The 56927-nt window shown below is 58.0% G+C and carries 51 protein-coding genes and 1 tRNA gene (1 of these 52 running past the window's edge); 30 read left to right on the top strand and 22 right to left on the bottom strand.

All coding sequences use genetic code 11. The features are described 5' to 3' along the window. Positions 1–59 precede the first annotated feature (59 nt). Complete coding sequence (dpiA, locus tag AC1RKC_RS10000) at positions 60–746, bottom strand: two-component response regulator DpiA (protein WP_493092306.1); 687 nt, start codon at positions 744–746, stop codon at positions 60–62. A gap of 331 nt (positions 747–1077) precedes the next feature. On the opposite strand from dpiA, the gene citC reads away from it, so the two are divergent. The 9 genes from citC to AC1RKC_RS09955 all read left to right on the top strand — a co-directional run bounded on the left by citC (position 1078) and on the right by AC1RKC_RS09955 (position 10005). Beyond that, entirely contained in the window at positions 1078–2151 is a 1074-nt protein-coding gene (gene citC / locus AC1RKC_RS09995; protein WP_493092307.1) for a [citrate (pro-3S)-lyase] ligase, read from the top strand. Continuing rightward, entirely contained in the window at positions 2148–2456 is a 309-nt protein-coding gene (gene citD, locus AC1RKC_RS09990; protein ID WP_046373129.1) for a citrate lyase acyl carrier protein, read from the top strand. Before citC ends, citD begins: the two co-directional genes overlap by 4 nt. Then, a complete protein-coding gene (gene citE, locus AC1RKC_RS09985; RefSeq protein WP_020827712.1) occupies positions 2440–3360 on the top strand; it encodes a citrate (pro-3S)-lyase subunit beta in 921 nt (306 codons plus the stop codon). The genes citD and citE overlap by 17 nt, the downstream gene beginning before the upstream one ends. Next, positions 3360–4865, top strand: coding sequence for a citrate lyase subunit alpha (gene citF, locus AC1RKC_RS09980; RefSeq protein ID WP_044552441.1), 1506 nt, complete (start codon positions 3360–3362; stop codon positions 4863–4865). The genes citE and citF overlap by 1 nt, the downstream gene beginning before the upstream one ends. Before the next feature lie 4 nt (positions 4866–4869). Beyond that, positions 4870–5418, top strand: a complete 549-nt coding sequence (citX, locus tag AC1RKC_RS09975; RefSeq protein ID WP_493092308.1) for a citrate lyase holo-[acyl-carrier protein] synthase — start codon at positions 4870–4872, stop codon at positions 5416–5418. After that, on the top strand, positions 5399–6322 hold the full coding sequence (gene citG, locus AC1RKC_RS09970; RefSeq protein ID WP_493092433.1) for a triphosphoribosyl-dephospho-CoA synthase CitG: 924 nt from the start codon (positions 5399–5401) through the stop codon (positions 6320–6322). The genes citX and citG overlap by 20 nt, the downstream gene beginning before the upstream one ends. A gap of 39 nt (positions 6323–6361) precedes the next feature. Continuing rightward, entirely contained in the window at positions 6362–7825 is a 1464-nt protein-coding gene (locus AC1RKC_RS09965) for an anion permease (RefSeq protein WP_493092309.1), read from the top strand. A 150-nt stretch (positions 7826–7975) separates the two neighbouring features. Beyond that, complete coding sequence (gene agp, locus AC1RKC_RS09960) at positions 7976–9205, top strand: bifunctional glucose-1-phosphatase/inositol phosphatase (protein ID WP_493092310.1); 1230 nt, start codon at positions 7976–7978, stop codon at positions 9203–9205. Between the two features lie 104 nt (positions 9206–9309). After that, the gene (locus tag AC1RKC_RS09955; protein WP_493092311.1) at positions 9310–10005 is read left to right on the top strand and encodes a 4'-phosphopantetheinyl transferase family protein; all 696 of its coding nucleotides are present in this window, start codon (positions 9310–9312) and stop codon (positions 10003–10005) included. 43 nt (positions 10006–10048) lie between these two features. On the opposite strand, the gene rarD is transcribed toward AC1RKC_RS09955, so the two are convergent. Further along, positions 10049–10936, bottom strand: coding sequence for an EamA family transporter RarD (gene rarD, locus AC1RKC_RS09950; RefSeq protein ID WP_308531085.1), 888 nt, complete (start codon positions 10934–10936; stop codon positions 10049–10051). 139 nt (positions 10937–11075) lie between these two features. On the opposite strand from rarD, the gene alkB reads away from it, so the two are divergent. Then, the gene (alkB, locus tag AC1RKC_RS09945; RefSeq protein ID WP_020827704.1) at positions 11076–11723 is read left to right on the top strand and encodes a DNA oxidative demethylase AlkB; all 648 of its coding nucleotides are present in this window, start codon (positions 11076–11078) and stop codon (positions 11721–11723) included. Here alkB and AC1RKC_RS09940 read toward each other — a convergent pair. Beyond that, positions 11706–12641, bottom strand: a complete 936-nt coding sequence (locus tag AC1RKC_RS09940; protein WP_020827703.1) for a LysR family transcriptional regulator — start codon at positions 12639–12641, stop codon at positions 11706–11708. The genes alkB and AC1RKC_RS09940 overlap by 18 nt on opposite strands. Before the next feature lie 84 nt (positions 12642–12725). Here AC1RKC_RS09940 and AC1RKC_RS09935 point away from each other — a divergent pair, with 84 nt between their 5' ends. Continuing rightward, positions 12726–13355: an alanyl-tRNA editing protein gene (locus tag AC1RKC_RS09935; protein ID WP_129940856.1), complete on the top strand. Its 630-nt coding sequence runs from the start codon at positions 12726–12728 to the stop codon at positions 13353–13355. Positions 13356–13371: 16 nt separating this feature from the next. On the opposite strand, the gene AC1RKC_RS09930 is transcribed toward AC1RKC_RS09935, so the two are convergent. Then, entirely contained in the window at positions 13372–13620 is a 249-nt protein-coding gene (locus AC1RKC_RS09930) for a hypothetical protein (protein WP_020827701.1), read from the bottom strand. A 175-nt stretch (positions 13621–13795) separates the two neighbouring features. Here AC1RKC_RS09930 and AC1RKC_RS09925 point away from each other — a divergent pair, with 175 nt between their 5' ends. The 8 genes from AC1RKC_RS09925 (at position 13796) to AC1RKC_RS09890 (ending at position 23407) form a co-directional block, all read left to right on the top strand. Then, positions 13796–15421 carry a TIGR04028 family ABC transporter substrate-binding protein gene (locus AC1RKC_RS09925; RefSeq protein ID WP_041414747.1) on the top strand — a complete coding sequence of 542 codons (1626 nt, stop codon included), beginning with the start codon at positions 13796–13798 and terminating at the stop codon, positions 15419–15421. A gap of 10 nt (positions 15422–15431) precedes the next feature. Then, positions 15432–16376 carry an ABC transporter permease gene (locus tag AC1RKC_RS09920; RefSeq protein ID WP_020827699.1) on the top strand — a complete coding sequence of 315 codons (945 nt, stop codon included), beginning with the start codon at positions 15432–15434 and terminating at the stop codon, positions 16374–16376. Beyond that, the gene (locus AC1RKC_RS09915) at positions 16373–17263 is read left to right on the top strand and encodes an ABC transporter permease (protein ID WP_020827698.1); all 891 of its coding nucleotides are present in this window, start codon (positions 16373–16375) and stop codon (positions 17261–17263) included. Before AC1RKC_RS09920 ends, AC1RKC_RS09915 begins: the two co-directional genes overlap by 4 nt. Beyond that, positions 17260–18936, top strand: coding sequence for a dipeptide ABC transporter ATP-binding protein (locus AC1RKC_RS09910; RefSeq protein ID WP_262033814.1), 1677 nt, complete (start codon positions 17260–17262; stop codon positions 18934–18936). Before AC1RKC_RS09915 ends, AC1RKC_RS09910 begins: the two co-directional genes overlap by 4 nt. Then, positions 18926–19972, top strand: coding sequence for a putative FMN-dependent luciferase-like monooxygenase (locus AC1RKC_RS09905; RefSeq protein ID WP_020827696.1), 1047 nt, complete (start codon positions 18926–18928; stop codon positions 19970–19972). Before AC1RKC_RS09910 ends, AC1RKC_RS09905 begins: the two co-directional genes overlap by 11 nt. After that, a complete protein-coding gene (locus AC1RKC_RS09900) occupies positions 19969–21087 on the top strand; it encodes an alkylhydroperoxidase domain protein (RefSeq protein WP_493092312.1) in 1119 nt (372 codons plus the stop codon). Before AC1RKC_RS09905 ends, AC1RKC_RS09900 begins: the two co-directional genes overlap by 4 nt. Positions 21088–21345: 258 nt before the next feature. After that, positions 21346–22254: a WaaZ-like lipopolysaccharide core biosynthesis protein gene (locus AC1RKC_RS09895; RefSeq protein ID WP_493092313.1), complete on the top strand. Its 909-nt coding sequence runs from the start codon at positions 21346–21348 to the stop codon at positions 22252–22254. Next, the gene (locus AC1RKC_RS09890) at positions 22232–23407 is read left to right on the top strand and encodes an O-antigen ligase family protein (protein WP_493092314.1); all 1176 of its coding nucleotides are present in this window, start codon (positions 22232–22234) and stop codon (positions 23405–23407) included. The genes AC1RKC_RS09895 and AC1RKC_RS09890 overlap by 23 nt, the downstream gene beginning before the upstream one ends. Here the strand turns inward: AC1RKC_RS09890 and AC1RKC_RS09885 are convergent. Then, positions 23388–24494 (bottom strand): glycosyltransferase family 9 protein, encoded by a 1107-nt coding sequence (locus tag AC1RKC_RS09885; protein WP_217331411.1) that lies wholly within the window; start codon positions 24492–24494, stop codon positions 23388–23390. The two genes, AC1RKC_RS09890 and AC1RKC_RS09885, sit on opposite strands and share 20 nt — an antisense overlap. A 308-nt stretch (positions 24495–24802) precedes the next feature. Beyond that, positions 24803–25438, bottom strand: a complete 636-nt coding sequence (locus AC1RKC_RS09880; protein WP_020827691.1) for a flavodoxin family protein — start codon at positions 25436–25438, stop codon at positions 24803–24805. A 121-nt stretch (positions 25439–25559) separates the two neighbouring features. Between AC1RKC_RS09880 and AC1RKC_RS09875 the strand changes: the two genes are divergently transcribed. The 3 genes from AC1RKC_RS09875 to AC1RKC_RS09865 all read left to right on the top strand — a co-directional run bounded on the left by AC1RKC_RS09875 (position 25560) and on the right by AC1RKC_RS09865 (position 27560). Next, on the top strand, positions 25560–26441 hold the full coding sequence (locus AC1RKC_RS09875) for a LysR substrate-binding domain-containing protein (protein ID WP_493092315.1): 882 nt from the start codon (positions 25560–25562) through the stop codon (positions 26439–26441). A gap of 87 nt (positions 26442–26528) precedes the next feature. Next, complete coding sequence (locus AC1RKC_RS09870) at positions 26529–27116, top strand: nitroreductase family protein (protein ID WP_020827689.1); 588 nt, start codon at positions 26529–26531, stop codon at positions 27114–27116. A 156-nt stretch (positions 27117–27272) separates the two neighbouring features. After that, a complete protein-coding gene (locus AC1RKC_RS09865) occupies positions 27273–27560 on the top strand; it encodes a DUF2623 family protein (protein WP_020827688.1) in 288 nt (95 codons plus the stop codon). Between the two features lie 33 nt (positions 27561–27593). Here AC1RKC_RS09865 and AC1RKC_RS09860 read toward each other — a convergent pair whose 3' ends face one another. After that, positions 27594–28163 carry a helix-turn-helix domain-containing protein gene (locus AC1RKC_RS09860; RefSeq protein ID WP_493092316.1) on the bottom strand — a complete coding sequence of 190 codons (570 nt, stop codon included), beginning with the start codon at positions 28161–28163 and terminating at the stop codon, positions 27594–27596. 39 nt (positions 28164–28202) lie between these two features. On the opposite strand from AC1RKC_RS09860, the gene AC1RKC_RS09855 reads away from it, so the two are divergent. After that, positions 28203–28721: a GNAT family N-acetyltransferase gene (locus tag AC1RKC_RS09855; RefSeq protein WP_048762556.1), complete on the top strand. Its 519-nt coding sequence runs from the start codon at positions 28203–28205 to the stop codon at positions 28719–28721. Positions 28722–28740: 19 nt separating this feature from the next. Continuing rightward, on the top strand, positions 28741–29190 hold the full coding sequence (locus AC1RKC_RS09850) for a DMT family transporter (protein ID WP_493092434.1): 450 nt from the start codon (positions 28741–28743) through the stop codon (positions 29188–29190). A gap of 52 nt (positions 29191–29242) precedes the next feature. Here the strand turns inward: AC1RKC_RS09850 and AC1RKC_RS09845 are convergent, their stop codons facing one another. Both AC1RKC_RS09845 and AC1RKC_RS09840 read right to left on the bottom strand, forming a co-directional pair. After that, positions 29243–31429 (bottom strand): TonB-dependent siderophore receptor, encoded by a 2187-nt coding sequence (locus AC1RKC_RS09845; protein ID WP_020827684.1) that lies wholly within the window; start codon positions 31427–31429, stop codon positions 29243–29245. A gap of 249 nt (positions 31430–31678) precedes the next feature. Then, positions 31679–32566, bottom strand: a complete 888-nt coding sequence (locus tag AC1RKC_RS09840) for an SDR family oxidoreductase (RefSeq protein ID WP_046373146.1) — start codon at positions 32564–32566, stop codon at positions 31679–31681. A 144-nt stretch (positions 32567–32710) separates the two neighbouring features. Between AC1RKC_RS09840 and AC1RKC_RS09835 the strand changes: the two genes are divergently transcribed. Then, positions 32711–33643 carry a LysR family transcriptional regulator gene (locus AC1RKC_RS09835; protein ID WP_128865675.1) on the top strand — a complete coding sequence of 311 codons (933 nt, stop codon included), beginning with the start codon at positions 32711–32713 and terminating at the stop codon, positions 33641–33643. 33 nt (positions 33644–33676) lie between these two features. Here AC1RKC_RS09835 and AC1RKC_RS09830 read toward each other — a convergent pair whose 3' ends face one another. From AC1RKC_RS09830 to AC1RKC_RS09815, 4 genes are all read right to left on the bottom strand, one after another. Further along, positions 33677–34276: a hypothetical protein gene (locus AC1RKC_RS09830; RefSeq protein ID WP_046373148.1), complete on the bottom strand. Its 600-nt coding sequence runs from the start codon at positions 34274–34276 to the stop codon at positions 33677–33679. Between the two features lie 593 nt (positions 34277–34869). Then, a complete protein-coding gene (locus AC1RKC_RS09825) occupies positions 34870–35901 on the bottom strand; it encodes a methionine synthase (protein ID WP_493092317.1) in 1032 nt (343 codons plus the stop codon). Positions 35902–35928: 27 nt separating this feature from the next. Continuing rightward, on the bottom strand, positions 35929–36906 hold the full coding sequence (locus tag AC1RKC_RS09820; protein ID WP_493092435.1) for a DUF1852 domain-containing protein: 978 nt from the start codon (positions 36904–36906) through the stop codon (positions 35929–35931). A gap of 697 nt (positions 36907–37603) precedes the next feature. Continuing rightward, positions 37604–37679 (bottom strand) — tRNA-Asn (locus AC1RKC_RS09815). 346 nt (positions 37680–38025) lie between these two features. Between AC1RKC_RS09815 and nac the strand changes: the two genes are divergently transcribed. Next, the gene (nac, locus tag AC1RKC_RS09810; protein WP_020827677.1) at positions 38026–38949 is read left to right on the top strand and encodes a nitrogen assimilation transcriptional regulator NAC; all 924 of its coding nucleotides are present in this window, start codon (positions 38026–38028) and stop codon (positions 38947–38949) included. A gap of 1 nt (position 38950) precedes the next feature. On the opposite strand, the gene AC1RKC_RS09805 is transcribed toward nac, so the two are convergent. Then, the gene (locus AC1RKC_RS09805) at positions 38951–40408 is read right to left on the bottom strand and encodes a heavy metal sensor histidine kinase (protein WP_493092436.1); all 1458 of its coding nucleotides are present in this window, start codon (positions 40406–40408) and stop codon (positions 38951–38953) included. Beyond that, positions 40405–41112 carry a heavy metal response regulator transcription factor gene (locus AC1RKC_RS09800; protein WP_020827675.1) on the bottom strand — a complete coding sequence of 236 codons (708 nt, stop codon included), beginning with the start codon at positions 41110–41112 and terminating at the stop codon, positions 40405–40407. Before AC1RKC_RS09800 ends, AC1RKC_RS09805 begins: the two co-directional genes overlap by 4 nt. A gap of 288 nt (positions 41113–41400) precedes the next feature. Between AC1RKC_RS09800 and AC1RKC_RS09795 the strand changes: the two genes are divergently transcribed. The 3 genes from AC1RKC_RS09795 to AC1RKC_RS09785 are packed head-to-tail and all read left to right on the top strand — an operon-like array spanning position 41401 to position 47169. Then, positions 41401–42603 carry an efflux RND transporter periplasmic adaptor subunit gene (locus tag AC1RKC_RS09795; RefSeq protein ID WP_493092318.1) on the top strand — a complete coding sequence of 401 codons (1203 nt, stop codon included), beginning with the start codon at positions 41401–41403 and terminating at the stop codon, positions 42601–42603. Further along, positions 42596–45769 carry an efflux RND transporter permease subunit gene (locus AC1RKC_RS09790; RefSeq protein ID WP_493092319.1) on the top strand — a complete coding sequence of 1058 codons (3174 nt, stop codon included), beginning with the start codon at positions 42596–42598 and terminating at the stop codon, positions 45767–45769. The genes AC1RKC_RS09795 and AC1RKC_RS09790 overlap by 8 nt, the downstream gene beginning before the upstream one ends. Next, entirely contained in the window at positions 45766–47169 is a 1404-nt protein-coding gene (locus AC1RKC_RS09785) for an efflux transporter outer membrane subunit (protein WP_493092320.1), read from the top strand. The genes AC1RKC_RS09790 and AC1RKC_RS09785 overlap by 4 nt, the downstream gene beginning before the upstream one ends. Positions 47170–47218: 49 nt before the next feature. Here AC1RKC_RS09785 and AC1RKC_RS09780 read toward each other — a convergent pair whose 3' ends face one another. The 3 genes from AC1RKC_RS09780 to opgB form a co-directional block, all read right to left on the bottom strand. Continuing rightward, entirely contained in the window at positions 47219–48136 is a 918-nt protein-coding gene (locus tag AC1RKC_RS09780) for a bestrophin family protein (protein ID WP_041415501.1), read from the bottom strand. An 835-nt stretch (positions 48137–48971) separates the two neighbouring features. Further along, positions 48972–50432 carry an AMP nucleosidase gene (locus AC1RKC_RS09775; protein ID WP_046373160.1) on the bottom strand — a complete coding sequence of 487 codons (1461 nt, stop codon included), beginning with the start codon at positions 50430–50432 and terminating at the stop codon, positions 48972–48974. A 164-nt stretch (positions 50433–50596) separates the two neighbouring features. Continuing rightward, positions 50597–52900, bottom strand: a complete 2304-nt coding sequence (opgB, locus tag AC1RKC_RS09770; protein ID WP_493092321.1) for a phosphatidylglycerol--membrane-oligosaccharide glycerophosphotransferase — start codon at positions 52898–52900, stop codon at positions 50597–50599. Between the two features lie 292 nt (positions 52901–53192). On the opposite strand from opgB, the gene AC1RKC_RS09765 reads away from it, so the two are divergent. Beyond that, positions 53193–53924: an ABC transporter substrate-binding protein gene (locus AC1RKC_RS09765; RefSeq protein ID WP_259217799.1), complete on the top strand. Its 732-nt coding sequence runs from the start codon at positions 53193–53195 to the stop codon at positions 53922–53924. Positions 53925–53976: 52 nt separating this feature from the next. Here the strand turns inward: AC1RKC_RS09765 and AC1RKC_RS09760 are convergent, their stop codons facing one another. The 4 genes in view from AC1RKC_RS09760 to AC1RKC_RS09745 are tightly spaced (at most 28 nt apart) and all read right to left on the bottom strand, a layout consistent with a single transcriptional unit that may run on beyond the window. After that, on the bottom strand, positions 53977–54912 hold the full coding sequence (locus AC1RKC_RS09760) for an ABC transporter substrate-binding protein (RefSeq protein ID WP_493092322.1): 936 nt from the start codon (positions 54910–54912) through the stop codon (positions 53977–53979). 28 nt (positions 54913–54940) lie between these two features. Beyond that, positions 54941–55708 (bottom strand): ABC transporter permease, encoded by a 768-nt coding sequence (locus tag AC1RKC_RS09755; protein WP_261158691.1) that lies wholly within the window; start codon positions 55706–55708, stop codon positions 54941–54943. Further along, positions 55705–56460: an ABC transporter ATP-binding protein gene (locus tag AC1RKC_RS09750; protein WP_493092323.1), complete on the bottom strand. Its 756-nt coding sequence runs from the start codon at positions 56458–56460 to the stop codon at positions 55705–55707. The genes AC1RKC_RS09755 and AC1RKC_RS09750 overlap by 4 nt, the downstream gene beginning before the upstream one ends. Further along, positions 56457–56927 carry the 3' portion of a TenA family protein gene (locus AC1RKC_RS09745; RefSeq protein WP_493092324.1) on the bottom strand. Its footprint extends 210 nt past the window's final position, so 471 of the gene's 681 nt are visible here — the last part of the coding sequence; its start codon lies off the right edge, out of view; its stop codon occupies positions 56457–56459. The genes AC1RKC_RS09750 and AC1RKC_RS09745 overlap by 4 nt, the downstream gene beginning before the upstream one ends.

The following is a 56927-nucleotide window of genomic DNA, read 5'->3' as shown; positions in this document are numbered from 1 at the left end:
GGAGAACCCAAAAAGTAAAGCGGTTACATTCAAGCTTGCAGGGGCGATCAAATAACCGCTTATTCTGGCTGAGCAGGCCGGTAAATCCGCTGCGGACGGCCTACCTTACCGTAAATGATTTCGGCGCGCAGCTGCTGGGCGGCGGTACAAAACTCCAGATAACGGCGTGCCGTGGTGCGGCTTAACCCCATCTGTTGCGCAACGCTTTCAGCGGTGTGGCTGGCCGAGGGCTGTTCGAACAGCCCGCGTATTTTAACCAGCGTCAGCTCATCGATGCCTGCCGGCAATGTCGCCATAGGCTCGCCGCGGGCGTAGGTATTGAACATCTGATCAATGCGGCGCTGGTTAAGGTGTGCCTTATCCTTCAGCGCCTGGTGCCGCTGGCTGAAGCGCAATAGTGTATGGGCCAGCCGATCATAGGCCAGCGGTTTGATCAGGTAATCGAACACCCCGTAGCGCAGGGCTTCGGCCACGGTGTCCATGTCGCTGGCGGCGGTGATAAAGACGATACCGCCGGCATAACCGCTCAGCGTCAGTTCGCGCAGCAGCTCAATACCCTGGCCGTCGGGCAGGAAGTTATCCAGCAGGATCAGATCCGGCTTGAAGCGCTCTGCCATGGTACGGGCCTGCGCCAGGGTACCCGCCAACCAGATTTGTCGGCAGCCGCCGTTTTGCCGGATAAATTCCGCGTGCATTTCTGCCAGCGGCGTTTCGTCTTCGACGATCAGTATATTCAGCCATTCCATAGTGAATCCCGTCTCCCCGTCGTCTTGCAGATTGCGATCAATATGCTACGAAAATGTAAGTTAATTGCCGCGTAAAATAAAGATTATCTCAATAATAAACACCATAAAAATAATTAAGTAAATAAAGAACATTAAATAACTTATTAACCGAAAGGGGTTTGTGAAACAGGTCAATAATTCGCTATTTTTTTCTGTTTACCATTGTTTCATTAAGTGTCCTTGGCGGATTTATCTCCATGGTTTTTAAGGTTTTAATTACTGTGATAAATGTTAATTGACACTCTTTTTTGTATTTGTTTTGTTATTTAATAGTTAACCCAGAGAGCGTGTTATGTTGGGCGACATCCTATTTAATCGAGTCAAAAGGTCCGATCATAAAAGTATCGCGCAGATTAATGCTTTCCTGCGTAGTAACGATCTGAATATTGACACCACGGTTGAAATATTTATTACCGTGACGCAAAACGATAAGTTGGTCGCCTGCGGCGGCATTGCCGACAATATTATCAAATGCGTCGCCATCAGCCCGCAAATGCGCGGCGAAGGTTTGGGGCTGACGTTGGCAACGGAGCTGGTGAATCTGGCTTATGAACGCCATCACACCCAGCTGTTTATCTACACCAAAATCCAAAATGAGCCGCTGTTCCAGCAATGCGGTTTCTACCCCATCGCCCGGGTGCCGGGCATCGTGGTGCTGATGGAAAACAGCCCGTGCCGGCTGAAACGCTATGCCGCTCAGTTAGCGGGCCAGCGCCGGCCGGGCACCACCATCGGCAGTATCGTGATGAACGCCAACCCCTTTACCCGCGGCCACCAATACCTGGTGCGCCAGGCCGCTGCGCAATGCGACTGGCTGCACCTGTTTTTGGTCAAGGAAAATACTTCGCGCTTCAGCTATGAAGATCGGCGGCGGCTGGTGCTGGCGGGCACCGCAGACATTCCTAACCTGACGGTGCACGAAGGGTCGCAATACGTCATTTCACGCGCCACCTTCCCCTGTTACTTCATTAAAGATCAAGGTATTGCCGACGACTGCTACACCGAAATCGATCTGAAGATCTTCCGTCAGTATCTGGCGCCCGCGTTGGGCATTACCCACCGCTTCGTCGGCAACGAGCCTTTCTGCGCGGTCACCGCCAAGTACAACCGCGATATGCGTTATTGGCTGGAAACCCCGGCGCTGCCCAGCCCGCCGATCGCGCTGGTGGAAATCGAGCGTTTGCAATATCAGGGCACGGCGATCTCCGCCTCCTGGGTGCGCAAGCTGCTGGCCGCCGGTGACTTTCACGCCGCCGCGCCGCTGGTGCCGCCAGACACCCTGTATTACCTGCAAGATTTGCAAACGCAGCGCCGGGCCAAGCCGGCGACACCCCCCTTTGAATCCGCACAATCAGGTGAAAGATGAAAATTATCCGAGAAGCAATGGCCGGCACGCTGGAATCCAGCGATGTCATGGTGCGCATCGCCCCCGCCGAGGGGCCGGAACACGATCTGCTGATCGCCAGCAGCGTAGAGAAACAGTTCGGCGAAGCCATCCGCCAAACGTTGCTGGAGGTGCTGCAACGTTATCAGGTGGAGCCGGTGCAGGTGATGGTGGACGACAAAGGCGCGCTCGACTGCGTGCTGCGGGCCCGGCTGGAAACCGCGCTGATGCGCGCCAGCGACAACGGTCTACTGCCATGGGGGGCGCGTCATGAAAACGCTGAATAAACACCGTCTGCGCCGCAGCATGCTGTTCGTGCCCGGTGCCAATGCGGCCATGGTGAGCAACGCCTTTATCTATCAGGCCGATGCGCTGATGTTCGATCTGGAAGACTCGGTGATCCTGCGCGAAAAAGACGCCGCGCGGCGGCTGGTGTATCACGCGTTGCAACACCCGCTGTATCAGGAAGTGGAAACCATTGTGCGCGTCAACGCGCTGGATTCCGCCTACGGGCTGGCGGATCTGCAGGCGGTAGTGCGCGGTGGGGCGGACATCGTGCGCCTGCCGAAAACCGACAGCGCGCAGGACGTGGTGGATATGGATCGCGAAATTGCCGCCATCGAAGCCGACTGCGGGCGCCCGGTGGGCAGTACCGGCCTGCTGGCGGCGATTGAGTCGGCGGCGGGGATCACCCAGGCGGTCGCCATCGCCCATGCCTCACCGCGATTGATCGGCATCGCGCTCGGCGCGGAAGACTACGTGCGCAACCTGCGTACCGAACGTTCGCCGGAGGGTATTGAGCTGCTGTTTGCGCGTTGCTCGATATTACAGGCGGCGCGGGCCGCGGGCATTCAGGCGTTCGACACCGTGTATTCCGATGCCAATAACGAAACCGGCTTCCTGCAGGAAGCGGCGCTGATCAAACAGCTCGGTTTCGACGGCAAATCCCTGATTAACCCACGGCAAATTGAACTGCTGCACAACCTGTATGCGCCAACCGCCAAGGAAGTGGCTCACGCCCAGCGGGTGGTGGATGCCGCGGCGGCGGCGGAGCAGGAAGGGCGCGGGGTAGTGTCGCTCAACGGCAAGATGGTCGACAGCCCGGTGATTGAACGCGCGCGGCTGGTATTGCAACGCGCAGCGCTTTCCGGCATCCGCGAAGCGTCGGTTCAGCACGGAGAGGAAGCATAATGAAACGCCAACAACGACTGATGACCCTGAACAACCTGGCGGACCTGCGCTGCTATCAGGATGCCTCCAAGGCCAACCTGCAGGCGCGCAAACCGCGCGATATCAAACGCTGCGACACGCTGGAACAGGCGGTACGCCGCAGCGGTTTGCAGGACGGAATGACCATCTCTTTCCACCATGCATTTCGCGGCGGCGATCTGGCGCTGAATCAGGTGATGGAAACGCTGGCGGCGATGGGGTTCCGCAACCTGACGCTGGCCTCCAGCTCGCTGAGCGAATGCCATGCGCCGCTGGTCGGCCATATCCGCAACGGGGTGGTGAGCCGCATTTACACCTCCGGCCTGCGCGGCCCGCTGGCGGATGCCATCTCACGCGGCCTGCTGGCCGAACCGGTACAAATTCACTCCCACGGTGGCCGCGTCAACCTGATCGAGTCCGGTGAGCTGGCGATAGACGTCGCTTTCCTCGGGGTTCCGGCCTGCGACGAATTTGGCAATGCCAACGGCTACAGCGGCGAAGCCTGCTGCGGTTCGTTGGGCTACGCCAAAGTGGATGCCGATACCGCAGGCACCGTGGTGTTGCTGACCGAAGCGATCCTGCCTTATCCACATCATCCGGCCAGCCTGGCGCAGGATCGGGTCGATCTGATTGTTCAACTCGAGCGAGTGGGGGACGCCGACAAGATCGGTGCCGACGCCACCCGCATGACTTCTAACCCGCGTGAATTACTGATTGCCCGCCGCGCCGCCGAAGTGATTGCCGGTTCCGGCTTCTTTACCGAAGGTTTCTCGCTGCAAACCGGCACCGGTGGGGCTTCGTTGGCGGTGACGCGTTTTCTGGAAGACAAAATGCGCGCGCGTGGCGTTCGCGCCGGTTTCGCCCTCGGCGGCATTACCTCAACCATGGTGGATCTGCATGAAAAAGGGCTGATTGCTCGCCTGCTGGACGTGCAGAGTTTTGACCGCGCGGCGGCGATGTCGTTGGCGCGCAATCCCAACCACATTGAAATCAGCGCCAATCAGTACGCCAACTTCAGTTCGAAGGGCGCTTCGGTCGACCGGCTTGACGTGGTGGTGCTAAGCGCGCTGGAAATCGATACCGGCTTCAACGTCAACGTGCTGACCGGTTCCGACGGCGTGCTGCGCGGGGCTTCTGGCGGTCACTGCGACACCGCCGCGGCGGCACGGTTGGCGATCATCGTCGCACCGCTGGTGCGCGGGCGCATTCCAACGCTGGTCGAGCAGGTGACTACCTGCGTCACGCCGGGCTCCAGCATCGACATTTTGGTTACCGATCACGGTATTGCCGTCAACCCGGCGCGGCCGGAGTTGGCGCAGCGGCTGCAAGAGGCTGGGCTGCCGGTGGTTGGCATCGACTGGCTGCGCCAGCGTGCGCTGTTGCTGACCGGCGAACCGCAGCCGATCGCCTTCACCGACAAAGTGGTGGCGGTCGTGCGTTATCGCGACGGTTCGGTGATCGACGTGGTGCATCAGGTGGCGGAGTAACGTGATGACCTGTGTCCCTCCTGAACTGGCCGCCAACCGCACCGTCAGCCTGCCGGAACTGCTGACCAGCCGCGAGTGCCGCCAGGCACGGCAGCAGGCGTGGCAGGCTCAGCACGCTTCCACGCTGCTGGTGCTGACGCTGGTGGTGCCCGGTGCGGTAAAAGACAGTGCCCTGACCCGCAACATCTTCAACCTCGGCTGGCAGGCGCTGCAGCAAATGGGGCATGAGCAAAACTGGCACTGCCTGCAGGCGGAAGCGCTGGCGCTTTCCACCGGTTGTGAAGGGTTTATGGCGCTGCAGGCCGATGCCCAACGGGTGAAAGACTGCGCCATGCAGTTGGAGGTTCAGCAGCCGATAGGTCGGCTGTGGGATATCGACGTGTTGGATCCCGCGGGCCATATTTTATCGCGCCGCGATCTGGGGCTGGCGGAGCGCCGCTGCCTGCTGTGCAGCCAGCCGGCCAAAATCTGCGCCCGTCAGCGGCGACACAGCAGCGAACAGCTGCTGCAGGAAATGGAAAGGATGCTCAATGATGCGCTCTCAACCCGTTGAACTCACCCGGTGTAGCCCATCGGCGCGGGTCAGTGGCTTTGCCCATGCCGCCTACCGCGCCCTGTTGGTCGAGGTGAACCTGACGCCCAAACCGGGGCTGGTGGATCGCCACAACAACGGCGCCCACCGGGACATGAACATCGGCCATTTTTACCGCAGCGCCCGCGCTATCGGCATCTGGCTACCGCGCTTTGTCCGTCAGGGGCAGGAAGACGCCCGTTGCCCGGCTGCCGAGCAGTTGATCAGGCTGCGTCCGCTGGGGCTGGCCTGCGAAAACCACATGTTTCAGGCCACCGGTGGCGTCAACACCCATAAAGGCAGCGTATTTTCCCTCGGCCTGTTGTGTACCGCTTTCGGCCGCCTGTCCCAGAGGCTGCAGCCTATTGACGCCGCCACGCTGTGCGCCGAAGTGGCGTCGATGTGTCGTGGGCTGGTGGCGCGCGAGCTGCAACAGCGCAATGCGTTGCAGACTGCCGGCCAAAGGCTGTTTGCCCAACACGGCCTGAGCGGCGCGCGCGGCGAGGCAGAGTCCGGCTTCGAGCGGGTGATTAACGGTGCGCTGCCGCTGTACCTGCAACGGCTGAACGCCGGGTACGATGAGCAAACGGCGCTGATGGACAGCCTGCTGTGGCTAATGGCCAACAACGATGACACCAACGTCGCCTCACGCGGCGGTCTCGAAGGCCTGCGCTGGTTGCAGCGGCGTGCCGGCGAACTGCTGGCGCAGGGGGGAGCCCAGGGCAAGCAGGGCATAGCACGCCTGCGGCAGTTCGACGCCGAGTGCATTCACCGCAATCTCAGCCCAGGTGGCAGTGCCGATCTGTTGATCGTCACCTGGCTGCTGGCGCAATTACCGAATTCCACTAAGCCCGCCGCCTTTCAAGCCACAACTTGGAATCCCTAGGGCATAGCTAAAAAAATAACCCGTCTTCAGGAGAAACTTATGTCCGAAACCAAGGAAAAAATCTGGAAAGCGCTGGCGCCGCTGTTGGTGCTGGCGATCCTGCTCTGGATACCCACGCCCGACGGCATGCCGCCGCAGGCCTGGCGCTACTTCGCCATTTTTGTGGCGATGATTGTCGGCATGATCCTGGAACCGATCCCGGCGACGGCGATCAGCTTTATCGCCGTGACCCTCAGCGTACTGAGCGCCAACTGGGTGTTGTTCGGGGCGCAGGAATTAGCGGAGCCGAGCTTCAAGGCCGGTAAAGAGGCGCTGAAATGGGGGCTGGCCGGATTTTCCAGCACCACCGTCTGGCTGGTGTTCGGCGCATTTATCTTTGCGCTCGGCTACGAAGCCACCGGGCTGGGGCGACGCATTGCCCTGTTTTTGGTGAAGTTTATGGGCAAGCGTACCCTGACGCTCGGTTATGCGGTGGTGATCATCGATATCCTGCTGGCACCTTTTACTCCGTCCAACACCGCCCGTACCGGCGGCACCGTGTTCCCGGTGGTGAAAAACCTGCCGCCGCTGTTTGATTCCTTCCCCAACGATCCCTCCTCACGGCGCATCGGCGGTTACCTGATGTGGATGATGGTGGTCGGGACCAGCATCAGCTCCTCGATGTTTGTCACCGGCGCCGCGCCTAACGTGCTGGGCATCGAGTTCGTCAGCAAAATCGCCGGCGTGCATATCAGCTGGATGCAGTGGTTCCTGGCCTTCCTGCCGGTCGGCCTGCTGCTGCTGGTGATTGCGCCGTTGATTTCCTATTACCTGTACAAACCGGGCGTTACGCACAGCAGCGAAGTCGCTTCCTGGGCCAATAGCGCGCTGGGGGAAATGGGCAAGCTGACGCGCAAGGAGTACACGCTGATTGGATTGGTGCTGCTCAGCCTGTGTCTGTGGGTGTTTGGCGGCAAGATATTAGATGCCACCACGGTCTGTTTGTTGGCGGTGTCGCTGATGCTGGCCTTGCACGTAGTGTCGTGGAAGGACATCACTAAATATTCCAGCGCCTGGAACACCTTGGTGAACCTGGCGACGCTGGTAGTGATGGCCAATGGCCTGACGCGCTCCGGTTTTATCGACTGGTTCGCGCTGACCATGAGCACCCATCTGGACGGATTCTCGCCGGATATGACGGTTGTGGCGCTGGTCCTGGTGTTCTATTTCGCTCACTACCTGTTCGCCAGCCTGTCGGCGCACACGGCAACCCTGCTGCCGGTGATCCTTGCCGTCGGTAAAGGCCTGCCGGGCGTGCCTATGGAGCAGCTGTCGATGCTGCTGGTGCTGTCAATCGGCATCATGGGCGTGCTGACGCCGTACGCCACCGGTCCTGGGGTTATTATCTACGGCTGTGGCTATGTGAAGTCGAAAGACTACTGGCGGATGGGCGGTATTCTGGGCGTGGTGTACATCGCCGCGCTGTTATTGATCGGCTGGCCGATTATGCGTTTGTGGATGTGAGTTTCTAAATTATCGGCGGCCCTCGGCGAAGGGCCGCTGAGCAGACCTTTCCCTGTGATGTTCATCACACACTTTCGGCGTTAACCTCTCCATGATAGCGAAGCAATAGCTAACACATTAAAAATAATCACAATCCTGGAGCCTCTGCGGATGAAAAGAAAAACTTTATTGCTGTGCTTGCCGTTATTTATGACCGGGACTGCCTTGGCGGAAACCAACGACTATCAATTGGATCAGGTGCTGGTGATGAGCCGCCATAACCTGCGTGCGCCGCTGGCCAACAACGGCAGCGTATTGGCGCAATCCACCCCCAAAGCCTGGCCGGCCTGGGACACGCCGGGTGGCCTGCTGACCACCAAGGGCGGGGTGCTGGAAGTGTATATGGGCCACTACTTCAATGCGTGGCTCAAGCAAACCGGAGTATTGCCGCAGGAAGGCTGCCCGACCGCCGGTAGCGTTTACGTCTATGCCAACATTTTGCAACGCACGGTGGCGACCGCGCAGTTCTTTACCAACGGCGCTTTCCCCGGTTGTGACGTCAGCGTGCATCATCAGGACAAAATGGGGGAGATGGATCCCACCTTCAACCCGATCATCACTGACAACAGCGAAGCTTTCAATCAGCAGGCTCTGGTGGCAATGAACGCCGAACTGGCCTCGTTGAAGCTGGACGCCTCCTACAAGCAATTAGAAAAAATCATCGATTACAAAGATTCCAGCGCCTGTAAAACCGACAAGCACTGCGATTTGACCAAAGAAGCCAGCAAAATGAGCGCAGTGCCGGGCAAAGAGCCGGGTGTCGCTGGGCCGCTGCGGGTAGGGAACTCGCTGGTGGACGCCTTTATGCTGCAATATTACGAAGGCTTCCCGATGAAGGACGTGGCCTGGGGCAAAATCACCACGCCACAGCAGTGGAAACAGTTCGCGCAGCTGAAGGACGGCTATCAGGATTCGCTGTTTACCTCGCCGGTGGTGGCGCAAAACGTGGCCAAACCGCTGCTGACGTATATCAACGGCGCATTGATTGGCGAACGCAAGCCGGATTCACCGAAGGTAACGGTGCTGGTGGGTCACGACTCCAATATTGCCTCCCTGCTGTCGGCGATGGAGTTCAAGCCGTACCAACTGCCGCATCAATATGAGAAAACGCCGATTGGCGGCAAGCTGGTGTTCCAGCGCTGGCACGATAAGAAAAACGCTCGCGATTTGCTGAAAATCGAGTACGTGTATCAATCCACCGACCAGTTGCGCAATGCCACTCCGCTGACGCTGAAAACCCCGCCACAGCGCGTGACGATGGCGTTAAAAGGCTGCCCAATCGATAAGCAGGGCTACTGCGCCTGGAGCGACTTCGAAAAAACCATGAAAAGGATTCTGTAATCCCGTCGTGCCTCTCCTTCGGTAACGGGGGAGAGGAATAATCATTGTTGCTCAGGAGCTCGGCGTCTAAAATTAGCGTTCTGCACACCCAATATGGACAACCCGTGTTCTCTTCTTTTATCCCCACCTTTGAACGGTTGAACCTGGACGATTACCCGGGGCAGGTTGCCCGTTGCCGCTTTTCTGTGGCGCACTACCAGGATGACTGTTTCGCTGCCATTGGCATGACGCTCCCCGAACATCTGGCGCGTGCGGTGCCAAAGCGGCGGGCGGAATATCTGGCCGGGCGTTATCTGGCGCGGACCTTGTTGGCCCCGCTGGGTTTTGCGGATTTCACGCTGTTGCGCGGCGAAGACCGGGCACCGCAGTGGCCGCCGGGTATCGCCGGTGCGCTCAGTCATAATGCGGGCACAGCGCTTTGCGCGGTGCATCCGGAAACCGGGTTGGGCGGCGTGGGGCTGGACGTTGAAACGCTCATTCCCGCCGCGCGTGCGGAGGAGCTGCAGCGAGCGATCGTTAGCGAGGCGGAATCTGCCCAACTGCGCACTCATTCACAGCCATTTAACCACCTGCTGACCTTGGCCTTTTCCGCCAAAGAGAGCCTGTTCAAAGCGCTATATCCGCAGGTGCGCTGCTATTTTGACTTTCTCGACGCACGCCTGGTCACGCTGGATACGCAACGACAGACGTTCGAATTGGAACTGCTCAAAACCCTTACGCCGCAGTGCCATGCAGGTCGCCGTTTCTGCGGCCGTTACTGGCAGCAAGGTGACGATGTCACAACTTTTATTTATTTATAAATCAATCAAATAAAGCTAAAAATTCGGCGTTGCACTGTCACATTTACCGGTGGATTCGCCTGCGGCGCAGCAGGTGGCTGGCCCCTTCCGACACCAACAGCAGCACCGCCAGCCAGATAGGAATATAGGTCAGCCATTCATCCCGGCCGATGCTCTCGCCAAGCAGCAAGGCCACCACCACCAACAGCACCGGCTCCACATAGCTCAGCAGGCCGAACAGGCTGAACGGCAGCAGACGGCTGGCCAGGATATAGCACACCAGCGCAGCGGCGCTGATCACCCCCAACAGCGGGATTTGCCAATAAAGTGCCGGGCTGATGCTCAACGCCGCCAGTGGCCCGTTGCCCCCGAAAGCGAACCAGGCGGCGACCGGCAGCATCAGCGTTAGCTCACACCACAAGCCACCCAGGTTGTCGGTGCCGAAACGGCGGCGCAGGATAAAGTACACCGGGTAGCCCAGCGCCACCAGCAAGGTGGTCCAGGACACACCGCCGACCTGATACAACTCGTTGCCGACGCCGATAATGGCGCAGCTGACCGCCAGTTTTTGCAGCAGCGAAAGGCGATCGCGGAAGATCAGGCGTCCTGCCAGCACCATGGTCAGCGGCAGCAGGAAATAGCCGAGCGATACCTCCAACGCCTTGCCGTGCAGCGGTGCCCAGAGAAACAGCCAGAGCTGAACCCCCAGCAGCGCCGAACTCAGCGGCAGAAACAGCAGGCGGCGCGGCCGCTGTTTTATCCAACTCAAGGTCTCGCTGACCTTGCGCCAGTCGGCGGAAAGCACCATGAACAGCGTCAAAAACGGCACCGTCAGCAGGGTACGCCAGCCAAAGACTTGCTCACCGTCAAGCGGCGTCAGGGTAGAGGTGTAGTAATACATCACGCCGAACAATACCGAGGCGATGACGGAAAGAACGATCCCTTTAATCACATGCGATCCTGAAAAGTTATTGATTTTATTGTCGGTACTCTAGAGAAGTTTAGCGCTAACAACAATGCGGCGCATCAGGCTGGACAATCGCCAACGGCAAGTTAAAATAAATACTGTGTATTAATACAGGTGTTCTGTCATGACCCTCGATCTTTTTGAAGACTCCGTGCCGCCGCCGTGGCGGGAACAGATTGCGCCAGGCGCGGTGGTGATGCACGGTTTTGTGCGCGATCACGGCCCAGAACTGCTGGCGGCGGTGCATGGGGTGATTGCTCAGGTGCCCTGGCGGCACATGACTACGCCGGGCGGTCATGTGATGTCGGTGGCGATGAGCTGGTGCGGTAACGGCTGGAGTAGCGACAGCCGCGGTTACCGCTATTCGGAGCGCGATTCGCGCAGCGGCAAACGTTGGCCGCCGATCCCGGATATCCTGATGGCGCTGGCGGATGAAGCGGCACAGCAGGCGGGCTTTGCCCCGTTTGTACCGGATTCCTGCCTGATGAACCGCTACGATCCGGGCAGCAAGCTGTCATTGCATCAGGACAAAGACGAGCATGATTTCGGCTCGCCGATCGTTTCCGTTTCCCTCGGGCTGCCGGCGGTATTCCAGTTCGGCGGCATGCAACGTAGCGATCGGGCCCAGCGCATTCCTTTGGCGCACGGCGACGTGGTGGTGTGGGGCGGCCCGTCGCGGCTGTGTTTTCACGGCATTATGCCGATCAAGGAAGGCTACCATTCGCTGGTGGGGCCGCACCGTATCAATATCACCTTACGCAAGGCGCTTTAGCTGCGGCTCTTTCGCCAGGCAGGCCACCAGATAGTCGATAAACACCCGCAGCTTGGGCGGCAGGTACTGATTGGGGGCATACAGCAACCACAGCCCGCCGTGGTAACTGCTGAGGAAATCCCATTGCGGCAGCACCTGCACCACTTCGCCGTCGTCCAGCGCCTGACGGGCGGTAAAGTACGGCAGGCTGCCAATGCCAATGTGCTGTTTCACCGCATCCAGCCGCACGCCGGTATGGTTGGCGGCGTAGCGCCCACGTACGTTGACCGTCACCGTTTTCCCGGCCTGGCGGAATTTCCAACGGGCGTCGTTCGGCGTTTCACCCAGATAAATGCAGCTGTGCTGCGCCAAATCCTGCGGATGCCGCGGCGTTCCCTGCTGTGCCAGATAAGCCGGTGTGGCGCACAGCAGGTGGTCGATGGTCATCAGTTGGCGGCCAATCAGCCCAGGGGAAGGGCGTTCGGTGATGCGCAGCGCCAGATCGACCCGATCATCAATCAAATCCATATAGCGGTCTTCCAGCCGCAGGCGAACGTCTACTTTGGGATAGCGGCGTAAAAACGCCGGTATATGCGGGTGCAGCACATAACGCCCCACCGCCTTGGGCACGCTGACGCTGACCAACCCTTCAGGCTCTACTGCACCGCGCCCGCTGAACTCCATCACCGAGTGCGCGGCGTCCAGCATGCTGCGGCAGCGTTGAAATACTTCTTCGCCCTGTTCGCTTAGCCGCAATTTGCGCGTGGTGCGGTGTAGCAGTTGCAATGCTAACGCCTGTTCCAGTTTAGCCACGCTGCGGCTGGCGGCAGAGGGGGATGTGCCCAGTCGACGGGCGGCGGCGGAAAAACTGCCGCTCTCGACCACCTGGACAAACACGGCCATTTCGGCCAGCAGCGAATGAGAGAGATTTGTGCTCACAGCGCAAAGGTCCATTGTGTTATTGACGGATTATCCTTTGATTATGGCATGAATATAATGGGCTCTCTAATCAGGAGAAAAACCATGACCGAACGGCTTTATTATTACAGCGACGAATTACAGGGCGCAGCGCAGGTGCTGGCCTGTACCCCGATGGAAGAGGGTGGATACGCGATAGAGCTGGACGCCACATTGTTTCACCCGCAGGGCGGCGGACAACCGGCCGACGGCGGTAAGCTTGGCGGCATCCCGGTGCTACGCGTGGCGCAGCAGGGCGACAAGGTGCTGCATTTCACCGCCGAGCCGTTGGCTGCAGGGCCGGTGAGCGTGCAGGTTGATGGTGAACAGCGGCGGTTGCATACCCGTTGGCACTCAGCCGGGCATCTGATCGGCTGGTTGGGGGAAACCCGCGGCTGGCAACCGGTGAAGGCGCACCACTGGCCGGGCGAAGGGCGGATCACTTTCACTCCGGGCGCGGAGCCACAAACGCTGGATCAGGATTTTCTTCAGGCGGAGCTGGCAAGGCTGATTGCGGCAGACCTTCCGCGCAGACAGGTGGCGGTTGACGGCCTGCGGCAGGTGGGATTTGGCGAACTGCCGGCCTATGGCTGCGGCGGTACCCATGTGCCCTCGCTGGCGGATCTGGGCGCGGTAAACATCACTGCGCTCAAAGTGAAAAAAGGCCAGTTGATTGTTCAGTATGCGCTAGATTAAAACGTCGTCCGGGTGGCTATTTCGCCGGCCCGGCCTGCCGCAGCATGGTGCAGAACGCGCACTGGCATCCCGCCTGCGGCAGCGCCGCGCAGGTACCGATATTGACCGCCTGCGCGTCCATCGCGTGAAAACCGTAAAACATATTCTCCAGGCTGTTTTCCGCTGCGCGCGCCTGTTCAGGCCTTGGCTCGGGCACCTTGGACTGAAACGCGGCGGCCCGACCGGCCAACAGGCCAAGGAACAACAGCGAAAGCTGAATTTTCATTTTCGTCTCCCCGATGTGATTTCTGATACGTTATAACAAAACACCCATTCTGCCAACCGTCGCTGCCTTGTGCATTTTCCGTCATAGGTTAGCGAAATTAGTTCGTTCAACTCCCCGCCGATTTGGTTTGTTATCTAATCCATAACATTCCGAAATAAAGAAGGCGTGGCACACTATGTTTAAGTTCTCTTTCAATAGATTAACCAGCGGAATAACAGTGGCATTGGGCTTGACGGTGGCGGCTACTCCGGCGCTGGCGTCGGTGCAGGGCGGCACGCTGATCTACCTGGAACAGCAGGCGCACACCAACCTTTATCCGCCTTCCGGCGGCTTCTACCCCAACGGCGGCATCCTCAACCAGATCACCGACAAGCTGACCTACCAGAACCCAAAAACGTTGGAAATTGAGCCGTGGATCGCCGAATCCTGGAGCAGTAACGCCGACAAAACCGAATACACCTTCAAGCTCCGGCCGGGCGTGACCTTCTCGGACGGTACGCCGCTGGACGCCAACGCGGTGGCGAAGAACTTCGATACCTACGGCCTGGGCAACAAAGAGAAACGTCTGCCGGTCTCCGAGGTGATCAATAACTATGACCACAGTGAAGTGATCGATCCCTTGACCGTGAAATTCTACTTCAAGCGCTCTTCGCCGGGTTTCCTGCAGGGTACTGCCACCATAGGGTCAGGGCTGGTTTCTCTCAGCACCTTAAACCGTAATTATGACGAATTGGGTGACGCGCGCCATATCATCGGCTCCGGCCCGTTCGTGGTCAGTGCCGAAACGCTGGGGCGCGAAGTGGATCTCAGCGTGCGCAAAGATTACCGCTGGGGCCCGGCCAGGCTGACGCAGCAGGGGCGCGCCAATCTGGACGGTATCAAGGTGATCGTGACCGGCGAAGACAGCGTACGTATTGGCGCATTGCAGGCCGGGCAGGCGGACTTTATTCGCCAGATCCAGGCCTATGACGAGAAACAAACCCAGGATCAGGGTTTCACTATCTACGCCGCCCCAACGCGCGGTGTCAATGACAGCGTGGCCTTCCGGCCGGATAACCCGTTGGTGAGCGACCTGCGCGTGCGTCAGGCATTGCTGCACGCCACCGACAGCAAGCAGATCGTCGAGACGCTGTTCTCCGTTAATTATCCGCAGGCCAAATCGGTGATTGCTTCTTCCGCCGCCGGTTTTGTCGATCTTTCCGCCAAACTGAAATTCGACCCGGCGCTGGCTAACCGTCTGCTGGATGAAGCGGGCTGGAAGAAGGGCGGCGACGGCCTGCGTGAGAAGGACGGCAAAAAACTGTTGCTGAACGTTTATGAATCGCTGCCGCAACCGCAGAACAAGGCGGTGCTACAGCTGGTTTCGCAGCAGTGGGGCAAAGTTGGCGCGCGCTTGAACATTCTGGCGGGCGACGCCGGCAGCAAGGTGGCGGATAACCTGGATCCGCAGAAAACCCCGGCGGCGGTGGTGGAAGTAGGACGGGCCGATCCGGATGTGATTAAAAGTCAGTTCTACCCGACCAACCGCGATGCGCTGTTGCAGCAAGGCGGGACGGGCAAAAACAGCGCATTTAAAGATGACAAGCTGAACGCGCTGCTGCTGGGCATCGCTTCAGAGGTGGATGCCCAAAAACGCCTGCAGATTGCCGGCGAAGCGCAAAACTACCTGCTCGATCAGGCCTACGTGATCCCGTTCTTCGAAGAGCCGCAGGTGTTTGCCGGAGCGCCTTATCTCAAGGGCGTAAGTTTTGAAGCGGTCGGCCGCCCGAGTTTCTACGGCGCATGGCTGGAAAAACGCTGAGGAGACCATGATGAGCCGATATCTGGCACGGCGTATCGGGCAGGCGCTGCTGGTGCTGTGGGCGACCTTTAGCCTGTCGTTTATCTTACTGCAGGTGCTGCCGGGTGATGCCATTCTGATTAAGTTTCAGAACCCGGACATGGGCCTCAGCCCGGCGCAGATCGCCGATATGCGCGCGGCCTATGGCGCCGATGTGTCGCTGTGGCAGCAGTATCTGCATGCGCTGGGCAACGTGCTGCGCGGGGATCTCGGCTATTCCATTCAGGCTGGCGTGCCGGTGACGGAGCTGTTGGCCACCAACTTGCCCGCCACGCTGCAACTGGCGCTATTGGGGTTTTCGCTGGCGCTGATCCTGGCGTTGGCGTTGGCCTTTATCTCCAATTTGGCCCGTTTTGGCTGGCTGAGGTCATTGCTGCAGTCGCTGCCATCGCTGTTTGTCTCGGTGCCGACCTTCTGGTTGGGCATTGTGCTGATCCAGCTGTTTTCTTTTCGGCTCAAGCTGATCCCGGTGATCAATCCGGGGGAGTGGGAAGGGCTGATCCTGCCGATCGTGACGCTGGCAATACCGATTTCCGCCCCGCTGGCGCAGATCTTGATCCGCAGTATCGACCAGGTACAAACCCAACCCTTTGTCGCCGTGGCCCGTGCCAAAGGCGCCAGCCGCAGCCGGGTGCTGTGGCGGCATGTGGCGCGTAACGCCATGCTGCCGGTGCTGACCATCGCCGGTATTTTACTGGGCGAACTGATCGCCGGTGCGTTGATTACCGAAACCGTGTTTGGCCGCAGCGGGTTGGGGCAACTCACCTTGCAGGCGGTGCTGAATCAGGACGTCGCGGTGCTGCAAGCGATCGTGGTGATTTCCGCCGCCGCTTTCGTCACCCTCAATCTGCTGGTGGATCTGCTGTTCCCGCTGCTGGATCCGCGATTGAAAACCCATACAGGAGCCGCCGTATGAGCAGTATCTCCTTTGAGAAATCCAGCGCGCCAGAGCGCGATCTGGGCGCGGTGGAAAGCGAAGGCACTTTGCCAACGCACCGTCCGCGCCGCCGTCGTGTACCGCTGACGCTGTTGCTGGCTTGGGCGGTGATTGCCATCGCGGTGCTGTGGGCGCTGGCACCGCAGCTGTTCACGGCCTACAGCGGCACCGAAGGCATTGCCGGGGCGCAGCGTTTGGCACCGGGGGGCGAACATTGGTTGGGCACCGATCAACTGGGGCGCGACCTCTATGCGCGCATTGTTTATGGCGCTTCGCAGACGCTGTCCGCCGCGCTGGTGGCGGTCGCTTTAGGTCTGCTGTTGGGCACCGCGCTGGGGCTGATTGCCGGTGCGGTGGGCGGCATCTCGGATGACGCTGTGATGCGCCTTGTCGACGTGTTGCTGTCGATTCCCGGTCTGCTGCTGTCGTTGAGCATCATTATTTTGCTGGGCTTCGGCACGGTTAACGCCGCCATCGCCGTGGGGATAACCTCGGTGGCGAATTTTGCCCGCCTGGCGCGCGCCGAGGTGGTGCGGGTACGCCACAGCGATTACGTCGAGGCGGCCTATGGCAGCGGCGGTACCTTCTGGGCGGTGCTGTGGCGGCACATTTTGCCGAACTCGTTAACCTCGGTAATTGCCTTCTCGGCATTGCAGTTCGGCAGCGCGATTCTGGCGATTGCCACCTTGAGCTTCCTGGGTTACGGCACGCCACCGCCGACGCCAGAGTGGGGGTTACTGATCGCCGAAGGGCGCAACTATATTTCCACCGCCTGGTGGCTAACCACCTTCCCGGGGCTGGCGGTCGTGGCGGTGGTTCTGGCGGCCAACCGCATCAGCCGGGCATTGGGGAGAACGCCAGCATGAGTATTCAGAGCGCATTACAACGGGCGAGCGCCACACCACCGGTACTGGAGCTGGAACAGGTTTCGATCGCCTATCAGGGCGCGGCTGGCAATCAGCGGGTGGTGCATCAGGTGTCGTTTGCCATTCAGCCTGGGGAAGTGGTGGCGCTGGTCGGCGAGTCCGGTTCCGGCAAAACCACCACCGCGCAGGCAATCATTGGTTTGCTGACGGAAAACGGTCGCCTGGAGCAGGGGGCGATACGGCTGAACGGCACCGACATCAGCCACTGGTCATCAAAGCGTCTGGATGCGGTGCGCGGGGCGCAAATCAGTTTGATCCCACAAGATCCCTCCAGCTCACTCAATCCGGTGAAAACCATTGGCGATCAGGTGGCAGAGATCATCAACATTCACCGTCGGCTGCCGCGCAAGCAGCTGCAGCAGCGGGTGGTGGCGTTGTTGACCCGCGTCGGTTTGACGCATCCGGAGCTGCGGGCGCGTCAGTATCCGCACGAGCTTTCCGGCGGCATGAAACAGCGGGTGTTGATCGCCATTGCTATTGCGCTGCAACCGGCGTTGATTATCGCCGATGAGCCGACCAGTGCGCTGGATGTCACGGTGCAAAAACGCATTCTCGATCTGATCGACGAACTGCGGCAGGAGTTTGGCACTGCGGTGCTGCTGGTGACCCACGATCTGGCGGTGGCGGCGGAACGCGCCGATCGGCTGCTGGTATTTCGCCATGGCCGGGTACAGGAGCAGGGAGTGACTGCCGAGGTGCTGCGCGCCCCTGCCAGCGACTATACCCGCCGGCTGTTTGCTGACGTGCCCTCATTGAGCCATGCAGTGGTGCCGCAACCCGGTCACCGCACGCAGGAGCTGGCGATCCAGGTCAATGGGCTGGTGAAAGATTTCCCCCTGGCCGGTAGCGGTGGCAAAACTTATCGGGCGCTGGACCAGGTGTCGTTCAGCGTGCCTGGCGGCACCACCCATGCGCTGGTGGGGGAGTCCGGATCCGGTAAAACCACATTGGCGCGCTGCCTGCTCGGTTTCCAACGGCCGGACGCCGGGCAAATCATTATCGACGGCGTCGACTTTACGCGCTTGAAGGGCGAAGCGTTGCGCCAGTTCCGCCGCCGCATTCAGCTGGTGTATCAGAACCCATTCGGTTCGCTCGATCCGTCCCAGACGTTGTATCAGGTGATTGAAGAGCCGCTGCTGAATTTCGAGCCGCTGACCCAGGCCGAGCGCTATCGCCGAGTGCGAGATTTGTTTGAACGCGTGGCGCTACCGAACGAATTGCTGAGCCGTAAACCTCGCGAACTTTCCGGTGGCCAGCGACAGCGGGTGGCGATCGCCCGGGCGCTGGTGCTGCAGCCGCGGGTACTGGTGCTGGATGAAGCCACTTCGGCATTGGATGTCACGGTTCAGGCGCAGATCCTGCGGTTGCTGCAGGATTTGCAGCAGGAATTGGGGCTGACCTATTTGTTTATCTCACACGACCTGGCCACGGTAAGGCAGATTTCCCACAGCGTTTCGGTGTTGCACCGCGGCGTACAGGTGGACAGCGGGGCGACCGGTGAGCTGTTCGCCATGCCGGGCAGCGATTACACACGTCAGCTGATTGAAGCCATTCCCGGCCGTCAGCTTTATGCCGAACAGCCCCAGATTGAGGATGCATTCTATGAGCAGTAAAAGACTCGGTTTTTTCACCCGGCTGCTGGATCAGGGCAGTGCGCAACAGCGTTATCGGCTGGCGACCGAACAGATCGTGCATGCCGAACGGGCCGGCTTTGACAGCGCCTGGGTGGCGCAGCACCATTTTCATGAGGACGAGGGCGGCCTGCCTTCGCCGCTGGTGTTTCTGGCGCAGGTGGCGGCGCGAACCCGCCATATCCGGCTCGGCACCGGGGTGATCACGCTGCCGATGGAGTCTGCGATTCGGGTGGCCGAAGACACTGCGGTGCTGGATCTGCTGTCCGACGGCAGGTTGGAAGTCGGTATCGCTGCAGGCGGCACGCCTTCTTCGTTCAGCGCCTTCGGTTTCGACGCAGCACAGCGTCACGCGGTGTTTGCCGACAATTTCAGCACCCTGCTGCGAGCTTGGCGCGGTGAGGCCCTGGGTGGTGAAGATAACCGCCTGTATCCGGCGGCACCGCAGTTGGCCGAACGGGTCTGGCAGGCGACTTTTTCGGTGGAAGGCGGCGAGCGCGCCGGGCGGGCCGGTGACGGCCTGATGCTGTCGCGTACTCAGCCGCGCCCGGCAGATGCGCCGGATTTGCCGCTGGACGAATTGCAGAACCCGATTATCGACGCTTATCTGGCGGCGCTGCCGCCCGGCATTGCGCCGCGCATCATGGGATCGCGCACCGCATTGGTAACCGACCACGGCCAACAGGCGCGGGACTTTGCCGCCAAAGGGTTGAGCCGTGGACTTGAGCGCCTGCGCGCCAGTGGCCACCGGCCGTCCGACGAGTCGCTTGATGGACTGATCCGCGCTTTTGACGTGCACCTTGGCACCCCGGAGCAGGTGATTGCTTCATTGCAAAAAGACAGCGCGCTGGCGCGAGTGACCGATCTGGCATTCCAGGTGCACTCTATCGATCCGCCGCACGCCACCATCCTGCGTTCTATTGAGTTGATCGCCCGCCACGTTGCCCCGGAGCTGGGCTGGCAACGCCGCAATCCCGCATCCGTCTCCTACGAACATCACGCTGAGGAAAAGGTATGACTGCAACATTGCTCCCTAAAGATTTGCTGGCTGAGTTGGCAGAGATCGCCCCCAATTCTGCATTGGCTCAGGCCAGAGCTACCCGGCAAGCGGCAACAGACGCGATTCAGGCCAGCTATCTGGCGCTGTTCTCCCCCGCTGATGCCGGCGATTTCCCCATCGCGCAACGGTTGCAGCTCGCGCAGCGTATCAGCGAATGGCATGCGGACAAGCTGCTTGCTGCACACTACGGCACCTTATTGCAGCAGGAGGGGGGCGTTCAGCCTGGCCCGCATTTGCAGGCAGCGTTCGATCACGCTGAAAGACTGGCGTTTAAACCCGCCAGCGCCGACGCGCAGCATTTGCGGGCATTGCAACAGGCCGGCTGGTCGCTGGACGCTATCGTCACCCTGTCGCAGCTGATCGCCTTTGTTAGTTTCCAGAGCCGTTTGCTGACAGGGTATCGGCTGCTTGAAGGAAAACCACTCGAAAGCTCCGGCGGAGCACCCGTCAGGGCTGGCGGTTGGCGTACCGAATCCGTGACTCTTGGCGGCCGCCACACACCACCGGTGTTTACCCGCCAGGAACTGGGTTGGGAGCCCTGGATTGCCGCCAAGCCGCTGGCAGAGTTTGATGAGCAAGGCCAGGCGCTTTTGACGCGCTTCGGGCACAGCGACTCGGATTACTTCCGCCTGCTGGCGCGTAACCATCCGGTGCTGGAGCAGAGAACGTTGGCGGATCGCGCCATTTTCTACACGCCGGGTGGGTTGGAGCGTAAGGATCGCGAGCTGGGGGCAACGGTGGCCAGTAAGGTGAATGGCTGTATTTATTGCGCTTCGGTGCATGCCCGCAAGGCGGCGCAGTTGTCCAAGCAAACGGATGAGGTACAGCGGCTGCTGGATGTGGCCCCGGGCGGCATTTTGAGTGAGGGGCAAGGGGAGCCGTGGCGGACGCAGATAGACTTCGCCGCTGCGCTGTCCGCCACGCCGCCGCAGGTCAATGCCGGGCATCTGGCGGCGTTGCGCGAGCAAGGGTTGGACGAACTGGCGTTGCTGGATCTGGTGCAATCGACCGCGTTCTTTGCCTGGGCCAATCGGCTGATGTTGACTCTCGGCGAGCCTTTCAACGATCTATAAACAACCTTCAGCACAATCCATGTTAATGGGGCGAAAGTATTCGCCCCTAGGCAATTAAAGAATAATTATTACCGTTCCCTACAGGTTTTTAACTCGGTTAACAAATCCACACACCTCTTTTCGTTAACATTACGAAGAATTCAAAATGCAATAATTGCCCATGTTCATTAATGCTCAGATACTCAGCCCTACAATAAATCTAATGCGGTCAGGACAGTTCTGTTCGGCGCAAATACATTTTTACAGGGCAGGGATACGATGGGCAGTTTTCTTAAGCAGGTGTATCGTTATTCTCATTCACGGCCTTATCGGCACAATGAAAATCTCTGGCCCTACGTAAAAATCGAACGTGCAGACAGCGGCGAGATTGCCAAATTACATTATAAAAAGCAGACTGTTCCTGTAGTGACGCTGTCAGCTGTTAAAGACAGCTGCAAGGGGCCCATATTATTGACCGCTACGGGGCCGTCGGTGAACGCCATTCGCTTTAGTGAACTGCCTGAGATGCCGGCCATCGGGGTCAATGGGGCTTTTAGTCTGAGCAAAAAGGTTAACTTTCGGTTTTATGTGATTGTCGATATGGGGTTTATCGATCGGCGGCCGGATATTATCGAAAACATTATTCAGGCGCCGGATTTAATCCTTTTTACCACGGTTCACGGCGTGGCGAAAATTATTGATTACTTCACTCTGGCAGGCGTGAAGTGTCGGTTTTCAGTGGTTGAGGACGCGAGCTGCAAAATTTACAGTCCCCAAATTCCTCTCTCGGCATTGTGGGACCATTATCACAAAGACCGCAGCGTTTTTTTCTCGCCTGGTAACAAAACCATCGCCTTCAGCCACGATATTCGACACGGAGTTTTTGATGCCGGCACGGTAGTGTATTGGGCTTTTCAGATCATTGCCTTTCTTGGGTTTAAACAGCTATTTATTGCCGGGCTGGATATGAATAATTTTAATTTGCCGCGTTTTTATGAAACTCATGAAAATAAGTTGCCGACATTTTTGCCGGAGAAGGTCGATGACCTGATTATTCCGGCATTTAGCCATGCCGGTGAGAGAATGAAGATGAGAAAAATGGTGATTAGAAACTTTTCATTAAACAGCGCAATAGATACCGGCATTTTTGAAAAGGTTGATAGTAATGATTTTTTCAAAAATAATTGAGTTCACCGAACGACTCTCTTTTTACGCCATGCTGGCCTTTTCTTTTTTTAGCGCCATTTTTTGCGGTTTTACCCGGGTCAATAATTTATTCCACATCGCGGCATTCTTTTTTCTGCTGACGCTGGCCACACGGCCCGGAGTTCGCTCGGCCTGGCTTAACCGGCGTGCCGCAAGCGCGGGAATGGCGCTGGCAGCCTGCTTTCTTGCCTATTATGCCGTCAGCAATCTTTGGGGCGGCACGCCGGATGATACGGCATCTACCCTGACGCACAGCGTTTATATCCTGCTCTATCTGGCCTTGCTGGTCACCGTATTGGAAAGTCCGGAGCGCAACCTGCTGCTTTGCGCCGTGATCGCCGGCATCACGCTGCTGTGTTTGTATCTGGCGTGCGTTGATTTCCGTGAAATTTATACTCTCCGAGAAACCTCCGGAGCCAACCCTGGCCCGCGCAACGTGATCGACCTGGCCGGCTATGCGGCGTTGGGCATCATTCTAAGCCTGATGGTGTTCCGTGATACCGGGAAGAAAAGGGCGCTGTCAGCGATCCCGTTCTTGTTCGCTTTTATGGTGTTCACCCAAAGTCGCGGCCCCCTGATGGCCTTATTGGCGGCGTTGGCGTTAACCACCTCCTATCTGGCGCTGAATAAAAAATCGCTGCTGGCCATTGCGGCCGCGGTGTTATTTGCCGTGGGTGCAGTGCTGTTTTCACCAATCGGTGAAATGTTGATTACGCGTTTTGAAGAGCTGTATCAACAGAGCTTTGTGCGGATGAGCATCTGGCGGCACAGCCTGTTGCTGGTCGAACAGGCACCGTTCTTTGGCTATGGCTTTGATAAGCAGCTGACCTTTACCAATTACACCGGCGAGTTTATTCATACTACCCATAGCCTGTATTTGGGAGCGTTGCTCAAAGGCGGGTTGGTGGGTTTTTGCCTGTTTGCCGCTTTATTGACGTTTGGCGCACAGCTGGCCGTGCGTCATCTCCGGGCCGGTCGCCGCCTGGAAGCGGCTTTGTACCTGTTTATGCTGATTTTCTACTGTTCACAGGGCATGTTTGTCATCGCGAACCCGGCCGAGTTTTGGTACCTGTTTTGGTTCCCGCTGGCGATGGTCTTTGCCCAGCCTCCGCTGATTAGCCCACCGGCGCGCTAATTTTCAGCGCGTTCGTCACTTTTTCAAACACCTCATTTTCAGTGATGATGCTGAGCGGCTGTTGGCGTTGCGCGGCATTGAGCTTTTGTTCATCCACCGGGACGTACATCACCTGATGCAATTCACTGTTTTGATAGGGGCCGGTGTGCTGTGGATTGGCGGTAACAAACAGGCTGACGGTCGGTGTTTTCAGGGCGATGGCCAGGTGCAGTGGGCCGGTGTCGCCGGTGACCAGCACCTGCATGTTCGACATCACCGCCAGCAGTTGCGGCAGGGTGGTTTTGCCAATATGGCTGACCACGCGCAACTGCTCGGCTGCCGTCAGCCCCGCCATAAACGCCCGTTCAATAGACAGTTCTTTGGGGCTGCCGATTAATTCAATCTGGTGGTGCGGCGAAGCTGCCAGCAGCAGTTTCGCCAGACGAATAAACTGCGCGACCGGCCAGCAGCGCAGCGTTTCAGAAGCGCCCATTTGCAAGCCGATCGAAATTTTTCCTGCGGCTTTAGCCACTGGCGAAAACTCGACAGGAATAAACATCTCGGTGTTGTCGCTTTGGCAGCCCAACTGAGCCACCAGATCCAGCTTGCGTTGAATCAGATGGCCGCCGGTGCTGCGGCTCACGCCACACAGCCAGGGCTCCATGCCGGTGGCTTTATTACCGTAAGCGTCTTTGAAGACATATTGGCAACCGGCAGTAATGGCGACCATCACATCATAAGGGGATTTGGAGTGCAGGATAATCGCCAACTGAGGCCGGTGTTGGCGCAGTTGGCGAATAACACCGAGCATGTCTTTCGCTTTATGATCCCAATAAATAACCTGATTAAAGCAGCGGCTGGTCGCGACCAACTGTTTGTTCTTGTGGCTGGAAATCAGGGTGATGTTTGCTGCCGGGTAGCGTTCACGCACCGCGCGGATCGCCGGCGTGTTAAACATCAGGTCGCCGAGGGCGCTGGTGGAAAAAATCACGATGCGTTCAAAAACCTGCTCAGGCTGAAAATGGGCCTTATCCTTAAAGTTGCCACCCAGCCGGGTATACATCCGCAGGCCAAGGTTGGCCGCCGCTATTTTCCACTGTTTTGACATCTTGTTCCGCTTTGGGTTGATGGGCATGCCGATCTGAACCCTGGCATCATATGACGTTTGTTCTGGTGGGCCAATGGGCGGCAATATCTTGCTACATATGCTTGCGCAACCTTGATAATGGGGCAGCAAGGCAGCCCCTGAGGCCGTTGAAAAAGTGCTCTGTTGTTTAATGGTAGGGGCGCAGCATGCTGCGCCCAATAGCATAATCAATGGTTAAATCGGGTCGAACATGTTCGACCCCTACCGGTTTAGTCTTTTGGCAGGTTTGTCAGCCGTCTGAGGAGCAGCAAGGCTGCCCCTGGGCGGCGTCAGTTTTGCCAAACCTGCGGGCTGCGCGGCGTATCCATTCGGTAGTCTGAATAGGGACGAGTGAATATCTCGCGCCCCAGCTCGCGGGCGGCTTGCAGTGGGTTACGCGGATCGCGGCTGATTTCGCCCCGGCTGTTGCCCGCGCCATGAACCAGCCCGACAAATTCGGAATGCGAATAGCGGCTGAACTCCTGAATTTGATGCACAATCCCCATCGCGGCACCGGGATAGGTTTCCTCCGAGGCTACCGCCAGCCCGATGCGTTTGCCGCTCATACGCTGATGCACCTGTTCCGCATCGGGGTAGGCGCTGGAGTAGTAGCTGAAAGAGCGGTCGAAAAAGGCTTTGGTTTGCGCCGACATGCCGTACCAGTAAAGCGGGGTGCAGAACACCGCAGCGTCCGCCGGCAGAAAATGCTCAAGGAACAGTTCGCCATAACGGTCGGCAGGCGGGGTGGCGTGGCGCTCATCCACCAAAAAACCGTTGATGTAATCGTCTAAAAAAAACAGGCTGGCGTCGGTGCCGGCCTCCGCGGCACCCGCCATGATGGCCTGCGCCAGGGTTGCACTGTTGCCGTCGCGACGTGGGCTGCCAACCAGGACGATAAGTCGTTTTGACTGATGAGATGAATTCATGTCGTTCTCCATTGATGGGGGTGTAGAACACGAGAATCAATTTAGGGTGAGTAAAGCTGTAGTGACAAATGACGGCTATTCTTTCAGGATGAGTTCAATTCACCTGTAGGGAGCCCTGACCATGTTTGCCTCGCTGCCGGTTACCGCATTGCGCACCTTTGAATCCGCCGCCCGGCTGCGTAGTTTTAAACAGGCGGCTTTGGAGTTGGCGGTGACGCCGACGGCGGTATCGCATCAGATAAAAGCGCTTGAGCAGCAGCTGGGTTTTGCATTATTCGATCGGATACCGCGGGGCGTGCGGTTGACGCCAAAGGGCGAGCGTTTGTTCGCCGGAGTGCACGGCGCATTGCTCGACGTGGCAACGGTGCTGGATGCTCTGCGACCAACGCCGAGCTCAGGATCGCTGTGCGTTTCCGTTACCCATTCCTTCGCGGCGCTGTGGTTGGTGCCGCGCCTGGGGCGTTTTTATCAGGCCTATCCGCACTATTTGGTACGCCTGGAGGCTTGCGCTGAAGTGATTGATCTGCAACAGGACGCCAGCGTAGACATTGCTATTCGTTACAGCAGCGCAAACTACCCGCAGTTGTATCAGACGGCGCGGCTGGAAGAGAGTTTTGGCGTTTACGGCGCCCCGGGGTTTTGTGCGGCGGAGCAACCTGCGCCAACCTTGATCACCGTGCGCTGGCGGGATTCCACCCTCTACGAAACCCGCTGGCGCGATTGGTGCCTGGCTGCCGGGGTCGATTGGTGGCAGCGCCACACGACGCTGCGGGCCTATGATGAAGAGCATTATGCGCTGCAAGCGGCGGTAGCCGGCCAGGGGTTGGTGCTGGCCAGTTCGGTAATGGTGTCCGATCAGGTGCGTAATGGCTTGCTGGTACCCTATCGGCCGGATATTCGCGTGCCGGGAGCGGCCTACACCGCGTTGTGTGTACCCGGGCGTGAACGGCACCCGCCGGTACGGGCATTCCTCGACTGGCTACAGCAGGAACTTGGCGGCTGATGAACAGCACAAAATAAAAGTTTTTCTGGCGTGCGGCATGGGAATATTGGATAAATTTGGTATTCCATTCCCATGAGAGAGATGTCCATGAGCCAGCCAAGAGTTTCCGATCACCCGATTGATGCGCAGTTTATTGAACGCTGGTCGCCGCGCGCGCTGGCGAATGATCCTATCGACGATACGACCCTGTTGAGCTTCTTCGAAGCGGCACGCTGGTCGCCTTCGGCGTATAACATCCAGCCGTGGCGCTTCGCTTATAGCAAGCACGGTTCGGCCAGTTGGGACAGCTACCTGGACTTCCTGATTGAATTCAACCGCGGCTGGGCGCAGCACGCTTCGGCGCTGGTGGTGATCATTTCGAAAACGACCAGCCTGAACGGCGAGAAGGAAGTGGATAACCCAAGCCATTCCTTTGATACCGGTGCTGCCTGGGCCAATCTGGCGCTGCAGGCGCATCTGAAAGGCTGGCTGACCCACTGCATGGGCGGCGTTCACCACGATAAAATCAAGGCTGCGCTCAACCTGCCGGATAACTATCAGGTGCATGGCATGGTGGCGATCGGCAAGGCGGGCGACAAATCCCTGCTGCCTGAATTCCTGCAGCAAAAAGAGATCCCTTCAGGGCGTTTGCCGCTGGAGCAGACGGTGGTGGAAGGGCTGAACTTTACCCTGTAATCGCTTTTTCTGAGACTGATCGGCCCGCAGGGTTCCCTCTGCGGGCTTTTTTATTGCCTTGCGTAGATGAGGTAAAACTTTGTGAGTATGTCCATGAGTGCGATGATCGCTATATAATATTTTATATAGCGATTGTTGAAAATTAGGGGAGGGTACATGGACAATCACTTCGGTAAGGGGCTGATGGCCGGGTTAGCCGCGCGGGACGCCAAGCCTGCTGCGCAACTGTCCCGTTTCTGTTGTGACTACAAACGTGGCTTTGTATTGGGCTATGCGCACCACCTGGCGGAAAGCCTGGGTGACGAAAATCAGGCTGCGTTCGAGGCCGGCTTGCTCTGCCGGGCTTACGATCTTAACGGCGAGATGATGAGTGAGTTCTTCACCGGCGGCAGCAACCGCCTGGCCGAAAAGTTTTTCTGCGCGGGGTACAACCGGGAAGGATAACCTTAAGCACCGCCATGCTTTGGCCTGAGCGACTTAGGCCTTATTCATCACCACCACCAAATAGATGCAGAGTTCAGCGCTTTCATTCTTGAACACGCAGTCGGTCGGTGGGCCAAGCTCCAGGCAATCGCCCTGGCCCATTTCATGGCGGGTTTCGCCTTCCTGAAACACCAGCGAGCCGGACAAAACCCAGATCAATTGCCGCAGAAAGGCATAGGCCGAAGCCGGCATGGGGATCGCGGCCCCGGCGGGCAGTTCAATGCGCACCAGATCGAGCGGCATATCCGACTGCGGCGACACATGGCGGCGCACGTAGCCGCTGTCGGGATCGACCCACAGCGGTTGGTCCTGCTTACGCATCAACCGGCCTTCCTGCGTTTCCGCCCGGGCGATCAGTTTGGACATGCTCAGACCGAATGCGCCGGAAAGCCGCCCCAGCAACATCGCCGTTGGGCTACTGTCGCCGCGTTCAATTTTGTGCACCATCGCGCGTGAAACGCCGGCCCGTTCCGCCAGATCGGACAGCGACCAATGGCGTGCCTCACGTTCGATGCGGATCCTCGCGCCGATGCGCTGATTTAGGTTGTCTAATTTATTATCCATATCGTAGTATGATAGTAGACGGTCAACCAAGAGGTCAACATGCTTATCCGTAACGCGACTATAACCGATAGCGCAGGCATTGCCGCTATCTATAACGACGCCGTGCTGAACACCACGGCAATCTGGAATGAACTTAGCGTCGACGAGGCAAACCGCGCCGCGTGGATAACAGAACGGCAGGGGATGGGATACCCGGTGCTGGTGGCGATTGACGCTGCGGGTGAGGTGATGGGTTATGCCTCATTTGGCGATTGGCGTGCGTGGGACGGCTATCGACACACCGTCGAGCATTCGGTGTATGTTCGGCGAGACAGCCGCGGCGGCGGGGTAGGTAAAACGCTGTTGATTGCGCTGATTGAGCAGGCGCGGGCGATCGGCAAACACGTGATGGTGGCGGGCATTGAGTCCGGCAACCACGCGTCTGTGCAATTGCACATTAATCTGGGCTTCGAAATGGTAGGTCGCATGAGCGAAGTGGGTGCCAAGTTTGGCAAATGGCTGGATTTGACCTTCCTGCAGCTGAAGCTCGACGACGCCAGCGCCCCACCGAAGCGTTAATGGCACAGCGAAAACCGAGATCTCTATGAATATCATGCTATTGCTGCTGGTTGCGGCCGGGGTCAGCCTGGTCATTCAGAACCTGTTGATGGTGCGCATTACAGAGAGCGTGTCGACGGTGCTGATTACGCTGGTGATCAACTCCAGTGTTGGCCTGGTGGTGTTGATGGGACTGCTGTTTGCCAAAAACGGTGTCACGGCTCTGGCCGAAGTCACGGGTTCCCTGCGGTTGTGGATGTTGTTGCCTGGCTTATTGGGATCGTTTTTTGTGTTTTCCGGCATTTTGGGTTACCAGAAGCTGGGGGCGGCAACCACCATTGCCGTACTGGTTGCCAGCCAGTTGGTGGCGGGATTGATGGCCGATATTTATAAGGCTGGGCCGGCGGCAATGCGAGAAAATTTGCCCGCGCTGCTGGGGGCCGTGTTGCTGGTGGTTGGTGCTTTTCTGGTGGCCAGAAGAAGCTTTTAAAACCTAAAGAGCCCGCTCGGTTTCCCCCGAACGGGCCTGCTTATTTATTCGATCAGAATGACAAGGTCATACCGGCGTAATACGCGCGCCCAGGCTCGTTGTAAGTTGATGCCCCTTGATTCTCGCGGTACAGCTGTTTATCAAACAGGTTACTGATACCGGCATTCAGGCGCAGATCCTTGGTCAGATCGTAATTCACGCCAACCGCGGCCACGGTGTAAGCTCCCACTTCATTGGTCGCCAGCGAACCGACTTCATTACGGATCTCGGCATATTCGCGGGGTTTCTGACGGCCATAGAATGTCCAGGTGAGGTTGGTCGAGAGTTTGTCGGTTACCTGATAATCCAGCATGGTGTTAACGGTGTATTTCGGGATCACGGAAAGCGGGTTCCCGGTATCCTTATTTTCCGATGTGATCATATAGGTGGCGTTGGTGCGCCAGTTGAGCCGATCTTTCACTACCGGGATCACCAGGTTGCCTTCTAGCCCTTCCACCACCGCCTTGCCGCCGTTTTCCCAACGCAGAATGTTGTAGCCGTTAGAGGCGTAGCCCACCAGATCGGTCCCGGAAACGATTTTGTTTTTATAATCGTTGCGGAAATAGGTAATACCGGCGTTGAACCCTTCATAGGTGAACTCCAGGCCGACCTCTTTGTTGATGCTGACTTCCGGATCCAAGTCGGCATTGCCCATCAGGTAGCAGCTCCCCGTCGCAATGTTGTCCGGGCAGCCGTTACCGCGGGTGGCCAGCAGGTAGCCTTCGCTGGACTGATACAGGTTTGGGGCTTTGAAGACGCGGGCGATCCCGGCTTTCAGTTTGAAATGGTCGCCAAGTTCCTGCGAGGCATTCAGGCTTGGGCTCCAGTTGCTGCCGAATTTGCTGTGATAATCAAAACGCATGCCGGGGATCAGCAGGGTGCCGGGCAAGACTTCGATATTATCTTCGAAGTACAGGGCGCTGAGTTCTGCGCTGTTTTTGGCGCTGCGTCCGGAAGGATCGCCGGAGATATCGCCGATGGTGACGCCGCTGGCATCGGTGACCTGCATAGAGGCCGGATCGTCGAGCTGCTCACGGTTCCACTCGGCCCCCAGGGTCATGGTTTGCTCGAACCACAGGTTGAGCGGCAGCGTCACTTCACCGGTGGTTCTGACATTTTTCAGCCGACTGGTGTTGAATTGGTCGCTGTTGATCATCCCTTCGACACGCCCGGTAGAGCCTTCCTGAAGACGGGTATTGTTGGTTTTTTCGTAGTAAACGCCGACGCGTGACTGGCCCCAATCCCAGATGCCGTTATGGGTGATGCCGTAAGTCTGGCGATACAGGCGGTTGGTTTCTTGTCCGTACAGCGACGAAACCAGATCGTTCGGGCTGAGATTACCGTTGCTGTACTGGGTATCACCGGCATAGATATTGCCTTGGCGGCTGTAGCCCAGCTCAAAATCGAGGATCTGCGTCGGGGTCATTTTCCACGAGAACAGGGCGTTGACATCTTTGTTGCGTACGCCTTCGCTACCGGCAGCATAGGATCCGTTTTGCGCGGTGTTGATATCCGCCGCATCGGCGTCGGTCTTGTTAAAGTTGCCGTACAGGCGCATGGTGAGCGCGTCGCCGGCCAACGGGCCGCTGAGGCTAAAGTTGGTGCGTTTCGTTGCGCCTTCCTTGTCGTTTTCAGGCTGATTGGTAAACAGCGACAGGCTGCCATGCCAGTCATTGGTGGGGCGTTTGGTGATGATATTAATCACACCGCCGGCGGCACCGGAACCGTAACGCGCCGCCGCAGGCCCACGCAGCACTTCGATGCGCTCAACCATTTCCGCCGGCACCCAGTTGGTATCGCCGCGGGTGTCCCTTTCGCCGCGCCAGCTGTAGCGAACCGAATTGCGCGACGTGGTGGGGACGCCGTCGATTAAAATCAGCGTGTTTTCCGGCCCCATGCCGCGTATATCGATCTGACGGTTATTGCCACGGCTGCCGCTGGCGCTGTTGCCGGTCAGGTTCACGCCGGGCATTTTGCGGATGATGTCGGATAAATCGTTGACCGGCGGATCCTTGGCGATGTCCTCGGCGGTAATAATGGAAACGCCAGGCTGCTGTTTTAATTGTTCTTCCGCCGGCGCCAAAACTACCATTTCCTCACTTTCCGCTGCCAAATCATCGGCAGCATAGCCGCTCCCGCTAATTAATCCCGCCAGCAAAATCGCGCCTGGTTTCAATTTGAAAGAGTGTGTGTAAATCATGCATCTTATCCCTGAAAGTATGTGCAAATATTATTGAATAATTATGATAACGATAACCATTCTCATTTATTGTAAGGAAAGTGCAAATTCACAATATCTCCACAATGTCGTTTCGGGCGGGGTGTGTTTTTATCTGATTGATAAATTTATATTTAAAAAATTTTTCTGATGGTGAGCCTAAGTGGCGCAGGGCAGATGTAAAGCTAAAGCCCGCCTGGTTTTCCCCAAACGGGCCAGATAAAAAAGGAATTAATAGGCGAAAGCGGCCCGGTGTTTGCGGATAAACTCTGGCCAACGAACCGGCTCTTTGCCGGCAATTGTCGGGAAGTTGTCAAAGGTTTCTTCAACGCCGGGAATATCGCGTTCGGCAATGCGGCGCAGATTGTCGCCAACGCAGTTCATATAAGCCATCTCGGCGCCAGATTGCCGCATGTTCTCCAGGAAAATCCGGTAATCGAGCGCTTCATAGCGAAATGGCTGGCCCAGTATTTCCGTCAACATGGCCGCAATCTCGCCATAGGATTTGGCGTCATAGCCCAGTCGATAGGTTTTGCCCGCATGCTGTTCAGGGTGCAGCAGTGAACAGGCTGCCGCCAGCGCGACGTCTTCGCCGTCGACCCAACTGAAGGGAGCATCACCGGTGTATTGCTGAATGACGCCGTTGACCACCGCGGGAATGCCACCGTAGCCGATCAGATTTTGCATAAAGCACTCCGGCCGCAAATGCGTAAAGCTGAAACCTGATGCCTCAATATAACGTTCGATCAATTGATGCCAGGCCCAGTGAGCAATGGTGGTGTCGTCGCGGCCGCAGGCACCGAGGTGCACAATATGCTGCACCCCGGCCTGTTTCGCCTTATCGAGAAACACCTTGCTCTGGCGCAGCATGTCGACGGTATAGCCGGTCGCCAGAAAGGCGCGGTCAATACCCTGCAGCGCCGGCGCCAGCGTTTCTTCTTGATCAAAATCCATAATGACGGTGCTGATGCCCTGAGCGGTAAAGGGCTCGGCTTTTTTCGGGGAGCGTACCGCCGCCACCAGGGCAATGGTGGTGTCTGCCTGCAGGTTACGCAAAGTATCACCGCCTATCTGGCCGGTGGCGCCGGTAATCAGCACCCTTGGTTTGTTTATGCTCATCAATAAACCCTTGTCATGGTCTGTGGTTGAATCGGGCCTGGCCCTGAGGATGTATTACCTGATCGAGTTTACGGGGAATAAATTTCCTATTTAGGCTATAAATTACCGAGTTTATGGAATTAAATTCATTAATGGTGACGGGCTATGTTTTCTTCCGAACGACTCAAAGGTATCGATCTGTTTGTCTGCGTAGCCGATCTGGGCAGCTTTACGGCCGCCGCAGAACGCCTGAATTTGACCGGTTCCGCCATCAGCAAAGGCATTGCCCGTCTTGAAAGCCGGCTGCAGGTTCGCTTGTTTAACCGGACCACGCGGCGTCTCTCACTGACCGACGCGGGGGAAACCTTTTACCGCACCTGCACCAGCGTATTGGGCGAGCTGGAAGAGGCGGAGCTTGCCATGCAGGCTGAAAATGCCGAGCCACGGGGAAGGGTGCGTATCGATCTTCCTGCCGCCTATGGTCGTCTGCATGCTTTACCGGTGATCCTCAAGCTGATTGAGCATCATCCGCTGTTAATGCCGCATATTTCGTTTTCCGACCGCTTTGTCGATCCTGCGATAGAGGGGATCGATATTATTGTGCGTATCGGCGGCGCGGATATTTGGCCGAATACTTTAGGACACTGTTATCTGGGGGCGCAGCGGCATATTTTTTGCGCTTCACCGGCCTATGTGAAAAAGCGCGGCGTGCCGAACAACGAACAGGATTTGGATAATCACAGCTGCGTGGTTTACGGCGAAGGCAACGGTATGCTCACCCCCTGGCATTTTGCCGGCGTGCAGGCGAATAACAGCGAGAAAAGGGTGTTACCGGCGCGGGTGGCTATCGGCGATGCAGAAGGGCAGCTTACCGCCGTTTTGGCCGGGCACGGCATAGCGCAGTTGCCTACCTGGTTGGTGAAACGGCAGCTTGCAGAGGGTTCGCTGGTGGAGGTATTGCCTCATCTGGCAACCGATGGATTACCGATTAATCTGGCCTGGCTCAAGAGCCGGCAGGCGCTGCCGAAAGTTCGCGCGTTATTGAAGATCCTGACTGACAATCTGGGGCCCGATGGCAGCATGACCGAGCGCGCCTGAGGGGCGTTAGGCACTTCAGCGACAGAAAAATTCTCAGGAAATGGCGGCGGCGAGGTTGCGCAATTCCGGCAACACGCCCAGGTTTTTCTCCTGCACGATATCCTGACAAACTTTCAGGATCACCGCTTTGACCACGTCGGAGCTTCGCATCAGGTTCTGTTGTTCCATTAGGCTATTGACTTCAGCCAGCTGTTTTTTAGTGACTTTCATTGACAGCCGTTTGGATGCCTTGGCATTTGCCAGCTCGCTGCCTAACAGCGCTTTCAGTCCTTCCTGATGATAGTAGCCGGTGGTCAGCGCATGAAGGTAATACAGGATCAGCGTCTTATGAAAATCTTCGCCCAGTGAAGCATCTATTTTCTGCGTGGCGACGTTAAGAATATCGAGATAGTGCGCCGGAACCCGGACTTCCAGCGCCGACTTGCTTTGTTCAAACTCGCTTTTAATTTGCGGTGTGGATTGAGCAGGGACACTGACCACGGCGTCGCACTGGTTACAGACCGCGGCCAGAATATTCTTCACCGTGCCACGCCGATCGCTGAAGTCCACATCGCGTAAACGATAAGTCGCGATAGATTTCCCGCAGTGGTGACACAGAACGGCACGCGTATCGCCTTCTTTAACTATTTTCACTTTGAACTCCTTGTCGATTTATTGGTGCACGCTGATAAAGATGACGTCGGGTTCCATAAATTAAAATTTTACGTACCAGTAGCAACCGGACTTCCAGGGTTGAAGAATGTGAACGTCAGTAGCGGCATCCTGATGATGTGGACGGCACTGATATGCGTCTCCGGAAGTTTTCCTGATAGGTTCGATTACCTCGTTTTTATCAACCTGACCAGTGGCGAACAGATTCTTGACATCGATGTTGCCACGTACCTCATGGTCATACGCGCCTTGCTGAAGACAGCGTATAGCGAGCTTTTTTACGTCCCTGAATCCCATCTTATCTCCGCATATTGTACGAAATTTGGCGTACGCACAAGGTGTCTGAAAAATTTCATAGCGCTTACTCTACTGGCGATAGTGAGGGGGAAGTTAAGTGATGAACGTGTGTCGCGTTGAGAAAAGACTAAAAGGCGCAGCACTGCGCAAACTGATGCAACGCGTAGCAACGTTGGCGGATAAAAATGCGAGAAGCCCGCTCAAGTTTCCCTGAGCGGGCTCAAATAGGGTTTATCACTTCGCACATTTATCCGCCGAAAGCAGGATATTGAACGAAGTTACTTTGCTGAGAGCTCTCTACGGATGATCTCTGCACCTGCGCTTAAGGCATTGAGTTTGCCTGTGGCTACCCGATGCGATAAAGGTGCCATGCCGCAGTTGGTCGAAGGGTAGAGTTTGTCGGCATCGACAAACTGAAGGGCTTTCCGCAATGTATTGGCCACTTCCTCCGGGGTTTCTATGCTGTTGGTCGCCACGTCAATGGCCCCGACCATCACTTTTTTACCGCGGATCAGTTCAAGCAGATCCATAGGAACATGCGAGTTATGACATTCCAGCGAGATGATATCGATATTCGACGTTTGCAGTTTGGGGAACGCTTCTTCGTATTGTCTCCACTCTGACCCCAGCGTCTTCTTCCAATCCGTATTGGCCTTGATGCCATAGCCGTAGCAGATATGTACCGCCGTTTCACATTTAAGCCCTTCAATGGCTCTTTCCAGTGCGGCGATCCCCCAATCATTCACCTCATCAAAAAAAACGTTAAAGGCGGGTTCATCAAACTGGATAATATCGACGCCCGCAGCCTCTAATTCTTTGGCTTCCTGATTGAGGATCTTGGCAAATTCCCAGGCCAGTTTTTCGCGGCTCTTATAGTGGTTATCATAAAGCGTATCGATCATGGTCATCGGGCCTGGCAGGGCCCATTTGATGGGTTGCTTGGTCAGCTGACGTAAAAACTTGGCATCTTCCACAAAAACGGGTTTTTGACGCGCCACAGCGCCAACCACGGTTGGTACGCTAGCATCGTAGCGATTACGGATTTTAACCACCTCACGCTTCTCGAAATCAACGCCGCTCAGGTGTTCGATAAACGTAGTGACAAAGTGTTGGCGCGTTTGCTCGCCATCGCTGACAATATCAATGCCTGCACGCAGTTGATCATCCAGGGACAAGCGCAGGGCATCTTGTTTTCCCTCAATTAATTCCTCATTTTGCAGTTTCCACGGTGACCAAAGTGTCTCAGGCTGTGCAAGCCAGGAAGGTTTCGGCAAACTGCCGGCAGTAGAAGTTGGGAGCAAAATTTTCATAATAAATGACCTTTTATTTTCGATTAATCAAAGAGCGTAGTGAGCAGACCATTGCTCAAGAATATTCTTGTAGGGTTTGATGAAATGCTCTTCAGTAAATTTCCCCTGCTCAATAGCCAACTGGCTGCGTTCTTCTCGGTCATAAACAATTTTTGTCAATGAATGATCCTGCTGATTCAGGCTTGGCTGATAATATTGCCCTGCGGCAGAGTTCGCATTGTAAATCTCAGGCCGATAAATTTTTTGGAAAGTCTCCATCGTGCTGATGGTACTGATAAGCTCAATATCAGTGTAATCACTCAACAAATCGCCGGAGAAATAAAAGGCCAAAGGCGCAACGCTATTTTGCGGCATAAAGTAGCGAACCTGTAATCCCATTTTTTCGAAATACTTCTCAGTCAAAGATGAGTCGTTTTGCTGATATTCTATGCCCAATACAGGATGCTGGTTACCCGTCCGCTGATAAGTGTCTTTACTTGAGACGCTTAAGCAGATTACCGGTGACTTTTTAAAATTCTGTTTGTACTCCGTTGAGTTGACGAAATACTTAAATATGTTGCCGTGCAGGTCGCCAAAATCATCCGGTATGCTAAACCCAGGTTGGTTTTTGTTGTGTTCCAGCAGCAATACACTGAAGTCATAATCTCGCACATAAGAAGAGAAGTTATTCCCGACAATGCCTTCAATCCGCTGATGAGTTTTTTTATCAATAATGTTGGTTTTTAATATTTCAATCACTGGGAAGGTATTGCCATTGCCTTCAACACTCATCTCGACAGAAATAATTTCAAGCTCGACAGAGTAACGATCGCCTTTTGGGTTGTCCCAATGCGCTAACGTATTGAAACGATTATCAATCATTACCAATGTGTTGCGCAGATTCTCCTGGCGATTTTCCCCTCTGGCCAAATTGGCAAAATTGGTGGTGATACGCGTACTCTCAGAGGGGTTATAATCCTCATCGAAAAGGCTGCGCTTAATCGTAAATGTAAAGTCTCTGCTCATCGCGATGTTGCACCCTAAGTTCTGAGATGAAAACTGAATTGGCTTCTTGATTTCGTAGAAGTTACTGGTTTGTTCACTCATCAGTCTTCATGTTGTCAATAAGTTAATGTTGCATATTTTATGCCAGAGCCATCGGATGAGTGAAAGCGACTAAATTTCATTACCACATGAGCTATCTTCATGATCTGACAGCGGCGGGTATCGGCAGAGCTGCCAACCCCCCCGGGGTTACCAATCCGCAGCGGCATCCTGCGGGCAGAAACGGGCAACAGAACAGGCCAATGGGAAGGGGATAAAGACGAGGTGAGGGTGCTGAGTGCCGAAGCGCTCGGTATCGCACCAGAGCAAATCAGGCCTTCGCGTTATCGCTGAGATATTTCCGGCGCAGCCTTATCTGGAATCTGCGCCGCATTTTGTTTATCTGATTGTCATAATTATTTGAATCATGAGAATAATTTTCTATCGTACGCCTCGTCACGTTAAGGCAAATGCCATAGGAGTCTGACTAAAGATCGCGCACAGCCCAGAACCATTGATCTGGGGGCTCGCAGCGGAAAACGACTGGAACGTATAGGTGACAGTATCATGAACGAGGTGCTGGGCAGGCTGGAAGCGATTCTGAGCTGAAGCTTTTAATTAAATAGAAAACCAAATGCAAAACGCCCGCTTAAGTTTCCTTAAGCGGACGTCTTTAATATGGCTCCTCTGACTGGACTCGAACCAGTGACATACGGATTAACAGTCCGCCGTTCTACCGACTGAACTACAGAGGAATCGTGTGAACGGGGCGAATAATAGCGGGGTGATGCGGGCTTGTAAAGCCTGAAAACGCCTTGCCGTTTCGTTTGCTGCAAGATTATTCAACCTGCTGCTTTTTATGGCTTTTATTGATGCTCTGCTGCGCAATGGTCCAGGAGCGACCACGGGCTGCACTCCGCGTGCTTCACGCTGGTGCAAACCTTCTCCGTTCTGGGTCGTCCAACGCAGGGAGGTATTGAGCACCAGCATCATTTTTCTTATTTTTCCGGCGATTAGTTAACGGCTTCTCTTATTTCGTCGGTCTGGCCCGGATCTTGCTGCCGTTCTGTCAACGCAGTTCAGCGGCATGACGGAGGCAATATGAATTTCAGACGTCTGAAGTATTTTGTGAAAATCGTCGATATCGGCAGCCTGACCCAGGCGGCGGAGGTGCTGCATATCGCGCAGCCGGCGCTCAGCCAGCAGTTGGCCACCCTGGAAGGGGAGCTGAAACAGCAACTGCTGATCCGCACCAAGCGCGGCGTGATGCCAACCGAGGCCGGAAACATCCTGTATGCCCATGCACAGACCATTTTGCGCCAGTGCGAACAGGCGCAGAGCGCGGTCAACAGCGCCGGACAGGCGATGAGCGGTCAGGTGTCCGTCGGGCTGGCGCCGGGTAGCCTGGCATCACAGTTGGCGCTGCCGCTGTTGCAGGCGGTACGCGATCAGCATCCGGGTATCTTACTCAGTTTGAATGAGAACATCGGCTCTACGCTCGCCGGACAGGTTGCCGGTCAAAGTCTGGATATGGCAGTGATCTACGGTGCCAAAATGCCTGCGGGCCTTCAGGCCACCGCGCTGATGCGAGAAGATCTCTATCTGGTGGCGACGCGTGCGGTGCCGAACCCGGGTAACAGCGTTGATCTGCTGGACGTTGCGCGCCTGAATCTGTTCCTGCCGCGTGAAGGTGATGTGGTACGCACCCAGGTGGATGAAGCCATGGCGGTGCGCAAGCTGGCCGCCAATGTGATTGGTGAAATCGAGTCCTCCAGCACCTTGAGCGCGGCCATCGCCAGCGGCCTGGGGGCCACCATTTTACCCGAGTCGGTGGCGCGGGCGATGATTGGCCCAGCCAAGGCCTGGATGGCTCGAATCAACGCTCCGTCGCTTAGCGTGCCGCTGTCGCTGTGCATTTCCGCACAGCACTCCCTGTCGGCGCCGGCGTTGGTGGTGAAAGAGATCCTGCTGTCGATCGCCGCCAGCCGCAGTCAGGAAAAACGCGTGTTGGCGTTGGTACAATAAATCACGACAGGCTTTCCCGCTTAACCTCGGCGATGGCGGGAGCCGCCGGCAACGGTTTTGGCGCCGGTGGCGCCGGGTTTTCCTCTGGCCGCGACAGCGCCAGCGAGAAACCGAAGGTGTTGACGCCGTCGAGACTGTGGACGAAGGCATCCCCCTGGTGCATCAGCGCAATGGCGCGGACGATGGACAGCCCCAGACCGTGGTGCATGTCACTACGAACGCGCGAAGAGTCGACGCGGTAGAAGCGTTCAAACAGCCGGCTCAGGTGCTCGGGGGCGATGGTTTCGCCCTGGTTGGCGACGGCGACGACGGCAAATCCCCGCTGCTCCTGCAGCAGTACCGAAACGGCGCTGCCCGCGACGGCGTGGCGCGCACTGTTTTCAAGCAGGTTAGCCAGCGCGCGATGGAACAGCCGCCGGTCAACCTGCGCCCGCACCTCTCCGGAAATCTCAATGGTTAAATCGTTTTCCATAAACGAAGGTTCGACGTATTCCGCCGTTTTCAGAGATTCTTCTCGCAGCGATACTTCGCTCAACTGGGTAGCGTATTGTCCGGCCTGAGCGTGGGACAGGAACAGCATGTCGTTGACGATGGAGGTCATGCGTTCCAGCTCTTCCAGGTTCGACTGCAGCAGTTCTTCCAGTTCCTGTACGCTGCGTTCACGAGCCAGCGCCAACTGGGTTTGACCAATCAGATTGGTGAGCGGGGTGCGCAACTCATGCGCCACGTCGGCGTTAAAGCTCTCCAACTGCCGCCAGGCCACTTCCTGGCGCGCCAGCACGCCATTGAAAGACTCCGCCAGGTTGCGCAGTTCGGCCGGTAAGGTGGCGCTGTCCAGCCGCTGGCCGGTAGTGCCGGGCACCAAGCGGTGCGCCTGTTCACTGAGATTGAGCACCGGTCGCATACCGAAGCGCGAGATGGCGTAGCCCAGCAGTGCCGCCAGCCCAATCCCCAGCAGCGAAATCACCACCAGCGCCTGAGTGAACTCCCTCAGCGTGCCCATATAGGGGGCAGAATCAATCGCCACCACATAGCGCACCTCTGGGCGAGCGCCCAGCGGCGGCAGCGTCGCGATCAGCATATACAGCGGGCAATCGCCGTCAGGATTAGCGGCAGTGGCGAAACCGTCCGCCAGTTTTGACCAGTGGGTTCCCGGCGGGGGAACACCGCCGAAGCGGTAACGCGGATCCTCGCTGATCACCCAGTATTTCACCTGGCTGCCTTCGCTGTTGGACAGGGTATTGAGCTTTTGTTGCACCATTGGCCAGTCGCGAGCAGTCCCTTTGGCTTCGATAAAGGGGGAGACCAGCGAATGGCGAAAGTGCAACTCGTTGTGCATCTGGTTTTGCAACGAGGTCAGCAGCGAACTGCGCAGAAACAGCGCCAGCACCAGCATGATCAGCGCCATGGTCAGCGCGAACATCAATGCCATCCGGCTGGAAATGGAAATTTTCATCAGGCGATTATCCGTGGCGCATCGCGATGCAGCGGACGATTTTCCAGCACGTAGCCCATGCCTCGCACGGTGTGCAGCAGCTTTTGCGGATAGGGGGAGTCGATTTTGGCGCGCAGCCGCTTAATCGCCACTTCAACCACGTTGGCGTCGCTGTCGAAGTTCATGTCCCAAACCTGTTCGGCGATCATCATTTTGGACAGTATCTCCCCCTGATGGCGAGCCAACAGGCTGAGCAGGGCAAATTCTTTGGCGGTCAGATCGATACGCTCCCCGCCGCGGGTCACTCGCCGCGCCAGCAGATCCACGTGCAGATCGTCGATTTGCAGTTGGGTGACGTCAATGCCGTCGCTGGTGCGACGGCGCAATAACGCCTGGATGCGGGCGACCAGTTCAATCAGCGAGAACGGCTTGGGCAGATAATCATCCGCGCCGTGGCGTAGGCCCTTGACGCGTTCGTCTACCGAACCGCGGGCAGACAGCATCAACACCGGCGTCTGTTTGCTGGCGCGCAGGCCTTCCAATACCGCATAGCCGTCTTTGCCCGGCAGCATCACATCCAGGATCACCGCGTCATAGTCCTGCTGCACCGCCAGGTGCAAGCCCTCAATGCCATCGCCGGCGACGTCTACGGTGTAGCCCAGTTCGCTCAGTGCGCGGTTAACGTAGGACGAGGTTTTTTCTTCGTCCTCAACCAACAGTAATCGCATGGACACTCCCGTCATTATCACCTGATGGTTAATTAATCATGAAACCCGCCACCTTGCCACAAGACATCATGTTCAGTGATGAGTTTATGACAGCCATGCGGTCGTGAAGCTGACGGCTGGCTGACATTTTTGTCAGCTAACGCCGCCGTCGGATAAAAAACGCGTTAACTGACACGAATGTTATCTGCGGGTCACGTTGAGGTCAGTTTGCCGCTCGTACAGTAACCTTTGGCCGCTTTGTGGCGCGCCGCGCAACCCTTGACCCAGCATCTAAAAGGATACGGACTCATGAGCCTCAAAATCGCCTCTCTTGCTGTCGGCGTGGTGGTGGCCGCTACTTCGCTCTCTTTGTGGCTGGTGGTGGCCGCTCGCGATACGCCGCCAACTGCACCGCCGCCACCGCCACGGGTCGGGGTGGTAACGTTGAAAAACGAACCTATACCCCTGACCAGTGAACTGCCGGGACGGGTTGCCGCCTTTCGCAATGCGGAAGTGCGGCCACAGGTCGGGGGCATAGTGCAAAAACGCCTGTTTACCGAAGGGGAACAGGTCAAGGCGCAGCAACCGCTTTACCAAATCGACCCGGGGCTGTTTCAGGCGGAATACGATCGCGGCAATGCGGCCTTGGCGCGAGCGCGGGCACAGCTGCGTACCGCCGCGTTGTTGATTCAACGTTACCGGCCGCTGGCAGAGAGCCGGGCCATCAGTCGTCAGGTGTATGACGACGCAGTAGCCGCTCATCAGCAGGCGGTGGCCGACGTGCAGTCTGCGGAGGCGCAGTTGGAAACGGCACGTATCAATCTGGTTTATACCCGGGTGCTGTCACCCATCGACGGCATTATTGGACGTTCGCTGGTGACCGAAGGGGCGCTGGTGACGGCGCAGCAGGCCGAGGCGGTGGCGGCGGTGCAGCAGATAGATCCGATTTATGTGGATGTGACCCAGTCCAGCGTCCAACTTTTGCGGTTGAGAAATGCGCTGGAAAGCGGCGCGGTTGCGCAGGCCGACGGCCCTCAGTCTGCGGCGGTCACTCTGACACTGGAAGACGGCTCTCGCTATGCCCACGGCGGCAAATTGCAATTTTCAGAAATCACGGTGGATCGTTCCACCGGCTCGGTGGTGCTGCGCGCGGTATTCCCCAATCCGGAACGCAAGCTGCTGCCGGGCATGTTTGTGCGAGCCCGGCTGTTAGAGGGCATGGCCGCGCAAGGGGGGCTGCTGGTGCCGCAACGGGGCATTACCCGCAACCCGCGCGGTGAAGCGACCGCCCTGGTGGTGAACGAGGCAGGCAAGGTTGAGCTGCGCGAACTGACCACCGAACGGGCGATGGGGGACAGTTGGCTGGTGTCGACCGGGCTGACGGCGGGCGATCGGGTGATTGTCGAAGGCGTGCAGCAGGTCAGGCCTGGCGCACAGGTCAATGCGGTGGAGTGGGCTCCGGCTGCCACAACGCTGTTAAGCAGCACTCGTAAGGAGCCGGCGCATGGCTAAATTCTTTATCGAGCGCCCGGTGTTTGCCTGGGTGCTGGCCATCATCATGATGCTGTGTGGCCTGCTGTCGATTGCCAATCTGCCGGTGGCGCAGTACCCAAGCATCGCGCCACCCACCGTCAGCATTCAGGTCAACTATCCCGGTGCCTCGGCGAAGACGGTGCAGGATACGGTGGTGCAGGTGATTGAACAGCAGATGAACGGTCTCGACAATCTGCAATACATTTCCTCCGAAAGTAATTCCGACGGCAGCATGAGCATTGCGTTGACCTTTGCGCAGGGCACCGATGCCGATACCGCGCAGGTACAGGTGCAAAACAAGCTGGCGCTGGCACAGCCGCTGTTGCCGCTGGAGGTACAGCAGCAGGGGATCCGCGTTACCAAGTCCACCGCCAACTTTATGATGGTGATGGCGTTTGTCTCGACGGATGGTCGCATGACCCGGCAGGACCTGGCGGATTACGTCGCCTCCTATGTACAGGATCCGATCAGCCGCACCAACGGCGTGGGGGACTTCCAATTGTTCGGTGCGCCTTATGCGATGCGCATCTGGCTGGATCCTGCTGCGCTGGTGAACTACAGCCTGACCGCCACCGACGTTAGCAATGCGATTCAGGAGCAGAACGTTGAGGTTTCATCCGGTCAGTTGGGGGGACAACCGGCGTTGCCCGGCCAGGAGCTGAATGCCACGGTAATTGGCCCCTCACGCTTGCAGACCCCGGAGGAGTTCGGCCAAATCCTGCTGAAAACCGATCCGGACGGTTCGCGGGTTCGCCTGGCCGACGTGGCGCGCATTGAACTGGGCGCGCAGAACTACGCGATTGATAGCTACTACAACGGCAATGCGGCGGTCGGGCTGGGCGTGCGTCTGGCAACCGGTGCCAATGCGCTGCAAACCGCGCAGGCGGTGCGTGCCACGCTGGCGGAGCTGAAACCCTTCTTCCCGCCGGGAATGGAAGCCGTGGATGCCTATGACACCATTCCGTTCATTAGCCTGTCGATCGAAAACGTGGTGCGTACGCTGGTGGAAGCGGTTGTGCTGGTGTTTGCGGTGATGTACCTGTTTTTGCAGAACTTCCGGGCCACGCTGATCCCGACGCTGGCGGTGCCGGTGGTGCTGCTGGGGACCTTTGGCGTGCTGGCGGCCTTCGGTTACTCGATCAATACGTTGACCATGTTTGGCATGGTGCTGGCGATTGGCCTGCTGGTGGATGACGCCATCGTGGTGGTGGAAAACGTCGAGCGGCTGATGCATGAGGAGGGGCTTTCACCGAAGCAGGCAACCCGTAAATCGATGAGCCAGATCACCGGTGCCTTGATAGGCATCGCCATGGTGCTGTCGGCGGTATTTGTGCCGATGGCGTTTTTTGGCGGTTCAACCGGCGTGATCTACCGGCAGTTCTCCATCACCATTGTCTCCTCGATGGTGCTGTCGGTGATGGTGGCGGTGGTGTTTACCCCGGCGCTGTGCGCTACGCTGCTCAAGCCGGTAAAGCCGGGAGAGCATGCCGCACGCAAAGGTTTCTTTGGCTGGTTTAACCGCCGCGTCGAGTGGGCTAACCGCAGTTACGCGGCTTCGGTAATGCGCGGTCTGAGCCGCCCGCGTCGGCTGATGCTGATTTATCTGGTGATTGCCATTGCCACCGGCTGGCTGTTTACCCGCATTCCGACCTCGTTCCTGCCGCAGGAAGATCAGGGCATGTTGTTCGCGCAGGTACAGGCACCGGCCGGGGCCACCGCAGAACGGACGCAGGCCACCTTGCGCGGTGCCACGGAGTACCTGTTGAAAATGGAGAAGGACAGCGTGCGTTCGGTGTTCGCTATCTCCGGGTTTAACTTCGGCGGGCGCGGGCAGAACGTCGGCACCCTGTTTATTCGCCTGCATGACTGGGACCAACGGCCGGACGCCTCGCAAAAGGCCGACGCGATCGCCGCCCGCCTCAACGCCATGTTCGCACGCGACTTTCGCGATACCCGTATTTTTGTGGTCTCGCCCCCGGCCGTACGTGAATTGGGCAACGTGGCGGGCTTTAACTTCCAACTGATGGATCGCGGCGGCATTGGGCATCAGCCATTGCTGGCGGCGCGCGACAGGTTCCTTGCCGCTGCCCGGCAGAGCCCGGTGTTGAACAACGTGCGTGCCAACGGTCTGGAGGATGCGCCCCAGTATGAACTGCTGATCGACCGCGAGAAGGCGCGGGCGCTCAGCGTGCCGATCACGGAGATTAACCGTACGCTGTCGCTGGCCTGGGGCTCGGGTTATGTGAACGACTTTATCGATCGCGGTCGGGTGAAGCGGGTTTATGTGCAGGGAGATGCCTCGTCACGCATGCTGCCGCAGGATCTGGAACAGTGGTTTGTGCGTAACGACAACGGCGATATGGTGCCGTTCTCCGCCTTTGCCAGCGCCGAATGGACCTACGGTGCGCAGAAACTCAATCGGTACAACGGCGCACCGTCGTTTAACCTGCAGGGCGAACCGGCGGCGGGCTTCAGCTCCGGCGACGCGATGGCGGAAATGGAACGCATTGCCGTCACCATGCCGCCCGGCGTGGGCTACGACTGGACCGGACTGTCGTTTGAAGAACGGTTGTCCGGCGCCCAGGCACCGGCACTCTATGCGATTTCACTGCTGGTGGTCTTCCTGTGTCTGGCGGCGCTGTATGAAAGCTGGAGCGTGCCCAGCGCGGTAATGCTGGTGGTGCCGCTCGGGGTGATTGGCGCGGTGGTGGCCACGTTGCTGCGTGGGCTGGCCAACGACGTTTATTTCCAGGTGGGGTTGCTGACCACCGTCGGGCTGGCGGCCAAAAATGCCATTCTGATCGTGGAGTTCGCCAAGGCGCACTTCGAAGCCGGCGCCAGTCCGGTAGAGGCGGCGGTGCAGGCCGCCAGACAGCGGCTGCGGCCGATCCTGATGACCTCGCTGGCGTTTATTCTCGGCGTAGTGCCGCTGGTGATTGCCAGCGGGGCGGGCTCAGGCAGTCAGAATGCCATCGGCACCGGGGTGATCGGCGGCATGCTGACCAGCACCTTCCTGGCCATTTTCTTCGTACCGGCGTTCTTCGTCATCATGCTGCGGCTGTTTCGGGTGAAACGGCTCAGCGAACGCCGCCGGGCGGAGGATGAAGCGGAGATAACTGCCCCGGCGCCGGGAGCCGAGCCATGATAAAACTTTTGGCTTTCATGCTGGCCACTGCCACCCTGACGGGCTGCTCGTTGACGCCGGACTATCAGCGCCCCGCTGCGCCGGTAGCGCCAGCCTATCCGGATTATGGCGTCGCGCAGGTCGACGGAACGGCAGCGGCTATCGGTTGGCGTGAGTTTTACCGCGATCCGCTGCTGCAAACGCTGATTACGCAGGCCCTGGCGAATAACCGTGACTTGCGCATTGCGGCGCTGAACGTGGAGGCGGCTCGCGCCAGCTACCGCATTCAACGGGCAGATACGCTGCCCACCCTGTCGGCGCAGGGCAGTGGTTCGGTACAGCGTACCCCGGGCAGTCTGTCCGCAGGCGGGCAGTCTGCGGTGGGGCGCAGCTATCAGGTCGGGGGAGCGCTGTCGTGGGAGTTGGATCTGTTCGGGCGGCTTCGCAGCCTCAACCAGCAGGCGTTGGAATTGTACTTGGCACAGGATGAAACCCGGGCCGCCGCGCAACTGGCGCTGATCGCCGAAACCGCCAACGCTTATCTTTCGCTACGCGCCGATAGCGAACTTCTGGCGCTGGCGCAGGAAACGCTGAGCTCACAGCAGGCGGCCTTTGGGCTGGTGGAACAAAGCTTCCAGCTCGGTGTGGCGACCGAACTGGATCGCAGCCAGGCGGAGGTTGGGGTACGGACGGCGCAGCGTGATTTGGCTCAGTATCGGCGTCAGGTTCGACAGGATACCAATGCCCTGACGCTGTTGGTTGGGCAGCCGTTGGGCTCGGCGATGAGTTCGCGTCTGGCGCAGGCCGGCACCTTGCCGGACGACCTGTTGTCGGAAACCATCCCGGCCGGGCTGCCGGCAGATTTGCTGACCCGGCGGCCGGATATCCGAGCGGCGGAGCATCAGCTACGCGCCGCCAATGCCAATATCGGCGCGGCGCGGGCGGCGTTCTTCCCGACCCTCAGCCTGACCGGTTTCGGCGGCACGGCCAGCGCCGGCCTGGACGGTTTATTTTCTGCCGGTTCCGGTGCCTGGAGTTTTGTGCCGCAGCTCTCGCTGCCTATCTTCTCCGGCGGCTCTTTGCGTGCGGGATTGGATCTGGCGGAGGTGCAAAAACGCATTGAGGTGGCGCGTTATGAGCAGGCGATACAACAAGGATTTCGTGAAACCGCCGATGCGCTGGCCGGTCGCGACACGCTGGATGAGCAAATCCGGGCGCAAACGCAGTTGGTGGCGGCCAATCAACGCGCTTACAGCCTGTCGCAGCAGCGTTTTCAGCAGGGCGTGGATAACTACCTGACCGTGCTGGATTCCCAGCGTTCTCTGTATGCGGCGCAGCAGGTGTTGGTCGATACGCGCCTGGCGCGATTGACCAATCTCGTCGATCTTTACCGTGCGTTGGGCGGCGGGTGGCGCGAATAAGGGGTTTGCCAACAGGCGCGGCCTTCACCGCGCCTGACGTGGTTGCCGGTTAACTGAGCTGGTAACGGCTGTCCGGCCGTGCGGCCGCCGGTAAATCCGTTTCGTCGTTCATTTCGCGCAGGTTGATCTCAATCGCGTTGCACATGGCATTGAGCGGCAGGTCATTGGCGGCGGTGCCGAACGGATCTTCCAGTTCCTCTGCCAGCGAGTCCAGCGAGATGAAGGTGTAGGAGATAAACACCGACACCAGCGGCGTCATGTAATGCAGATCCGGCACCAGCGCGAAAGGCAGCAGGGTGCAGAACAGGTAGACCGTGCGATGAACGATCAGGCTGTAGGCAAAGGGGATCGGCGTATTGGCGATGCGTTCGCAGCCGCCGAGGATCTCCGACAGCCGGTTGAGGTTTTGGTCGATGCTGTGAAACAGCATGTCCGACAGCTGTGCCGATTGTCGTTTTTCGCCCAGCCATTGGCCCATCATCAACAGCAGCCGGTTGCAGGGGGACATGCTGTTTTCTATCGCTCGCAGATCGACGTTGGGCAGCAGCCGTTGCAGGTCGGCGCTGCTATCGGTGCCGCGCAGCTGGTGTTTCAGGCAGTAGCTGAACGCGATCAGCAGGGCGGCAAACTCGCGTGCCGCCTGATCCTGCTGCGGTAGCAGACTCTTGATCTGGCGCAGCAGCGAGCGCTCAACGATCAGCAGGCTGCCCCACAGCAACCGCGCCTCGGTGAAACGCGCATAGCTGACGCTGTTGCGGAAGCCGAGAAAGATAGCGATCGCCACGCCCAGCAGGCTGAAAGGTGCCAGGGTCAGTTTGACCCCCAGATGTTCGTACCATTGAAAACACAGCACGGCGACGATGGACATCGCCACGTTAAGGCTGAGGCGAAACAGAATTTTGGATAGCACTGAACCGTGCCAGACGAAGAGCCGCCTGAACCAGTGTTGCTGAGGTCTGACAATCATATGTGTGGTGATGTCCGGGGAATGAGAGCCGCTGTTGTAACAGATTTGCGGTCGGTACATCAACGATCTGAGTATGAAAAGTTAAAAAGCCCGCCGAAGCGGTAATGCCGTTCACTTAAGCCTGACGGGCATTTTTTATTCGGTCCCTGAAGGCTCAGTGCAGGCAGAATTGCCGTCAATATCCCGCATTTCTCTACCACCGCAATGAACGGCAATTGGAGGGGCCGTAGGCGCGGCCCCTCCACCCGCGCCCTCGCTTAACACCCTCTGTCCGCTGCGCGGATACCCTTGCTGCACCCGCGTTGTCGGGCGGGTCGGCTACGACAAACCTCCCTGTTAGTCTCGCCTCAACCGGCCTTCCCTGGCCGGTTGCCCCTGACAACGCCGCCTTGCTCGGCAGAGGGTGATGCGCGCCAAGGTCAACACCCGCATCAGCAGCCACTGGGCAACTTATCCCCTGAGTTTGACGTTGCGTGATGAAAGACAATGAAAAGGGTGAGATGAGCACGCTGTTGGCTGCCCTTGAAGACGTCGAACGCAGGAGCGGCGCATAGGCGAAACCGCCATGGACGGCGGTTTCAGGCGAGACAGGCAGGGACGCCTGTCGTAGCCGGCCGTGATGCGGCGTGATGAAGTGAGAGTCGTTGGCACAGCCAACCGTCTGATAGGGCAAAGGCGCGGGTTGCAAGGGACCGCGCCTACGGTCCCTTGCTCGGTCGGAGTTTAAGAACCTCATGGAGCTTTACCCGTTTATCGACCGAAAAAACATCGAACTGGCCTAAAAAACACCTTAAGTGAACGGCATTGTGCCGAATCGGGCCCAGATCCTTCGCCATCAGCGGAACGGCGGCTCGTTAAAGGTACGCAGCTTGCGGGAATGCAGGCGATCGCCCTCGGCGCGCAGCAGGTCGATAGCGCAGATACCGATCTGCAGGTGTTCCGAAATGGCCCCTTCATAAAAGCGGTTGGCCTGGCCGGGCAGCTTGATTTCACCGTGCAGCGGTTTGTCGGACACGCACAACAGCGTGCCGTAAGGCACCCGGAAACGGTAGCCCTGAGCGGCGATGGTGGCGCTTTCCATATCTACCGCGACGGCGCGGCTGAGGTTAAAACGCAGCGCCGAAGCGGAATAGCGCAGCTCCCAGTTGCGATCGTCGGTGGTGACCACGGTGCCGGTGCGCAGGCGTTGTTTTACCTCTTCGCCGGGCATGCCGCTGACCATTTTGGTGGCGTCATACAGCGCACGCTGTACTTCGGCAATGCTGGGGATCGGGATATCCGGTGGCAGCACCGAATCCAGCACGTGGTCGTCCCGCAGGTAGGCGTGCGCCAGCACGTAGTCGCCAATCGACTGGCTTTCGCGCAGGCCGCCGCAGTGGCCGATCATCAGCCAGGCGCTGGGGCGCAGCACCGCCAGATGGTCGCAGATGGTTTTGGCGTTGGAGGGGCCGACGCCGATATTGATCAGCGTGATGCCCTGGCCGGTGCGCGAGATCAGGTGGTAGGCCGGCATCTGGTGGTTTTTCCACGCCAGGTCGGAGACCGCCTGATCCGGTGCGGTGGTTTCCGGCGTGATATAGATGCCGCCGGCGCTCGACAGCGCAATATAAGGACTGGCCGGATCGGCTATTTCGGCGCAGGCCCAGCGAACAAACTCATCCACATAGCGGGTGTAGTTGGTGAACAGCACGAAGGGCTGAAAATGCTCCACCGGGGTGCCGGTGTAGTGCCGCAGCCGCGCCAGCGAAAAGTCGGCGCGCAGGGCGTCGAAGTGCGAAAGCGGGAAGGTGCTGGTGGCGTGAAACAGGCCATCGGCAGTCTCATCGCCAATTTGCGCCAGCTCGGTGGTGGGGAAATGCTGCGCCAGGCTGGCGCTCATCGACCGATCCAGCATCAGGTTTGAACCGTCGATCACGTAAGGGAAAGGTATTTCCTGCTGTGACGGCCGCACTTCGATATGCGCATCGTACTCCCCGGCCAGCATGGTCAACTGTTCTGTCAGATAATGGCGGAACAGATGCGGGCGGGTGATGGTGGTGGTATAGCAACCGGTGTGGGTGAAACGGCCATAGGCGCGGGTTTTGGTTTGACCGGGCGATTTCCCGTCCCAGCTGACGCGCAGCTCAGGGTAAACAAATAGCCCTGCCGCGCGGGTCTGCGCGTCGGGCAGACTGCCATGGCTGATAAAGTCACCGACCGCCTGGCGCAGCGCCTCAACCGAGGCGACATACAGCGCTTCCAGTTGTTCGACTGCCTGAGCGGGGGTAAGGCCGGTGCCGGATTGCTGACTGCTCATACTTTCTCCTTGGTTCTCCCGGCTATGCGGCGGGGAGGCATACGGATGCCGATATCAATTCACAGCAACAGGTTAGCCGAAGATGAGCGCAAAAGCTTTGGAGAAACGGCAGGGGGCGAATAAATTCGCCCCGAATAACGCGGACGCCGCATGCAGCGCGATGATCAGGAGGCGGGGGCAGCCTGTTCCACTTTCAGCGAGACCAGGCCAATACCCAGTTTCTTCGGTACAAAACCGCCGCTGGCACCTTCTTGTGGCTCCGTGGGGGCCGGCGGCGTGATGCTGATGTTTCTGGCTCCGGCAGGGTTGTCGAAGCGCAGCGTCACGGTGGTGTCCTGTTCGCTGAGCGTCACAAACTGTTCCTGATTGCCGACGCGCACCGAGATAGGTTCGCCGACGTTTTTACCGTAGGCGCGGGCGCGCAGCACCAGATCGAATGCTGATGGCAGCGGATCGACGTAATCAATATTCACCGTCGGCGCCAGGTTGGCGTCTGACCAACGGCCCCAGTCCTCGACGCTGGAAACACCGGTGATCGCCTTCACCTGTTCCGGCATGCCCGGCAGCATAAAGGCGATGGCGTCCGCGTGATATTTAACGGCGGCGTCGTCGACTTTCAGTTTATCGACGGCGCTTTGGTAGGCGGCGATGCTATCGTTTGGCGGACGCTCAAAGTCTATTTTGCCGCGATAGCTGCCCCCTTTGGCCTGCACGATGTGCGGTGGGGCGGCCAGGCTGCCCGACGCGACGCAGGTGTCGGTGCTCAACGCCAGTTCTGGCGACCACACCCGACCGATTTCATAACATTTGTCGACCCAGACGAATTTCTCACCCGCCCCCAGTCCGGCAAGCTGTTTTTTCAGCGGCGTGGACAGGTAGACGTTAAACATCGGCTCAATTTTGTTGTCCGTCACCTTCAGAATAAACGGCACCTTAAAGGTGATGCCGGAGAAGGTAAAGCGGTTGCCCCGATCGTCGAGACTGTAGTTTGTGATGCTGTTCGGGAAGCCCCATTGCTTGACCACCGCCGGTTTCCAGGCGTTGATTTTTTCGTCGATATTCAAAAACAACGTCGCCAGCGTTGGGCTGGACAGGCTGCTGCGACCGAGGCCAATGTAGTTATCGCCACCCATCACGTCCAGCACGGTAGCGCCGTTGTCCAGCGTGCTGCGCTTCTCGTTATGCAGCGCGGTCTGCGGGCGGGTGCCGTCGATAATAAAGAACAGGTTGCGGCGTTTCTGCTTGGTCAGGATGTCATAGGCGGTATTGTTCATCGCCAGATGGTCCGAAGACACCACGATAACGGTATTTTTGAAGTACTCGGACGCCTTGATTTTGTCGATCAGCGCGGCGATATGCTGTTGGCTGCAGGCTACTGCGCTCAGCGACCGATTCTCTTTATTCTGCCAACGGAACGACTTTTTGCTGCAGCTGGCGGAGATAAAGCCGTCCGGGTGATGGGTGTCCACGGTCAAGGCGAACAGCGAGAACTTTTTGTTCTGCTTCGACAGCTCGATGAATTTGTCGAACACCACGTCCAGCACGGTATCGTCGTACCAGCCCCAGTCATTTTTGTAGCCGGGGTCGCTAACCTGTCCGCGTAATTCCTTAAAGCCGTAGGCATGGTCAAAACCGTGCGATTTCAGGAAAGTGTCCTTGCCGGCGAAGGCCAGCTCGGCGCCCTGATAAAAGTAGTTGTCGTACCCGGCGGATTTCAGCACGTCGCCCAGGCAGACGTTTTCCGGGTAAAAGGTGGATACCGCGCTGGAGGCGTTGCCGTCAAAGGGCGCAAACAGTGGGATACCGCACTGTGAAGACACCATACCGGCGATGGTGTAACCGGTGCCGGGCAGCTGTTGGGTATTGCTGAAGTCGATGCTGTTTTCGCGGTGCTGGTTCAGTTCGTCGGTCAGGCCGGGGAAGGTTTGTTGGTCGAAGTAGGTTCTCTCCAGGCTTTCAGCATAGATATACACCAGGTTCGGCGCTTTGCCCTGTACGGTTTTCTTCGGTGCTTTGTAATAGGTGTCAAAGTCGGCGGTATCGCCGCTAATCTGGCTCTTCACCAACAGCGAGATGTCCTGAAAGGCGGGAGTAGTGCCGACGGAAAACAGCGCCAGCAGCACGGCGAGCACGCTGTAAACCACGCTGCTGCTTTTCGCCTTGCGCCGTACCAGACTCCAGGTCAGCAGGGTGAAGATCAGCGCCAGCACCGCCAGCAGGCCGACAAACGGCAGCAGGTATTTACCGACGCCGGCGCCCTTCAGGCTGCTGGTGAGGGTGTAGATCACCGCATCGGTAATGCCGTCACCGGTAAAGTAGTTGCTGGCGATCAGCACCACGTTGAGGATCAGATAGCTGCCCAGCAGCGTCAGCAGGGTGGCCAGCCACCAGCGGTTGGCGGCGGCACGGGTGCGGTAGATTAAAATTGAGGCTAAAAAAAGTGCAAACGAGATTAATGCTGAAACCATCCACCGTACCCTGTCTGATTAAAAAGGAAATCTTAACTGCCCTGGCAAACGCCGCCGACCCAAGCACGACGCGAAAGAGGAAGGGTATAGCGCATTGAAAGCGCCAGGGTCAATGCGTGTTTGCGCTGCCCTGGCGTGGCAGAGTGCGATCGGTCGTTTTTGTGACAATAGTGTGACATGAATCACGCCAGCGAGGCGAAAAGCGGCTGAATGTTGCTCATCCGAGGTTTGGCTCTAGCCTTAATGGAGAGCGTCGACGAAACACCTTCACCCTTTTTTTCAGGAGAAAGCCATGCATAGCATTCCCGCCGCCGTACTCGATGATTTGGCCCCGCAGGGGATCCTGCGTGCGGCCATCAATCTGGGCAATCCGGTGTTGGCGCAGAGGGGGCCAGACGGCGAACCTCAGGGGGTATCCGTGACGCTGGCCGGCGCGCTGGCCCGCGAGTTGGGCGTGGCGCTGGAGTTGGTGACCTATGATGCCGCAGGCAAGGTTTTTGCCGCGTTGGAAACCGGAGACTGGAACATCGCCTTTATGGCCATCGAACCAGTGCGGGCGGCGCAGATCGCGTTCAGTGCGCCTTATGCGATCATTGAGGGGACCTATCTGGTGGCCCAGGCGTCTGCCTGGCAACAGGTTGCCGAACTTGATCGGCCCGAGGTGCGCATTGCCGTAGGCCAGGGAGCGGCTTACGACCTGTATCTGTCGCGAACCTTAAAGCAGGCGCAACTGGTACGTGCCGATACCTCCGCCGACGCGATCGCCTTGTTCCTCGAACAGGGGTTGGATGCGGCTGCGGGCGTGCGTCAACCGTTGCTGGCTGCCGCAGCGCAAAACCCGGGGTATCGAGTGCTGGCCGGGCATTTCACTGCCATCCAGCAGGCCATGGCGGTTCCGCGACAAAAAGCGTCGGGGGCGGCCTATGTGCGTGATTTTGTGGAGCGGTGCAAGGCGAGTGGCCTGGTGCTGCAGGCTTTGCAGCGCAGCGGTCAGGGTGACGTTACCGTCGCGCCTTCTGCCTGAGGGGGAATGGCAGGGGCGCGACATACAGCGCCCCTGATAAAGCGAATAACCTTTAATTCAGCTCCACCGCGTATTGCTCCACCGGCGTGATTTTTTTGATCAGCTTGTTGTCGAACAGGAATTGTTCGTAGGCTTGATAGCGCGCTTTATCCAGCTTCGCCGGATCGGTTGCGAACAGCGGCAGGCTGGCTTGCCAGGCCTGTTTGTTCAGCTCGGTATTGAGTTCCGGATGGGCTTTGGCGAACGCCAGCCAGCTTTCCTGCGGATGGGCGTGCAGATAGTCGCTGCCTTTTTTCAGCGCCGCGAGGAATTTTTTGATTTTCGGCTCGGCCAGCGAATCGCGATTGGCGACGATAATCAGCTCGTCGTAGCTCGGCACACCGTAGTCTTCCACGTTAAATACCACCGGATCTTTGCCCTGCAGTTTCAGCTCCAGCGCTTCAATGTTGCGATAGCCGCCGATTACCGCATCGACCTGGCCCGCCAGCAGGGCGCTGGTCAGTTGGAAGTTAACGTTAATCAGTTTGGTTTCATTGGGGTTGAGGTGTTCATGCTCAAGCATGGTCGCCAAGGTGGCTTGTTCGATGCCGCTGACCGAATAGCCGATTTTTTTACCCTTAAGTCCTGCCGGGGTGGTGATGCTTTTATCCAGCGTCATCACGGTATTAAGCGGTGAGTTAATCAGGGTGCCTACGCGCACCAGCGGCAGGCCCTGATCGGTAAAAAAGTGCAGCTGCGGCTGGTAGGTGATGGCCAAATCGGCCTGTTTTGCCGCCACCAGGCGCGGCGGCAGCGCCGGGTCGGAAGGGGGCACAATCTTGACGTCCAACCCTTCGGCCTTGAAGGCGCCGATCTGCTCGGCCACCATGATGGGCGCGTGGTCGGGGTTAATATACCAGTCGAGCACCAGCGTCAGTTTTTCCGCGGCATTGGCCTGGCTTGCCAGCGTGGCGCCGAGCAGCAGCCCGCAGACGGTATTTTTAAGCATGGTTGTTACCCTTGTTGTTGTGAGGCGATCAATCATTTTCCGGTGCCCAGTCGATCAGGCGCAGCAATAGCGCGTCTACCGTCACCCATAGCAAGACGGTCATCAGCACCAAAATAAACAGCGCGGCAAAGCAGATGTCGGTCTGCATGCGCGCGTTGGCGTTAAGCATGACGTAACCCAGGCCTTCCGCCGAGCCAACCCATTCGCCGATGATGGCGCCGATAGGGGCGACGGCGGCGGCCATCCGCAGTCCGGAACCGAAAGCCGGTAGCGCTGCCATCAGCCGCACGTGACGCAGTTGGGCCCAGGGAGAAGCACGTAGGGTACGGGCCAGATCGAGATAATCGTTATTGACCCGGCGTAGCCCATCGAAGAAGGCGGAAGTGACCGGGAAGAAAATCACCAGCACCGCCATTACCACTTTGGCGCTCATGCCAAAGCCGAACCACAGCACCAACAGCGGCGCCAGCGCAAACACCGGGATCGCCTGGCTGGTCAGCACCAACGGCATCAACCAGCGCTGCAGGCGCGGCGAAAAGATCATGCACAGCGCCAGCGTGGCACCGAGCAAAACCCCGGCCAGCAAACCGCAGGCGATCTCCGAGGCGGTGATCAGCGTGTGATAAGCGAGGTACGCCCGGTTGTCCCACAGCGCCTGTGCCACCGCCGAGGGGGAGGGCAACAGGAAGGCGGGGATATCGCCCAGCGTGGCCAGTGCCCACAGCAGCAACAGGCCGGCGAACACCGTCAGGCTGCGACGCATCCGCGACAGACGGCTTTCAGGGAGGTTTTTCATCCGGCGGCCCTCACCAGTTGCAGCAGCAACTCGCTCTGGCTTTTCAGCAGCTGAGGATTGTCCGGCGCTCGCGGCGGTAAGTCCTCGATAACATGACTGTCGTCCAGCCCCGCCGGATAACGGGACAGCACCAGCAGGCGGTGGCTTAGGCGGCAGGCCTCCATGGGGTCGTGGGTGATCAGCAGCACGGTATGCTGCGCCAGCAGTTCGGCGGCCAACTGCTGGATCATGGCGCGGGTGATGGTATCCAGCGCGGAGAAGGGTTCATCCATCAACACAATCGGCTGGCGCTCATACAGCGTGCGGGCAATAGCGGCACGTTGACGCATGCCACCGGACAGTGCGGCAGGCAAGCTGCGGCCATAGCCGGTCAAGCCCACGCGTTCCCGCAGATGTTCCGCCCAGGCGCGGTCGACCTTTTCGCCGCGCAGCCGCGCACCGAGGCTAATATTCTCGTCAATTGTCAGCCAGGGATAGAGCAGATCCTTTTGTCCCATATAGGCGATACGCCCGGTTATCGGCAGGCCATCGCTGCCGATAACCGTACCGGAAGTGGGTTTCGCCAGCCCGGCGATGATCTTCAGCAGGCTGGTCTTCCCCGCGCCGCTGGCGCCGAGTAGGGCAACGAAGCTGCCGCCGGCGATATCGAAATTCAGACCATCGAAAATCACCTGCTGACCAAAGCGCAGGGTCAGATCCCGTACCTGAATACCGGGCCGGGCATTGCCGTACTGCGTGTCGCCGAGGCTCATTGGGCATTCAACCCCATCTGCCAGAAGGCGGATTCCAGGCGGGTGGCGGTGGTGAAAATCGCCGACAGTTCGTTTAGACGGCTTGGGGCACCCCGCTGGAGGCCAACGTTTTCCAGCAGGTCGAGGGAGGCTTGTACGCCGCTCAGATACGTGGGATCACCATAGTTGCGGATCCACGAGGCATAGGGATTGCCTTCCATCACGGTGTTGGGATCGTTAAGCAGGCGCAGGCCGATTTCGGCATAGCCAGCGACGCAGGGCATTAACGCTGCCAGCAGATCCAGAGCATCTCCGGCGTGGCCGATATCGAGCACATAGCGGGTGTAATTGAGGGTTTCCGGCGCTTCGGGTTCGGCGGCTATCTGCGGTTCGCTCAATCCCCAGTCGGCACAATAGGCCAGGTGCAGGGGCAGTTCGGCGACAATGGCATTGAGCGAAGCGGTAGCGGCGCGCATTTCCGGCAGGGT

It is taken from the genome of Serratia sp. GW822-FHT06E05 (assembly GCF_058799445.1).
The sequence above is the reverse complement of the archived record's forward strand: the minus strand, read 5'-3'. Positions and strand labels throughout refer to the sequence as shown.

Bases quoted from the DNA above. Each gene is read 5' to 3' on its own strand.
- dpiA (WP_493092306.1), bottom strand. From the start codon at position 746: ATGGAATGGCTGAATATACTGATCGTCGAAGACGAAACGCCGCTGGCA.
- citC (WP_493092307.1), top strand. From the start codon at position 1,078: ATGTTGGGCGACATCCTATTTAATCGAGTCAAAAGGTCCGATCATAAA.
- citD (WP_046373129.1), top strand. From the start codon at position 2,148: ATGAAAATTATCCGAGAAGCAATGGCCGGCACGCTGGAATCCAGCGAT.
- citE (WP_020827712.1), top strand. From the start codon at position 2,440: ATGAAAACGCTGAATAAACACCGTCTGCGCCGCAGCATGCTGTTCGTG.
- citF (WP_044552441.1), top strand. From the start codon at position 3,360: ATGAAACGCCAACAACGACTGATGACCCTGAACAACCTGGCGGACCTG.
- citX (WP_493092308.1), top strand. From the start codon at position 4,870: ATGACCTGTGTCCCTCCTGAACTGGCCGCCAACCGCACCGTCAGCCTG.
- citG (WP_493092433.1), top strand. From the start codon at position 5,399: ATGCGCTCTCAACCCGTTGAACTCACCCGGTGTAGCCCATCGGCGCGG.
- AC1RKC_RS09965 (WP_493092309.1), top strand. From the start codon at position 6,362: ATGTCCGAAACCAAGGAAAAAATCTGGAAAGCGCTGGCGCCGCTGTTG.
- agp (WP_493092310.1), top strand. From the start codon at position 7,976: ATGAAAAGAAAAACTTTATTGCTGTGCTTGCCGTTATTTATGACCGGG.
- alkB (WP_020827704.1), top strand. From the start codon at position 11,076: ATGACCCTCGATCTTTTTGAAGACTCCGTGCCGCCGCCGTGGCGGGAA.
- AC1RKC_RS09935 (WP_129940856.1), top strand. From the start codon at position 12,726: ATGACCGAACGGCTTTATTATTACAGCGACGAATTACAGGGCGCAGCG.
- AC1RKC_RS09930 (WP_020827701.1), bottom strand. From the start codon at position 13,620: ATGAAAATTCAGCTTTCGCTGTTGTTCCTTGGCCTGTTGGCCGGTCGG.
- AC1RKC_RS09925 (WP_041414747.1), top strand. From the start codon at position 13,796: ATGTTTAAGTTCTCTTTCAATAGATTAACCAGCGGAATAACAGTGGCA.
- AC1RKC_RS09920 (WP_020827699.1), top strand. From the start codon at position 15,432: ATGAGCCGATATCTGGCACGGCGTATCGGGCAGGCGCTGCTGGTGCTG.
- AC1RKC_RS09915 (WP_020827698.1), top strand. From the start codon at position 16,373: ATGAGCAGTATCTCCTTTGAGAAATCCAGCGCGCCAGAGCGCGATCTG.
- AC1RKC_RS09910 (WP_262033814.1), top strand. From the start codon at position 17,260: ATGAGTATTCAGAGCGCATTACAACGGGCGAGCGCCACACCACCGGTA.
- AC1RKC_RS09905 (WP_020827696.1), top strand. From the start codon at position 18,926: ATGAGCAGTAAAAGACTCGGTTTTTTCACCCGGCTGCTGGATCAGGGC.
- AC1RKC_RS09900 (WP_493092312.1), top strand. From the start codon at position 19,969: ATGACTGCAACATTGCTCCCTAAAGATTTGCTGGCTGAGTTGGCAGAG.
- AC1RKC_RS09895 (WP_493092313.1), top strand. From the start codon at position 21,346: ATGGGCAGTTTTCTTAAGCAGGTGTATCGTTATTCTCATTCACGGCCT.
- AC1RKC_RS09890 (WP_493092314.1), top strand. From the start codon at position 22,232: ATGATTTTTTCAAAAATAATTGAGTTCACCGAACGACTCTCTTTTTAC.
- AC1RKC_RS09885 (WP_217331411.1), bottom strand. From the start codon at position 24,494: ATGTCAAAACAGTGGAAAATAGCGGCGGCCAACCTTGGCCTGCGGATG.
- AC1RKC_RS09880 (WP_020827691.1), bottom strand. From the start codon at position 25,438: ATGAATTCATCTCATCAGTCAAAACGACTTATCGTCCTGGTTGGCAGC.
- AC1RKC_RS09875 (WP_493092315.1), top strand. From the start codon at position 25,560: ATGTTTGCCTCGCTGCCGGTTACCGCATTGCGCACCTTTGAATCCGCC.
- AC1RKC_RS09870 (WP_020827689.1), top strand. From the start codon at position 26,529: ATGAGCCAGCCAAGAGTTTCCGATCACCCGATTGATGCGCAGTTTATT.
- AC1RKC_RS09865 (WP_020827688.1), top strand. From the start codon at position 27,273: ATGGACAATCACTTCGGTAAGGGGCTGATGGCCGGGTTAGCCGCGCGG.
- AC1RKC_RS09860 (WP_493092316.1), bottom strand. From the start codon at position 28,163: ATGGATAATAAATTAGACAACCTAAATCAGCGCATCGGCGCGAGGATC.
- AC1RKC_RS09855 (WP_048762556.1), top strand. From the start codon at position 28,203: ATGCTTATCCGTAACGCGACTATAACCGATAGCGCAGGCATTGCCGCT.
- AC1RKC_RS09845 (WP_020827684.1), bottom strand. From the start codon at position 31,429: ATGATTTACACACACTCTTTCAAATTGAAACCAGGCGCGATTTTGCTG.
- AC1RKC_RS09840 (WP_046373146.1), bottom strand. From the start codon at position 32,566: ATGAGCATAAACAAACCAAGGGTGCTGATTACCGGCGCCACCGGCCAG.
- AC1RKC_RS09835 (WP_128865675.1), top strand. From the start codon at position 32,711: ATGTTTTCTTCCGAACGACTCAAAGGTATCGATCTGTTTGTCTGCGTA.
- AC1RKC_RS09825 (WP_493092317.1), bottom strand. From the start codon at position 35,901: ATGAAAATTTTGCTCCCAACTTCTACTGCCGGCAGTTTGCCGAAACCT.
- AC1RKC_RS09820 (WP_493092435.1), bottom strand. From the start codon at position 36,906: ATGAGCAGAGACTTTACATTTACGATTAAGCGCAGCCTTTTCGATGAG.
- nac (WP_020827677.1), top strand. From the start codon at position 38,026: ATGAATTTCAGACGTCTGAAGTATTTTGTGAAAATCGTCGATATCGGC.
- AC1RKC_RS09800 (WP_020827675.1), bottom strand. From the start codon at position 41,112: ATGCGATTACTGTTGGTTGAGGACGAAGAAAAAACCTCGTCCTACGTT.
- AC1RKC_RS09795 (WP_493092318.1), top strand. From the start codon at position 41,401: ATGAGCCTCAAAATCGCCTCTCTTGCTGTCGGCGTGGTGGTGGCCGCT.
- AC1RKC_RS09790 (WP_493092319.1), top strand. From the start codon at position 42,596: ATGGCTAAATTCTTTATCGAGCGCCCGGTGTTTGCCTGGGTGCTGGCC.
- AC1RKC_RS09785 (WP_493092320.1), top strand. From the start codon at position 45,766: ATGATAAAACTTTTGGCTTTCATGCTGGCCACTGCCACCCTGACGGGC.
- AC1RKC_RS09780 (WP_041415501.1), bottom strand. From the start codon at position 48,136: ATGATTGTCAGACCTCAGCAACACTGGTTCAGGCGGCTCTTCGTCTGG.
- AC1RKC_RS09775 (WP_046373160.1), bottom strand. From the start codon at position 50,432: ATGAGCAGTCAGCAATCCGGCACCGGCCTTACCCCCGCTCAGGCAGTC.
- opgB (WP_493092321.1), bottom strand. From the start codon at position 52,900: ATGGTTTCAGCATTAATCTCGTTTGCACTTTTTTTAGCCTCAATTTTA.
- AC1RKC_RS09765 (WP_259217799.1), top strand. From the start codon at position 53,193: ATGCATAGCATTCCCGCCGCCGTACTCGATGATTTGGCCCCGCAGGGG.
- AC1RKC_RS09760 (WP_493092322.1), bottom strand. From the start codon at position 54,912: ATGCTTAAAAATACCGTCTGCGGGCTGCTGCTCGGCGCCACGCTGGCA.
- AC1RKC_RS09755 (WP_261158691.1), bottom strand. From the start codon at position 55,708: ATGAAAAACCTCCCTGAAAGCCGTCTGTCGCGGATGCGTCGCAGCCTG.
- AC1RKC_RS09750 (WP_493092323.1), bottom strand. From the start codon at position 56,460: ATGAGCCTCGGCGACACGCAGTACGGCAATGCCCGGCCCGGTATTCAG.